This is a genomic window from Pseudoxanthomonas wuyuanensis, from assembly GCF_900215535.1.
Taxonomy (GTDB): Bacteria; Pseudomonadota; Gammaproteobacteria; order Xanthomonadales; family Xanthomonadaceae; genus Pseudoxanthomonas_A; species Pseudoxanthomonas_A wuyuanensis.
On the sequence record NZ_OCND01000005.1, the window covers coordinates 1 to 56,861 of the forward strand.

50 protein-coding genes and 1 pseudogene are annotated in these 56,861 nt (G+C 59.8%); 23 read left to right on the forward strand and 28 right to left on the reverse strand.

All coding sequences use genetic code 11. The features are described 5' to 3' along the window. Nucleotides 1-127 precede the first annotated feature (127 nt). The 3 genes from CRO39_RS11105 to CRO39_RS20500 form a co-directional block, all read right to left on the reverse strand. A complete protein-coding gene (locus CRO39_RS11105) occupies nucleotides 128-619 on the reverse strand; it encodes a hypothetical protein (RefSeq protein ID WP_097122031.1) in 492 nt (163 codons plus the stop codon). A gap of 17 nt (nucleotides 620-636) precedes the next feature. Next, nucleotides 637-1,089, reverse strand: a complete 453-nt coding sequence (locus tag CRO39_RS11110; RefSeq protein ID WP_141400770.1) for a hypothetical protein — start codon at nucleotides 1,087-1,089, stop codon at nucleotides 637-639. Nucleotides 1,090-1,177: 88 nt separating this feature from the next. Then, a complete protein-coding gene (locus CRO39_RS20500; protein WP_141400771.1) occupies nucleotides 1,178-1,429 on the reverse strand; it encodes a hypothetical protein in 252 nt (83 codons plus the stop codon). A 256-nt stretch (nucleotides 1,430-1,685) separates the two neighbouring features. Between CRO39_RS20500 and CRO39_RS11115 the strand changes: the two genes are divergently transcribed. After that, nucleotides 1,686-2,636 (forward strand): integron integrase, encoded by a 951-nt coding sequence (locus tag CRO39_RS11115; RefSeq protein ID WP_097122033.1) that lies wholly within the window; start codon nucleotides 1,686-1,688, stop codon nucleotides 2,634-2,636. 350 nt (nucleotides 2,637-2,986) lie between these two features. Here the strand turns inward: CRO39_RS11115 and CRO39_RS11125 are convergent, their stop codons facing one another. The 5 genes from CRO39_RS11125 to CRO39_RS11145 all read right to left on the reverse strand — a co-directional run bounded on the left by CRO39_RS11125 (nucleotide 2,987) and on the right by CRO39_RS11145 (nucleotide 9,655). Then, on the reverse strand, nucleotides 2,987-4,132 hold the full coding sequence (locus tag CRO39_RS11125) for a hypothetical protein (protein WP_097122035.1): 1,146 nt from the start codon (nucleotides 4,130-4,132) through the stop codon (nucleotides 2,987-2,989). Between the two features lies 1 nt (nucleotide 4,133). Next, entirely contained in the window at nucleotides 4,134-4,997 is an 864-nt protein-coding gene (locus tag CRO39_RS11130) for an HET-C-related protein (RefSeq protein WP_097122036.1), read from the reverse strand. A 91-nt stretch (nucleotides 4,998-5,088) separates the two neighbouring features. After that, on the reverse strand, nucleotides 5,089-6,594 hold the full coding sequence (locus CRO39_RS11135; RefSeq protein WP_176520197.1) for an amidohydrolase family protein: 1,506 nt from the start codon (nucleotides 6,592-6,594) through the stop codon (nucleotides 5,089-5,091). 245 nt (nucleotides 6,595-6,839) lie between these two features. Then, nucleotides 6,840-7,034: a hypothetical protein gene (locus CRO39_RS11140; RefSeq protein WP_097122038.1), complete on the reverse strand. Its 195-nt coding sequence runs from the start codon at nucleotides 7,032-7,034 to the stop codon at nucleotides 6,840-6,842. After that, a complete protein-coding gene (locus CRO39_RS11145) occupies nucleotides 7,031-9,655 on the reverse strand; it encodes an AAA family ATPase (protein ID WP_097122039.1) in 2,625 nt (874 codons plus the stop codon). The genes CRO39_RS11140 and CRO39_RS11145 overlap by 4 nt, the downstream gene beginning before the upstream one ends. Before the next feature lie 423 nt (nucleotides 9,656-10,078). Between CRO39_RS11145 and CRO39_RS20920 the strand changes: the two genes are divergently transcribed. Then, nucleotides 10,079-10,249: a hypothetical protein gene (locus CRO39_RS20920; protein ID WP_162125834.1), complete on the forward strand. Its 171-nt coding sequence runs from the start codon at nucleotides 10,079-10,081 to the stop codon at nucleotides 10,247-10,249. 15 nt (nucleotides 10,250-10,264) lie between these two features. On the opposite strand, the gene CRO39_RS11150 is transcribed toward CRO39_RS20920, so the two are convergent. Further along, on the reverse strand, nucleotides 10,265-11,191 hold the full coding sequence (locus CRO39_RS11150) for a LysR family transcriptional regulator (protein WP_097122040.1): 927 nt from the start codon (nucleotides 11,189-11,191) through the stop codon (nucleotides 10,265-10,267). Nucleotides 11,192-11,343: 152 nt separating this feature from the next. Here CRO39_RS11150 and CRO39_RS11155 point away from each other — a divergent pair, with 152 nt between their 5' ends. The 7 genes from CRO39_RS11155 to CRO39_RS11185 all read left to right on the forward strand — a co-directional run bounded on the left by CRO39_RS11155 (nucleotide 11,344) and on the right by CRO39_RS11185 (nucleotide 20,878). Then, nucleotides 11,344-12,573, forward strand: a complete 1,230-nt coding sequence (locus tag CRO39_RS11155; protein WP_202926318.1) for an efflux RND transporter periplasmic adaptor subunit — start codon at nucleotides 11,344-11,346, stop codon at nucleotides 12,571-12,573. Further along, nucleotides 12,570-15,776: an efflux RND transporter permease subunit gene (locus tag CRO39_RS11160; RefSeq protein WP_097122042.1), complete on the forward strand. Its 3,207-nt coding sequence runs from the start codon at nucleotides 12,570-12,572 to the stop codon at nucleotides 15,774-15,776. The genes CRO39_RS11155 and CRO39_RS11160 overlap by 4 nt, the downstream gene beginning before the upstream one ends. Then, nucleotides 15,773-17,302: an efflux transporter outer membrane subunit gene (locus CRO39_RS11165; RefSeq protein WP_097122043.1), complete on the forward strand. Its 1,530-nt coding sequence runs from the start codon at nucleotides 15,773-15,775 to the stop codon at nucleotides 17,300-17,302. Before CRO39_RS11160 ends, CRO39_RS11165 begins: the two co-directional genes overlap by 4 nt. A gap of 206 nt (nucleotides 17,303-17,508) precedes the next feature. Further along, the gene (locus tag CRO39_RS11170) at nucleotides 17,509-18,597 is read left to right on the forward strand and encodes an NADH:flavin oxidoreductase (RefSeq protein ID WP_097122044.1); all 1,089 of its coding nucleotides are present in this window, start codon (nucleotides 17,509-17,511) and stop codon (nucleotides 18,595-18,597) included. A gap of 257 nt (nucleotides 18,598-18,854) precedes the next feature. After that, nucleotides 18,855-19,724 (forward strand): glutathione-dependent disulfide-bond oxidoreductase, encoded by an 870-nt coding sequence (gene yghU / locus CRO39_RS11175; protein WP_097122286.1) that lies wholly within the window; start codon nucleotides 18,855-18,857, stop codon nucleotides 19,722-19,724. A 123-nt stretch (nucleotides 19,725-19,847) separates the two neighbouring features. Next, complete coding sequence (gene gstA, locus CRO39_RS11180) at nucleotides 19,848-20,459, forward strand: glutathione transferase GstA (RefSeq protein WP_097122045.1); 612 nt, start codon at nucleotides 19,848-19,850, stop codon at nucleotides 20,457-20,459. 77 nt (nucleotides 20,460-20,536) lie between these two features. Then, entirely contained in the window at nucleotides 20,537-20,878 is a 342-nt protein-coding gene (locus CRO39_RS11185; protein WP_202926319.1) for a carboxymuconolactone decarboxylase family protein, read from the forward strand. A gap of 111 nt (nucleotides 20,879-20,989) precedes the next feature. Here the strand turns inward: CRO39_RS11185 and CRO39_RS11190 are convergent, their stop codons facing one another. The 4 genes from CRO39_RS11190 to CRO39_RS11205 all read right to left on the reverse strand — a co-directional run bounded on the left by CRO39_RS11190 (nucleotide 20,990) and on the right by CRO39_RS11205 (nucleotide 25,023). Further along, nucleotides 20,990-21,898, reverse strand: a complete 909-nt coding sequence (locus tag CRO39_RS11190; RefSeq protein ID WP_097122047.1) for a LysR family transcriptional regulator — start codon at nucleotides 21,896-21,898, stop codon at nucleotides 20,990-20,992. A 47-nt stretch (nucleotides 21,899-21,945) separates the two neighbouring features. Continuing rightward, the gene (gene gor, locus CRO39_RS11195; protein WP_097122048.1) at nucleotides 21,946-23,334 is read right to left on the reverse strand and encodes a glutathione-disulfide reductase; all 1,389 of its coding nucleotides are present in this window, start codon (nucleotides 23,332-23,334) and stop codon (nucleotides 21,946-21,948) included. Between the two features lie 133 nt (nucleotides 23,335-23,467). Beyond that, complete coding sequence (locus tag CRO39_RS11200) at nucleotides 23,468-23,839, reverse strand: DsrE family protein (protein WP_097122049.1); 372 nt, start codon at nucleotides 23,837-23,839, stop codon at nucleotides 23,468-23,470. A 125-nt stretch (nucleotides 23,840-23,964) separates the two neighbouring features. Next, entirely contained in the window at nucleotides 23,965-25,023 is a 1,059-nt protein-coding gene (locus CRO39_RS11205; protein WP_202926317.1) for a LysR family transcriptional regulator, read from the reverse strand. Between CRO39_RS11205 and CRO39_RS11210 the strand changes: the two genes are divergently transcribed. After that, a complete protein-coding gene (locus tag CRO39_RS11210; protein WP_162125833.1) occupies nucleotides 25,022-25,954 on the forward strand; it encodes a pyridoxamine 5'-phosphate oxidase family protein in 933 nt (310 codons plus the stop codon). The genes CRO39_RS11205 and CRO39_RS11210 overlap by 2 nt on opposite strands. Nucleotides 25,955-25,957: 3 nt before the next feature. Then, nucleotides 25,958-26,911 (forward strand): PDR/VanB family oxidoreductase, encoded by a 954-nt coding sequence (locus CRO39_RS11215; RefSeq protein ID WP_097122052.1) that lies wholly within the window; start codon nucleotides 25,958-25,960, stop codon nucleotides 26,909-26,911. 17 nt (nucleotides 26,912-26,928) lie between these two features. On the opposite strand, the gene CRO39_RS11220 is transcribed toward CRO39_RS11215, so the two are convergent. Continuing rightward, nucleotides 26,929-27,714 (reverse strand): alpha/beta fold hydrolase, encoded by a 786-nt coding sequence (locus CRO39_RS11220; RefSeq protein WP_097122053.1) that lies wholly within the window; start codon nucleotides 27,712-27,714, stop codon nucleotides 26,929-26,931. Between the two features lie 452 nt (nucleotides 27,715-28,166). Between CRO39_RS11220 and CRO39_RS11225 the strand changes: the two genes are divergently transcribed. Continuing rightward, a complete protein-coding gene (locus CRO39_RS11225) occupies nucleotides 28,167-29,240 on the forward strand; it encodes an alkene reductase (RefSeq protein WP_097122054.1) in 1,074 nt (357 codons plus the stop codon). 290 nt (nucleotides 29,241-29,530) lie between these two features. On the opposite strand, the gene CRO39_RS20925 is transcribed toward CRO39_RS11225, so the two are convergent. The 3 genes and pseudogenes from CRO39_RS20925 to CRO39_RS11235 form a co-directional block, all read right to left on the reverse strand. Next, nucleotides 29,531-29,704: a hypothetical protein gene (locus tag CRO39_RS20925; RefSeq protein WP_162125832.1), complete on the reverse strand. Its 174-nt coding sequence runs from the start codon at nucleotides 29,702-29,704 to the stop codon at nucleotides 29,531-29,533. A 104-nt stretch (nucleotides 29,705-29,808) separates the two neighbouring features. Beyond that, a pseudogene (locus tag CRO39_RS11230) lies at nucleotides 29,809-30,258 on the reverse strand (transposase); the annotation flags it as partial. A gap of 95 nt (nucleotides 30,259-30,353) precedes the next feature. Next, nucleotides 30,354-31,559, reverse strand: coding sequence for a hypothetical protein (locus CRO39_RS11235; RefSeq protein WP_141400772.1), 1,206 nt, complete (start codon nucleotides 31,557-31,559; stop codon nucleotides 30,354-30,356). Between the two features lie 419 nt (nucleotides 31,560-31,978). Between CRO39_RS11235 and CRO39_RS11240 the strand changes: the two genes are divergently transcribed. The 3 genes from CRO39_RS11240 to CRO39_RS11250 all read left to right on the forward strand — a co-directional run bounded on the left by CRO39_RS11240 (nucleotide 31,979) and on the right by CRO39_RS11250 (nucleotide 35,004). Then, nucleotides 31,979-32,173 carry a helix-turn-helix transcriptional regulator gene (locus tag CRO39_RS11240; protein WP_097122056.1) on the forward strand — a complete coding sequence of 65 codons (195 nt, stop codon included), beginning with the start codon at nucleotides 31,979-31,981 and terminating at the stop codon, nucleotides 32,171-32,173. A gap of 182 nt (nucleotides 32,174-32,355) precedes the next feature. After that, nucleotides 32,356-33,627, forward strand: a complete 1,272-nt coding sequence (locus CRO39_RS11245; protein ID WP_162125831.1) for a YagK/YfjJ domain-containing protein — start codon at nucleotides 32,356-32,358, stop codon at nucleotides 33,625-33,627. A gap of 54 nt (nucleotides 33,628-33,681) precedes the next feature. Further along, complete coding sequence (locus tag CRO39_RS11250; protein ID WP_097122058.1) at nucleotides 33,682-35,004, forward strand: DUF3987 domain-containing protein; 1,323 nt, start codon at nucleotides 33,682-33,684, stop codon at nucleotides 35,002-35,004. A gap of 525 nt (nucleotides 35,005-35,529) precedes the next feature. On the opposite strand, the gene CRO39_RS20505 is transcribed toward CRO39_RS11250, so the two are convergent. From CRO39_RS20505 to CRO39_RS11270, 7 genes are all read right to left on the reverse strand, one after another. Continuing rightward, on the reverse strand, nucleotides 35,530-37,326 hold the full coding sequence (locus tag CRO39_RS20505) for a hypothetical protein (protein ID WP_141400773.1): 1,797 nt from the start codon (nucleotides 37,324-37,326) through the stop codon (nucleotides 35,530-35,532). Between the two features lie 31 nt (nucleotides 37,327-37,357). Continuing rightward, nucleotides 37,358-37,777, reverse strand: coding sequence for a toxin-activating lysine-acyltransferase (locus CRO39_RS21395; RefSeq protein ID WP_097122059.1), 420 nt, complete (start codon nucleotides 37,775-37,777; stop codon nucleotides 37,358-37,360). Between the two features lie 20 nt (nucleotides 37,778-37,797). Next, nucleotides 37,798-38,736 carry a hypothetical protein gene (locus tag CRO39_RS11260; protein WP_141400774.1) on the reverse strand — a complete coding sequence of 313 codons (939 nt, stop codon included), beginning with the start codon at nucleotides 38,734-38,736 and terminating at the stop codon, nucleotides 37,798-37,800. Between the two features lie 26 nt (nucleotides 38,737-38,762). Continuing rightward, nucleotides 38,763-39,353, reverse strand: coding sequence for a hypothetical protein (locus CRO39_RS20510; protein WP_141400775.1), 591 nt, complete (start codon nucleotides 39,351-39,353; stop codon nucleotides 38,763-38,765). A 780-nt stretch (nucleotides 39,354-40,133) separates the two neighbouring features. Further along, a complete protein-coding gene (locus CRO39_RS20515; RefSeq protein WP_141400776.1) occupies nucleotides 40,134-40,781 on the reverse strand; it encodes a hypothetical protein in 648 nt (215 codons plus the stop codon). Then, complete coding sequence (locus tag CRO39_RS11265; protein WP_097122061.1) at nucleotides 40,765-41,118, reverse strand: hypothetical protein; 354 nt, start codon at nucleotides 41,116-41,118, stop codon at nucleotides 40,765-40,767. The genes CRO39_RS20515 and CRO39_RS11265 overlap by 17 nt, the downstream gene beginning before the upstream one ends. Nucleotides 41,119-41,164: 46 nt before the next feature. Then, the gene (locus CRO39_RS11270; RefSeq protein ID WP_141400777.1) at nucleotides 41,165-41,563 is read right to left on the reverse strand and encodes a hypothetical protein; all 399 of its coding nucleotides are present in this window, start codon (nucleotides 41,561-41,563) and stop codon (nucleotides 41,165-41,167) included. Between the two features lie 310 nt (nucleotides 41,564-41,873). On the opposite strand from CRO39_RS11270, the gene CRO39_RS11275 reads away from it, so the two are divergent. Next, on the forward strand, nucleotides 41,874-42,167 hold the full coding sequence (locus CRO39_RS11275; RefSeq protein WP_425479689.1) for a helix-turn-helix domain-containing protein: 294 nt from the start codon (nucleotides 41,874-41,876) through the stop codon (nucleotides 42,165-42,167). 80 nt (nucleotides 42,168-42,247) lie between these two features. On the opposite strand, the gene CRO39_RS11280 is transcribed toward CRO39_RS11275, so the two are convergent. The 3 genes from CRO39_RS11280 to CRO39_RS21290 form a co-directional block, all read right to left on the reverse strand. After that, nucleotides 42,248-42,757, reverse strand: coding sequence for a JAB domain-containing protein (locus tag CRO39_RS11280; RefSeq protein WP_097122064.1), 510 nt, complete (start codon nucleotides 42,755-42,757; stop codon nucleotides 42,248-42,250). Next, nucleotides 42,757-43,713 carry a DUF932 domain-containing protein gene (locus CRO39_RS11285; RefSeq protein ID WP_097122287.1) on the reverse strand — a complete coding sequence of 319 codons (957 nt, stop codon included), beginning with the start codon at nucleotides 43,711-43,713 and terminating at the stop codon, nucleotides 42,757-42,759. Before CRO39_RS11285 ends, CRO39_RS11280 begins: the two co-directional genes overlap by 1 nt. 78 nt (nucleotides 43,714-43,791) lie before the next feature. Continuing rightward, nucleotides 43,792-43,914 carry a hypothetical protein gene (locus CRO39_RS21290; RefSeq protein ID WP_274382264.1) on the reverse strand — a complete coding sequence of 41 codons (123 nt, stop codon included), beginning with the start codon at nucleotides 43,912-43,914 and terminating at the stop codon, nucleotides 43,792-43,794. Nucleotides 43,915-44,209: 295 nt separating this feature from the next. On the opposite strand from CRO39_RS21290, the gene CRO39_RS11290 reads away from it, so the two are divergent. The 7 genes from CRO39_RS11290 to CRO39_RS11320 all read left to right on the forward strand — a co-directional run bounded on the left by CRO39_RS11290 (nucleotide 44,210) and on the right by CRO39_RS11320 (nucleotide 55,145). Then, nucleotides 44,210-45,511, forward strand: coding sequence for an FRG domain-containing protein (locus tag CRO39_RS11290; RefSeq protein WP_097122065.1), 1,302 nt, complete (start codon nucleotides 44,210-44,212; stop codon nucleotides 45,509-45,511). A gap of 237 nt (nucleotides 45,512-45,748) precedes the next feature. Continuing rightward, nucleotides 45,749-46,612 carry a DUF6216 family protein gene (locus tag CRO39_RS11295; protein WP_097122066.1) on the forward strand — a complete coding sequence of 288 codons (864 nt, stop codon included), beginning with the start codon at nucleotides 45,749-45,751 and terminating at the stop codon, nucleotides 46,610-46,612. A 108-nt stretch (nucleotides 46,613-46,720) separates the two neighbouring features. Next, nucleotides 46,721-47,473: a hypothetical protein gene (locus CRO39_RS11300; protein ID WP_141400778.1), complete on the forward strand. Its 753-nt coding sequence runs from the start codon at nucleotides 46,721-46,723 to the stop codon at nucleotides 47,471-47,473. A gap of 200 nt (nucleotides 47,474-47,673) precedes the next feature. Further along, nucleotides 47,674-49,419, forward strand: a complete 1,746-nt coding sequence (locus tag CRO39_RS11305) for an ATP-dependent nuclease (RefSeq protein WP_097122068.1) — start codon at nucleotides 47,674-47,676, stop codon at nucleotides 49,417-49,419. After that, nucleotides 49,419-51,158: a UvrD-helicase domain-containing protein gene (locus CRO39_RS11310; RefSeq protein WP_097122069.1), complete on the forward strand. Its 1,740-nt coding sequence runs from the start codon at nucleotides 49,419-49,421 to the stop codon at nucleotides 51,156-51,158. Before CRO39_RS11305 ends, CRO39_RS11310 begins: the two co-directional genes overlap by 1 nt. A 611-nt stretch (nucleotides 51,159-51,769) precedes the next feature. Next, complete coding sequence (locus tag CRO39_RS11315; RefSeq protein WP_202926315.1) at nucleotides 51,770-52,909, forward strand: AAA family ATPase; 1,140 nt, start codon at nucleotides 51,770-51,772, stop codon at nucleotides 52,907-52,909. 199 nt (nucleotides 52,910-53,108) lie between these two features. Further along, a complete protein-coding gene (locus CRO39_RS11320; RefSeq protein WP_202926314.1) occupies nucleotides 53,109-55,145 on the forward strand; it encodes a S8 family peptidase in 2,037 nt (678 codons plus the stop codon). A 327-nt stretch (nucleotides 55,146-55,472) separates the two neighbouring features. Here the strand turns inward: CRO39_RS11320 and CRO39_RS11325 are convergent, their stop codons facing one another. After that, a complete protein-coding gene (locus CRO39_RS11325; protein ID WP_097122072.1) occupies nucleotides 55,473-56,687 on the reverse strand; it encodes a tyrosine-type recombinase/integrase in 1,215 nt (404 codons plus the stop codon). Nucleotides 56,688-56,861: the final 174 nt, after the last annotated feature.

Genomic DNA, 56,861 nt, shown 5'->3' on the forward strand with positions numbered 1-56,861 from the left:
GCATCGTCAACGCCAGACGACGTGACGAGCTGCATGCGGAAGGGCAGTTGGCCGCCTGACAGCCAAGATCACAAGACAGTTGCTGAATTAAGCCGCGCCGCTAAGCGGCGTCGGCTTGAATGAATTGTTAGACCTTATCCAGTGGAAAGGTCTGTAGTTGCACATCTGATGCCTCAATCACCCAGCGCGCATTGAGGCCAGGCGGGCCAGCCCACTCGATCTCGTGAATGACCTTGCCACCGTCACTTAGCCGAATCTCGCTGTAGCGCCAATCGAAGTGGCCCGCTGCCGCACGAAGATTGCTCATGGTGTATGAGAAAACCTCAGGATAGAACAGCTCAATAAATCGATCGTGGTAAGCCCCAAGCAAGCGAATCCGAAAGCTAAGGCTTCGGATCTCGTGACGATCTCCCTCCGACGGCTCCTCAAACTTAGCCCACTCAAGCCAACCGTCGTGTGGGCAATTAGGATCGGTTGCATTGAGTAGTAGGCCAGAGGCGGCCAGGTCATAAGCGGCGACGGGGAACTTTGAGCGATGCTGCTCTAAGTACTCCGCGTACCGACGAAACGGCAGGTGCGGATCGCCGTCTGTGTCCAACTGCTCCGAGAGAACGAACATAAGGTCTAACGCCTGAATTAAGCCGAGCCGCGAAGCGGCTTCGGCTTGAATGAATTGTTAGGCGGCGCCGCGCAAATGTGCGCCCACCGCCTGCCGACTTGGGCCGTAATGTACCAGGTGAGCAGGATTTGAACTGGAGGAACGAGGATCCACCAGTAATCTGCGAAGAATCCTGAGATGCGGAGTAAGCCAGCGCCATAAGCCACATTGGCGGTCTCTAGCGACGGCGCAACGAAGATGCCGTAAGCCTCGACAGGAAGCAGTACTGCAAAGGCTAAGAACGAGAAGACGCCGTAGACCAGAGCAGCAACAATGGCGACAAACAAAAGTGGGCGAGGCAACTTGGGATTGGTCCGGAACACTTTTAGCGCGGGCCACCATACCGGTGCGAACGAAATCAGGAAGTAGACGACAGCAAGCGCGACGAGCATCGCGCTTAGCTTTGGCCCAAAGACATCGATTGCTTCCATAGCCGCCTAACGCCTGAGTTAAGCCGGCCCGCCCTGGCCAACTGTCAGATCAACGCCGTAACGATGCGGGCTCGGCTTGAACGAATTGTTAGGCCTGTGGTGCGAGAAGTACACGACAGGCCTCAAGAATATCTGGAACACATGATTTTGCCGTAATGCCGAGACCCTCATGGTCATACTGCTCATGACCAAGCAATAGAAAAGTATCGAGTGAGTCAGGGAATCCGAGCTTCTCGCCGATGGCGGCAATCAGACCACAGCCGAGATTTGGATCAACCTCTCCAGCCAGGACCTGCCTTGCAACTCGGCAGGCATCCTCCATTGACTCAAAACTATGCATCGCTCACCGAGCAGGCCTAACTACCTAATAGCCGGAACCCGGGGTCCGGTTATACGACTTATCCACAGCACACCGTATGGCGGGCTATCCCCTTGTTATAGCTCGATCTTAGGGCTGCTGGGTCCGGCTAACAAGCCAACGTATAACCGGACCCCACAGCTCGCTTGACGGAGGGTACGCTGCCTTCGTTTGACCCTTACAGGAGCGACCGTTATGGGGCGACCCCACTTGCACCACCACTCCCCCTCTGCGGCTTATGGACCAGGTGTCCGTGGTATGCCGTCGGCGGCATCTAAGCCCCCGGACCGAACAGGCGTACCGGTTCTGGATCCGCAGATATATCCATTTCCATAACCGGCAGCACCCCCGCGCCGTAGGCCCGGTCGGCATCGTGGGTTTCGTGAACCATCTGGCCTCCGTGGGGCGTGTCGCGGCATCTACTCAGTCCCAAGCTCTCAATGCTCTGCTGTTCCTCTATCGCGATGTCCTTGAAGTGGAGGTTGGCCATCTCGGCGAACTGAGGCGCGTCCAGCGAAGGGACCGACTGCCGGTCGTGTTGAGCGCGGATGAGGTGTCCGCTGCGCTAGGACAGATGGAAGGAACCACCGCCCCCATGGCACACCTGCTCTATGGGTCTGGATTGCGGGTCACCGAGTGCATGACACTTAGGATCAAGGATGTAGACCTGAAGGCCGGCCTGATCCATGTCAGGGCGGGGAAAGGTGGCAAGGACCGATCCACGATATTGCCTGGTCGCCTACAACGCTCCCTACAACGTCAGCTACTTCGTGTTGCCAGCCTGCATCGGCAGGACGTAGCGCGCGGCGCTGGATTTGCGCCACTACCCAATGCTCTGGAGCGGAAGTACCCGGGCGCCAGCCAGAGCTTGGCTTGGCAGTTTCTGTTCCCATCACGCGTCGTGCGTTGCTGCCCGCAGACAGGTCGCCGGCTCCGATGGCACGCCTCGGAGTCTGGGGTCCAGACCGCCTTCAAGGCCGCCCTACAGCAGGCGGGCGTCGCCAAGCACGCCTCAGTCCACACCCTCCGACACTCGTTTGCTACCCACCTGCTGGCGGCAGGCACCGACATCCGGACGATCCAGTTGCTGCTTGGCCATCGGAACCTAAAGACCACGATGATCTACACCCACGTGGAGCAGGAAGTACGCAAGACCGTCAGTCCGTTGGACGGGTTGGACATGCGCTGAGCACCGGCGGCGGACATCCGCTGGATGTCCACTTTGGGTCGATAGCAGACATCAGCGCCGTCCAACGCTTATGGCAAGAATGCATGGGTTGAGTTACCAGGATTCAGCGGACACCGGAGCGACGGGGCGGATGTACCGCTTCAAGCTCATCGGGATTGCCGAACTGGACCAGCAACCTCTTCAAGACAGCCAATTCCTCGCCCGCGAGATGCTGTTGGGCGCGGCCGAACCTCCTCAAGATGAAAGCTACACGTACACGAATGAGAGGCTGCCAGGTTTGATAGTGCTAGGAGGGGCAGTTGGGGCTGCAAGCCGATAGCGGCAAGCTGTAGAATGCTGCCTAGGCTCAGTTATGGTGAGCAGTGATCGAGCGGATCGTCGCTGTTTACACGCGAGCAGATCGCATCCTGTACCGCCTCAAGGTATACGCCTGTTTCGCGGTACATGAAGGTCAGGATGTCGCTTAGCTGTTCCTGCAGGATCGAGATAGGTTGGTATTCCTGCTCGGCCCCGGTGCCGGGAGATTGTGCGGCCAACACGCGCAGCACCTCAGCCACACGCTGCATCCTCACTTCCAACACCGGATGCGTGGTGGCTCGACCAGGGTAGTGAATCACCCCAGTCGTACCGGTTAGCACCTCGCATACAAATGTCTTGGCATTAGTGTCGATGGTCTCTGCCGGCGTTGGAAACACCGTCGGCACAAAGCTCTTGTGTGGCGTCGGTTGACTGATAAACTCACGCTCTAGCGTGGCGCTGCGCCATTGGATGGCTGCCATGTTCAGCTGGTCAACGGCCCACAACATCGAGCCTTTCGAGGAGAACAACCGTTCCCGATACGGGGGCTCCGGCACCAAGGCCGCAAGTACCTGCACGGCCAGCCGATCCGCCTCTTCTTCCGCGCCGGTCAGGCCCGGTTCGCAGGACTCACGCAGGATGTCCAGCTTTGCCGGCTGCGACTGTGCCAGCTCAATGGGCTCCACCCGCCCGGCATACTCACCTGGACGGCGTTGCAGGAGGTGGCCAAGCTCGTGCGCCAGCACATACAACAGCGCCGGATTGGCCAAACCTGGCCTGGTCCCCTGTTTGCCGAACATCTGGACGGCCTGTGAAGAGCACCGGATCTCCATCCTGCCCGCCGCGGCGATGCAACCTCCCCTGACGCTGATGGGATCAAGCTCCTCGCCCACGGTCAGCGCCATCGTTCCAGTCAGACAACCATCCGCACCAACCGCATCGACTGAGCCATCCTTGATCACATAAATGCGCAGTGCTTGCGGCGTACTGGTCTGATGGTCGGGATTGGCGATCACCTGCTGGAAGGGAAGTGGGTGGCCCAAACGCGCGTAGCCCTGTATGGCCAGGCGGGTGATGCTGGCGGCGACTTGCGCCCCTGGCTGGTCTAGCCGGCATGAAGGAACCGGTTCGGCCCAAGCGCTGTGCCCGGCAATCAGCAGGACGCAGGCGACAAGGATCCTGCCCAGCACGCCGTGCATGCTAGAGGCCCCGGCGATCGACAAGCACTTCGAAGGCGGCGTACTGCCCGTTGACCTCCTTCAGTAAGGGCCAACGAAGGAACGCATGATCTATCAGCGCCTGCGAGTCCGCGCGCGCCAACTGGGCGGCAATCTGGTAACGATTGCGGTTCTGAAGATGGGGCACTTTGACGGCGCCACTAGGCGTGGTCGCCTTATCCTTGGCCAATGCGGCGTGACTGGGCGTACCCGCGGGGCATTTCTGAGGAAAGCCCCAGAAAACATAGCCTGATACTAAGCCTTGATCCCTCAAGGCGGTGATCCGTTGTTTGCCGGCATCCTGCCATGGCGAGACGATGGGGATGTCCTTGGACGTTGCAGCCTGACCCACCGTGAGTTCGACATAATTAGTATGGGCATAGAAATCCTGGATACCATGCAGTGCCTGCCCCAAGGCAAAGAAGGCCTGCTTGACGGTGGACTCGACCAAGGCCCGATCGCCACTATCCTTGGCCCTTCTCGCGGCTTCTACGTGGCGATCCACCTCATCAAGTCGCTCCCCGACATAGGCTATGGCATTGTCGAAATCACAGTTGTCAAAGTGCGCCTTGGAGGCGAACTGATAAACAACATCCTGCATGTACAACGCTTTGCGTAGCTGGCTCATATACGGGCTGGCCACCAAAGTCTCCAGCACATCCTTGTGAGTGGCTGGATCAAAGGGTTGATCACACCCGCCGCAGACGATGATCGGTTTGACTTGACGCAGGTCAGGGATTTTCTGTGAAGGCGGAGGAGGCTTTTGCGAATCGGCCGGTTGCGCGCGAGCCATAGCCGGCATGGCGCATAGCAGGATCCCCATGAACCTGACAACGTAAGTGTTCATACCCACCCCTTGGATTCCACAGAAGCTCTATCGCTGCTGACGAGGATGTCAGACCCGTTACCACTGCCGGCCGCGAACGTCCTCAACTGGCCTACTCCGGCAGTTTCAAGTACGTATAGCCGTTCTTCCAAAAGAAGTGATCGGTATAGGGCGCCAACAACGGATCGCTGAACATCGACAGGAAGCCATCAAGAAAGCGGCGCGTCGAACTGATCATGGTGTGCATATGCCAGTCCGTGCCGTAGGCAAGCTTGTGCAGGAATGCGTACTCGCCGGGTATGGCCTCGGCACGTGCCAGATTGTCTAAAAAACGTTTCCTGCCTGTCTCACCCAATAGTTCAGCCAAGTGTCCGACTTCGCAGTAGACATTAGGGTAGCGTTTGCATAGTGTGACCACTCGATAGGCGTAATTGTTGGGATGACTCCATTCCGCCTCGGAGACCGCATCCCAGCCATGGGACAGCTTCTCACCCTTGCCTGCCTTGCCGCCGCCGGCGTGGCCCAGACACAGCCGTAGGGTAGGCCATCGTGACAACACGGTCTCCCAGTAGCTGGGGTTGGCGAAGTGTCCTTCCTCGCGTCGGGTTTGGAAACCTTCCGGGGTACAGTGCGCAAAGATAGGCACATCCTTCTCCACGCAGAACTGATAGAAATCCTCAATCACCTGTGCGTACTTCTCATCACCATCGGGCCGATATCCCATCGCCGGATAGAACTTGAAGCCAAGAAAGCCCTTGGCTAGTGCCTGCTCAGCCCACGTTCTCCACTGCTCGCGGCGAGGATCAAATGCCCAAAATCCCAGCAAGGCGCCCTGGCTGTCTCGCTGCAGCTGCTGCATGCGCTGCATTTGCTCAGGGTAAGGTGCGTAGTAAGGCGGTCTCTTGGACGGGTATGCCAGTTGCATGTCCATCATGAAGTGGACAAACCGCAAGGGTGGCAAGCCATAGCCGTAGCCGTCGATCAACCGATCCAGCATGCGCCGCTCTGAGCTCAGAAGCGTGAAGAAGAATTCGATGTAGTTGGTGTATCGCCCCCAGGCATCGGGATCCATCAGCTTGCCCAAACGGCGAAAGGCGCGTTTGACCGCCTTCTCCGCGCGCCGCAGCGCCAAGCTGTCTGGCGCGAACTCGACGTTGAGGATGCCTGCATCCTGGGCCGGATCGTCTTCATCGGGTATCCAGCCCTCGGCGAGGTAATCGATCTGATCCAGCTCACGGATGAGCGCCATGAGCTCAGACGTGTCCATCCGCTGTGCGGCCAACGACCCCGGGGTCAGGGTGGCCATAGCGGCCGGGCCACCCTCGATCAGTGCTTCGGATTGGGTGGTGGCGATCAGTTCTCTCTCTGTAATGGCCCAGATGGCATCGATGTACGTCTCGGTGTCTTCTTGAACCGCCATGCCGGCAGTCCGTGCCTGCAGGCTGGAGAACACAGAAGATTCGTAAGAACTGCCGGTTAGGAAGTAAAGCAAGCGCGCCACTAACGTGGCCAGCAGGCTGGAATCCTTCTTCATCGCATCGGCGATGATGCTCGCCAAAGGCAAACTGCGAGCATTGAACACATGCGTGTGCAGATCAAGAATCTTCGATGGCATCATCTCCCATCCCCTTTGCTCTGACATAGTGGGTCTTACCTAGTAGAGACTGTTATCGCATCGATTGAACGTCATCGCTAGCGATGCCAGCATCCGTGTCAATGGATCCTTCCTCTCCTTCATGCAACGCCGAGACGGTGTATGAGCGGACACCTGCTGTCGGCCAGGACCACTTGCGTGGACCAGCTGATGGCCTGCCTGTCCGCTATCGGCCAAAAGCGGACATCCGACTAGGGCGCCGTCCGGCCCTAAGCCCACGACCTCTGCAGGATGAGCGCGCGCTCCTTAAACCCCAGCAACAGGTGGCCGGTGCCGTCCTGGTGGGTGTTTGCCATCGCCAAGACGTCCTTCAGAAGCTCCGACTTCTCCTCGTCACTGGCCCCGGCGAACTTGTAGCGCTCCGCCTTCTGGGTAACGCGCTGCTTGAGGTCGGGTGAGTTCATGCTGCCGCCTTTCCGTCTGCGGCGCTTTTGGCCCGCTTCTCGAAATCATCGATCCACGCTCGAAGCGCGGTGGCGTCGGCGATGATCTCGTCGGGATCGGGCAAGTGGGTGGGCGTTTCGTCCGGCTGGGAGTGCTCAAAGGCGGAGTACTTCGACATCAAATCGTCGATGAAGATGCAATCCGGCGGTTCGATAGCCACCAGCTTCTTGAGCACCCCCATTGTTTTGATCTCGCGGCGGAAGCGCCCAACGATGTTCGCGCACAAGTGAATTTCCACCGTGCGCTCCACCAGGATGCGGAAGGTGCTGCAGGCGTCCTTCAATGCCATCTGCTTGAACTTTGGCTCCAGCTTTTTAGCGGCGCCCATGTCACTGACGAGCTGGCCCAGCCCAGGTTTGGGCTTCAGCGAGAACGTGTCTACCGAGGACGGCACGCCCGTCTGTTGCCCTTCCCGCCCGATCGCGATGACCTTGCAGCGGACCTTGGAACCCTTTTCGACGCGCTTCTCGTGAGCGTCTTGCAGTAGGGCCATGAGCGACAACCGGTGGGTGAACACAATGACTTGACGGCTCTCTGCAAGCTCGGCGATCCGCGCGGCCACCGCCTCCTCGAACCGCTGGTCCAGCGATGAGATGGGGTCATCGAACACGATAGGGATGGAACGATTGCTTCCGGTTGCATCGGCCAAGAACGCGGCCAAGGCAATAAGCCGCTGCTCGCCCTCGCTCAACACCTCGCGTTTGTGGACGTCCTGTTTGGGAGCTAGCAGTTCCGTGCAGAACGTGAATCGGCCTTTCCCTTGGGACTTGTGGTTCATTACCACCGGCAAGCCTTTGCCGCCCAACTTCCGCATCTCGGCGTTGAAGCGATCGCAGAACCCTTGTGCCAACTCTGCGCTGGCGATCTCGTTGTTCTTCGTCGTGAGCGTGTTCGTCGCCGTCAAACGGATGGCCGTCTCAAGCCTCGCGACCACAGTCAGGCGTTTGACCTCGGCCTTGATGGCGGAAACGTTTGCAGCCAGCCACTCCTTGCCCCGCAGCTCGAGCAGCCGCTCCTGACTGGCTTTTCTGCCTTCCACGTCAATCAACCCAGCAAGCTGATCGCGTTCCAGCTCCAGATCTGCGGTCCGTTTGGCATGCGCGACGTGCCAAACCGACCAATCCACGCTGGGGACGTCCGCCACGTCGGAGGCTGTCTTCAAAGCACTGGTTCGCGCGTCCGCGGCCACTCGCAGTACTTCGCCAACGTCCACGTCCAAGCCCACGGCTTGGCTCACGGTGGCCCACACCTGCTCGTCGGGTGTGATCGGCAATGTCTTGACCAGGTCGCTGACGTACGTTTCGGCGGCCGCTGCATCGGCTTGGAGTTTGTTCTGAATAAACTCGGAGAACCCGAGCATACGCGCTTTGGCGTCGGTGCCGAGTTCCTGTTGGCACAGCACGCATCTAGCCCCTTCGTCGACGTTCGGGTGCTCGTGATCCGGGTAGGCCGAGGCCTTTGAATATGCTTCTGCAGCCGCCCACAAGCGGCGCCAAACCTCTTCTCCAACGCCTTTCAGCGGCACCTTGTTGAAGAACGCGGTGGCGTGCGCGCTAGCCGCCGTTCGCTTGCCGGTGGCCCCTGCTCGAGCAGCGATGATTGCGTTGACTTGGTCGGCGGAGGTGGCTCCTTCTCGATCCAGCGCCGATTGCTTGCTCTTGGCGAGCTGCTCCAACTGCTTGACCACCTTGCTATGGAGCTCAGCCGGGTTGGCCTGTGCCAAGGCCGCTTCCAAGGCCACCCGGTCCACGCGTTCCTGGTCGGATACGCTGCAAGCGGCGTCAATGGTCGCGTCTTGGACATTAGGCTTAAGAAGCCCCCGAAGCGTCTTAGCCGCCTGTGATTGGGACAAGTCCGCATTGATCTGCGGCAGCTGTTTCACCAGCAGATCCGCTCGCTTGCGCAGGTTGGCGCCGACGCGATCGGAGATTTCGATGAGACGCCCCATGAACACCATGGACCGAGGCATGTGCGTGGCCGATGTCGCGTTGTCGCCGAACTCCACGGACGTCACGGTGTCGAATACCGGGATCGCTTTCAGCTCGGGCAACGGCCCATTCGCCAGATCCCACGCCAACTCGGACGTTTCAGCCGCCGGCCCGTTTTCACCAATTGCCCTGATTTCCACAGTTGCAGCGGGCTTCTCGGTGGCGCCCAAAAAGACGTGGCCATGCATGGGACCCGCCAGGCGCGCCCCGCACAAGTGTTTGGTCAAACGCGCGTAGCCGGATTTGCCGGACCCGTTGGGGCCATACACGATCGCCAAGTCCGCGTCCCTCAGCTCGAGCTGGGCTTGATCGCCCAACGCATTGACACCGCGAATATCGAACAGCCGTTCCAGTCGCAGTCCTGCGCGCCCCGGGGTGCCGGCAATGGCGCCGGGCTCCAGCAGAGCGGAATCCTGGCTTAACTCCTTTGCGGCTTCTTGCAGGCAGTGATCTGCCAACGCGTCGATGCCTGCTTCGTCCGGCATGCGCCGGTGGGTGATCAGATCATGCGCGGCCGCTCGCAACCAACTGGTCTTGCTGTTCAACCACGCCTCGATCTCAATCGGCGCGGAGCCTTCCTCTTGGCTCGTCATCGCTCTCTCCCCCGGAGAAGTTTTCAGGCCCGTGGGTTCAAAGCCTGCCACAGGATGTTATCACCAGACTGCCCCGGTCCTTGCAGGGTTTTCCCTACCGGTCAGTTCGGATCTGGGGTGCGTCTTACGCCGAGATCAGACTGGCTCATCATGCTCTCCCTTTTCGATGGCGGTAAGTCGGGTTGACCGTGGATGACTCGCTGGATCGAGTGAAACTGCGCTGAGAATCGGGGGCGGCACTCATCGGATGACTGCTTCGGGTCGATTGCGGACATGCACGTTTTGCTTAGTACTCGTGCCGGTGGATCTGGAGGCAATATGGCTGGCAGTCTCTTCCACCCATACTGTGGCCCGCGAAACTCACGAAGTCGCTACCCCTGCTGCCCGCGCAAGTTCGTCAGGGAGGAAGCGGGAAGCTATCCCTTGAAAGTCCGCGCCAGCATCGACGGCATCAGCTTGGCACCAGGTCCGATGTTCACCGCTGCCGGCGGGTTCGATCACTTCATTCGCCTCAACTTTGGACACCCGCTCTCACCTGTTGTGCGCTCGTCGCTCAAGCGGATTGGCGCACTGGCACGCGAGCGCGTGGTCTAGCGGTAGTCGCCCGGCCTAGTTGTAAGCATCCAAGCGCCAGTCTTTCTCCGCGTTGCCTACTATTTCGGCAATCCAGTCCACGAAGGCGCGCACCGTGGGCGATAGATGGCGATTCTTGGGATAGATGGCCGACAGCGGCACCAGCGGCGCTGCGTAGTCGCACAGAATCCTGCGCAAGCTTCCCTTGCGAAGGTGTTCCAGCACCATGTAGCTACCGGGACGAACAATGCCCAGTCCCTGCAGCGCGGCGGTTACGTAGGCGTCGGTGTCATTGACGATCAGGCGCTCGCGCATCGTGATGCTTCGGCTCTCGCCATCGACCACGTAGTTCCATTCCATCGAACGTGCGGTGCGACTGGATAGGTAGCCCACCGCATGGTGATCGACCAGATCCTCCAGCGTCCGTGGCGTGCCAGAGGTGGCCAGGTATTCGGGTGAGGCGCAGGTGACCCACTCAAAGGCGCCGATACGCTTGGCCACCAGCGTAGGCGAGTCTTCCGGGATGCCGGCGCGAATTACGCAGTCGATGCCCTCCTGGACCAGCTCGACGGTGCGATCAGCCGCTGTCAGGGTGAGCTCTACATCCGGAAAGCGCGACTGGAAATCCTTGATCGAGGGCAGCACCACCAGGCGTGCCAGCGAGAGCGTCATGTCAACGCGCAAGCGCCCGCGGGGTCGGCCCGCACTTCCGGGAAAACCGGACTCCATCGCTTCCAGATCGGCTAACAGCTTTCTGCAATTGTCGTAGTAGAGCGTGCCATCTGGCGTCAGGCTGATGTGACGCGTGGTCCGCTGCAGCAGGCGAACGCCAAGAAATGCCTCCAGCTCCTTGACCGCGCGGGTGACCCGCGAAGGGGGCAAGGACAGGCTGTCGGCCGCACGACTGAAGCTATGCATTTCGACCACACGCGTAAAGATCTGCATCGACTGGAAGCGATCCACGGATCATGGCCTCCGAGGCCAGGTTTGTTGTCGCACTGACAATAAGCCGGTTCGAGAAATTGCTTGGATGGCTCTATACCAGCACTTCTTGGGGGAAGTCTTTCGGCAATTATTCTACATGGAGCAATAAAGATAGCCAGTCTTTGGTCTAGATGGAGCGAAAACGCAGGCACAGACTGCCAGCCGTCCCACTCCACCAGGCCCTTGTTATGAAAACCCTCAATAAGCCTCAAGTAGCAGTTCTAGCGGTTGCGATTGCCATTGCAGGCGCTGGGACCATTTTCTTTCGAGCCGGCAGCGACGCCCAGGCTGAACCGGCCGCCGCAGTGCCGGTGGTCAAGATCCAGTACGCCACGGAACGTCCGGTGTCCGATACCCAGGACTACACCGGCCGCCTGGAGGCAGTGGACGTGGTCGATGTTCGCCCGAAGGTCCCCGGCACGCTGCTGAAGGTCCACTTCAAGGACGGCCAGCAGGTCCAGCAGGGCGACCTGTTGTTCACCATCGATCCGGCGCCGTTCCAGACGCAGGTCCACCAGGCCCAGGCCAACCTGGCCAAGGTCGGCGAGCAGCGCCGCCTGACCGAGCTGGAACAGGCCCGTGCCCAGAAGCTGATCGCCTCCAACTCGATCTCCCGCAAGGACTTCGATGCCCTCGACCATGGCGCCCGCGAGGCCGCCGCCTCCCTGAAGGGCGCCAAGGCAGAGCTTGCGCAGGCGCAACTGCAGCTGAGCTACACCCAAGTTCGCGCCCCCATTTCCGGACGCATCTCGCGTGCGGAAATCACCCCCGGCAATGTCGTCAGCGCTGGCGGTGATTCGGTGCCGCTGACCCGCATCGTCTCCGACAGCGAGCTCTATGCCTCCTTCAGTGTCGATGAGCAGAGCTACCTGCGCATCATCGCGCCCTCCCTCAAGGCTGGCGCGCGTCCGACGGTGAAGGTGGGACTGGCCAACGACAACGCCTTCTCGTACTCGGCCACCATCGAAACGCTCGACAACCAGATGGACACGCGCTCGGGCACCGTGCGCGTTCGCGCCCGCATCGATGAGGTCAGCCCCGAGATGCTGCCCGGTCTGCAGGCGCGCATCCGACTGCAAGGCGGCGTTCCGTACAAGGCCGTCGTCATTGAGGACGCCCTGGTGGGCACGGACCAGGATCGCAAGTACGTCCTGGTGGTGAACAAGGAAAACAAAGTTGAACGGCGCGTTGTTGAAACCGGCCCGCTGCAGGGCACCAGCCGCGTCCTGCGTGGCGGCCTGCCGGCCGGATCCAAGGTCATCGTCGATGGTGCCTTCCGCGCCCCGGGCACCGTGGTGTCTGCTGTGGTCGCTGAAACGCCCAAGCCCGCCGCCAATGCGGTGGCAGGAGGCCTGCAGTGAACATCTCCAAGTTCTTTATCGATAGGCCGATCTTTGCGTGCGTCCTATCGGCATTGATTCTGCTTGCCGGCATCGTTGCCTCACTGAACATGCCTGTCTCTGAGTATCCACAGGTCATTCCACCTTCGGTTGTCGTGCATGCGCAGTACCCCGGCGCCAATGCCAAGACGATCGCTGAGACAGTGGCAGCTCCCCTGGAGCAGTCGATCAACGGCGTCGAGGACATGCTTTACATGGACTCGAAAGCCAGCAGTGACGGTCACCTGTACTTGACAGTCACCTTCAAGCTCGGCACGAATCCTGACAAAGCCCAACAGCTGGTACAGACACGCGTGTCGCAGGCCCAGCCACGCCTGCCTGAAGATGTGCAGCGCTTGGGCGTAACAGCCATCAAGAGCTCGCCGATCATCACGATCGCCGTGCACATGGTCTCCCCCAATGGGACCTTCGATAACAACTACATCAGCAATTACGCGGTACTGCATGTAAAGGACCGCATGGCCCGTATCGCGGGCGTTGGTGACGTCGTCCTATGGGGACCGGGTGGTTATGCGATGCGCGTCTGGCTGGACCCGGCGGCCCTAGCTGAGCGTGGTTTGAGCGCGACCGATGTTGCCGGCGCCATTCGGCGCCAGAACATACAAGCCGCCGTGGGCACCATCGGCAGCGCACCGACTACGCCCCAAGCCGCATTCCAGCTCACCGTTAATGCCGATGGCCGGCTTAAGACGCCGGATGAGTTCAAGAACATCATCATCAAGTCTGATGCTTCGGGTGCGATCACGCGCCTGGCCGACATCGCCCGCGTCGAACTCGGTGCCGAAGACTACGGCATTCGCGCCACACTCAATAACCAGCCGGCCATTGCCGTCGCGGTCCAGGAAGCACCGGGTGCCAACTCGCTAGAGATCTCACGGCAAGTGCATAGCGCCATGGAAGATCTGGCCAAGGAATTCCCGGAAGACCTGGAATACCGCGTTGTCTATGAGCCCAGCAAGGCGGTTCAGACCGGTATCGACGCCGTCATCAAAACCCTACTCGAAGCGGTGGCGCTGGTCGTGCTGGTGGTCTTCCTGTTCCTGCAGACCTGGCGCGCCTCGATCATCCCACTGCTTGCGGTGCCGATCTCGATCGTGGGCACATTCACCTTCCTGCTGCTGGCCGGCTATTCGATCAATACGCTTTCGCTGTTCGGACTGGTGGTAGCCATCGGCATCGTGGTCGACGATGCGATCGTGGTGGTGGAGAACGTAGAGCGCAACATCGCCAGCGGCTTGTCGCCGCGTGAGGCGACCTACCAGGCGATGCAGGAGGTCAGTGGCCCGATCATCGCCATCGCGCTGACCCTGTCGGCGGTGTTCCTGCCGCTAGCATTCCTGAGTGGTCTGACCGGTGAGTTCTATCAGCAGTTCGCCGTCACCATCGCCATCTCAACGCTGATCTCAGCGGTCAACTCGCTGACCCTGTCCCCCGCACTGTCGGCCCTGCTGCTCAAAGGTCATGGCGAGGCGCCTGACCGCTTTACGCGCGTGACACAGAAGCTGTTCGGTCGCTTCTTTGGCCGCTTCAATCGCTTCTTCGATCGCGGATCGGAGTCCTATGGAAACAAGGTGGCCGTCCTGCTCAAGCGCAAGGGCGCGCTACTGGTGGTCTACGCGCTCCTGCTGGGTGGTACGTGGTGGCTGACTGATCGGGTTCCGGGTGGATTCGTGCCGGCACAGGACAAGGAATACCTGGTCAGCCTGGCGCAGCTGCCGGAAGGTGCCACGCTCGATCGCACCGAAGAGACCATGAATGCCATGAATGAGCTCGCGCTGAAGCATCCCGCCGTGATGGGGACCTCCAGCTACAGTGGCCTGTCGATCAATGGCGTGACCAAGAGCTCGAGCACCGCACTGACCTTCGTGCTGCTCAAGCCCTTCAAGGATCGTCCCGGCGTCAGCGCCGATGACGTTGCTGCAGATCTTGGCAAGGAGTACGCAAAGATCGGCCACGCCTTCGCCGCCATCTTCCCCGCACCGCCGGTCTACGGACTGGGCACGCTGGGTGGTTTCAAGTTCCAGATTGAGGATCGTGGCGACCTGGGCTACGAAGAGCTCTACAAGGCAACGCAGGCCTTCATCCAGAAGGCAGCCGAAGCTCCGGAGCTGAGCCCGCTGTACTCGACCTACACCGTGAACGTTCCGCAGTTGAAGGTGGACGTTGATCGGGCCACGGCGCAGCAGCTGGGCGTGGAGACGCCGGCGGTACTGGGCACGCTGCAGGCATTCTTGGGCTCGTACTACGTCAACGACTTCAACTTCCTGGGTCGCGTGTACCAGGTCCGCATGCAAGCCGACAGCCAGTACCGCTCCAAGCCCGATGACATCGGTCAGCTGCATGTGCGTAGCGAGTCCGGGCAGATGGTGCCGATCGCCTCGGTGGCCACGGTGAGCCAGACCTACGGCCCTGACCAGGTGCTGCGCTACAACGGTTTCACCTCGGCCGACGTCACGGGAAGTCCCGCACCGGGCTACTCCTCGGACCAAGCCATGGCGGCCATCGACCGGATTGCGGCTGAAACATTGCCGCCGGGCATGACCTACGAATGGACCGATCTGACCTATCAGCAAATCATCGCGGGCAACAGCGCCATCTGGATCTTGCCACTGTGCGTGCTGCTGGTCTTCTTCGTGCTGGCCGCCCAGTACGAGAGCCTGACCCTGCCGCTGGCCATCATCCTGATCATTCCGATGAGCATCTTCTCGGCGTTGTTCGGCGTGTGGCTGACCGATGGTGAGAACAACATCTTTACCCAGATCGGCTTGATCGTCCTTGTGGGGCTAGCAACAAAGAACGCCATCCTGATCGTCGAGTTCGCGCGTGAGTTGGAGATTTCCGGCATGCCGACCCTGAAGGCGGTCGTGGAAGCTTCCCGCCTGCGTCTGCGTCCGATCCTGATGACCTCGCTGGCTTTCATCATGGGTGTGGTGCCGTTGGTGCTCTCCACCGGTGCCGGTGCCGAGATGCGCCAGGCCATGGGTATCTCGGTGTTCTTCGGGATGATCGGCGTGACGCTGTTCGGCCTGTTCCTCACCCCGGTGTTCTACGTGGTCATGCGCGCTCTCAGTGGAGGCAAGCCGCTGCACTCGGCGGCACACCACAAGGCGCCCGGGATCGTTCCCCATCACCCTGAATTGGCTCATTCGGAGAACAAGTCATGAAGCTCCAGAACCTGACAACTCCTGGTGGCACGCAACGGGTTACCCGTCCGATTTTGGCCATCATGTGCGCGCTGTTCGTCTCAGCCTGCTCCCTGGCACCGAAGGAAAATCGCCCAAACTTCGAGATTCCCTCCAGCTACGGACAGACCAGCAACCTGACCCAGCCCGTGTTGGATGCCAGCGATGAAGTCGGCGTGTGGAAGTCGGCCGAGCCGGCAGAGCAGACCCATGCCTCGCCGTGGTGGAACCTGTTCGAAGATCCGACCTTGGTGCGCCTGCAGGAAGAAGCACTGGCCGCCAATCCGGACGTGAGCATCGCCATGGCGCGGATCAAGCAGGCCCGTGCGCTGACCTCACGCAGTGAAGCTGCTCGCCTTCCGGAGATCAGCACCGGCTTCGGGCCGACACGGCAGCGCACCAGTGGCGCAGCCGCAGGCCAAGGAGATGGCGCACCCGGGTCTACTCAGACCCTGTGGCGTGCCCAGACCTCCATTGCCTATGAGGTCGATCTCTTCGGCCGCGTGGCCTCCGGTGTTGCCGCCGCCCGCGCTGATTCCGAGCAGCAGACCGCACTGGCGCACCAGATGTTGCTGGTGGTCCAGGCCGATGTGGCCCGGACCTACTTCAGCCTGCGCCAGTTGGAAGCCGAGCGTGAGCTGTTGCGGGAAACTGTGACGCTCAGAGAAGCAGCCACCAAGGTGCAGGAAGATCGCGAGCAGGCCGGCGCCGTGGCCGGCTACCTTGTCAACCAGACCACGACCGAGTTGCTGGCGGCACGCTCTGAACTGTCGAGCATCGAACAGCAGTACGCGCTGACCTCGCACGCCTTGGCCGTGCTGGTGGGCAAGCCGCCGGGGAGCTTCTCGCTCTGGGTCGACAAGATCCAGCACGTGACGGTGCAGATCCCTGCCGGCATGCCGTCCACGCTGCTGGAACGGCGGCCGGACATTGCGGCGGCCGAGCGCGCGATGGTGGCGGAAAATGCCCGCGTCGGCGTGGCCAAGGCGGCGTTCTTTCCTTCGCTCTCGCTCACCGGCTCCGGCGGCTTTGAGTCGCTGGAACTAAGCAACCTGGCCAACTGGTCGCAGCGCACGTTCCTGCTGGGCCCGCTGGTGGGTGCGGTGTTGAATCTGCCCATCTTCGATGGCGGCAAGCGCAAGACCGATGTGGCACGTGCTCGCGCGCTCTACGACGAACGCGTGGGCCAGTATCGCAAGACCGTGCTGCAGGCCTTCCGCGAAGTGGAAGATGCCCTGGTCTCGATCAGGACCATCGATGAGCGCGTGGTGTATCAGCAGCAAGCACAGCTGGCGTCCTCGCGTGTGGCCACCTCGGCGAAGAACCGCTTTGAAATGGGCGATGCCGACTATCTGCTGGTGGTCGATGCCGGGCGTACCCACCTGCGCAGCCAGCAGTTGCTCATCCAGTCCGAGGGCGACCGGGCGCGGGCGACCGTGGATCTGATTCGCGCCTTGGGCGGCGGATGGGATGCCAAGTCAACGGATCTGGCCGCCGCTAAAGACTAACGCGGCGACATGAAGCGCTGATCGCACCTGCGCTGACATCGCTTCATTAGCCGCCTGGGCCCGCCGCCCCGATACGAGCCAAGGGCGCTCTGCACGGAGCGCTCCTCTCAGCCTGCTGCCCTCACTGCTCACGCCTGCGGCCTCGGCGCTGCCGAGCGCTCGCACGGCGGGCACCTATCAACAGCGTTGCACCCTGGAGTACTCCCATGTCTGTAGATGACCTCTTCAAACCCCTGGCCCTGCTGCACGGACCGGCCATGAGGAACCGCTTCATGCTGGCGCCGCTGACTAACCAGCAGAGCGAGCTTGACGGCTTTGCCTCCGAGTTCGATCAGGACTGGATTCGCCAGGTGGCCCAAGGCGGCTACGGCCTGATCACCACCTGCGCCACGACCGTGGAGGCTGGCGGCATCGCCTTTGCCCGGCAACTGGGCATTCATCGCGATGAGCATCTGGATGGCTTGACCGAGATGGCCTCCTCCATCCGCGCCGGTGGCGGCCTGTCGGCGGTGCAGTTGCATCATGCCGGTCATCGCGCCCGGCCTGAACTGGGCGGCATTCCTTCTCCTGCCTCCAGCCACACGCTGCCGGGCTTCAAGGCGCTGACGACCGAAGAGGTCGAGCGCATTCGCGACAGCTTCATCGCCGCCGCCAAGCGCGCCGAGAAGGCCGGCTTTGATGGCATCACTATCCATGGTGCCTTCGGGTGGATCCTGTCCGAGTTCATGTCGCCCTTCCTCAATGATCGCACCGACAAGTACGGCGGCAGCGTGGAGAACCGCGCCCGCCTGACGATCGAGGTGATGCAGGGCATTCGCCGCGCGTGCGGTCCGGATTTCCAGATCGGCTGGCGTCTGTCGGTGGAGCGATATGGCCTGCGGCTTGAAGAACTGCGCGAGATCACCGCCTTCATTCTGGATCGCGAACTGATCGACTACCTGGACCTGGCGCTGTGGGACTCGGCGCAGATCGTTCAGGACGGCCAGTACAGAGGGCAATCCATGCTCAAGGTCTTTACCAGCATTCCCCGCAGGGGCGTGCGCGTGGGCGTGGCCGGCAAGATCATGACCGCACAGCGCTGTGCGGAGCTGCTGGATCAAGGCTGCGACTTCGTGCTGATCGCTCGCGCGGGCATTCTCCAGCGCGATTTCCCGCTGCAGGTCAAAGCCAATCCGTTCTACGAGAGCGTCGCAACGCCGGTGCCGGCGCAGTACCTGCGATCGGGCGGCTTGAGCGAGCGATTCATCACGCACATGCGTGGCTGGCCCAGCTTCGTCATCCCCACCAGCAGGTAACTACCAGGCTCCTGAACCGAAAATCGATTATTCAAAAGTGTGAACAGTAAATTCGCTCGACTCTTGTATATGCCCGTCGGGTCGCTGAGTAGACTCATTTCACGTCAAGTACCGCCGTAGACGACCCATGCTGATCACACCGGCATGGGCAATGAGCACGACGCTCAGCTGCGCCTATCCGTTGGTAGCTCACGCTCGATATCGCTACCGCCTCTTCTTCCCAGTACGCCGGATTGTCCGGCCAGATGGAGACGACCATGACAGACACGACCCTTGAGAACCAGCCGGCAGGCTATGTGCCGCCAAAAGTCTGGAGCCCGAAAACCAGCTATGGCGGCCAGTTCGCCAGCATCAACAGCCCCACTTCCGGTGCGCGATTCGAGCGTGAGCTCCCCGTCGGCAAGCATCCGCTGCAGCTGTACTCGCAGGGCACACCGAACGGACAGAAAATCACGATCCTGCTCGAAGAGCTGCTGGCGGCCGGCCAAACCGACGCCGAGTACGACGCTTGGCTGATCGACATCTTCAAGGGCGAGCAGTTCGGCAGCGGATTTGTGGAGATCAATCCCAACTCCAAGATCCCGGCCCTGGTGGACCGATCCACCGACCCGGCCATCAGCGTGTTCGAGAGCGGATCGATCCTGGTCTACCTGGCCGAGCGCTTCGGCGCGTTCCTGCCGACCGAGTGTCGCGCCAGGACCAAGACCTTGAACTGGCTGATGTGGCAGATGGGAACCGCGCCCTTCGTGGGCGGCGGACTGGGCCACTTCTTTGCCTATGCGCCGCTGAAGATCGAATACGCGATCGACCGGTACGCCATGGAGGTCAAACGCCAGCTCCACGTACTGGACACGCACCTGGCCACCAATGAGTTCCTCGCCGGCGATGAGTACACCATTGCCGACATGGCCGTCTGGCCGTGGCAGCCGGGCAGCCTGTTCGGGGTCTACGGTACCCACGAGTTCCTGGCCGTGCAGGAGTACACAAACCTGATGCGCTGGTACAAGGCCATCGGAGCGCGCCCGGCCGTGGAGCGCGGCAGGCGCGTCAACCGCACCAACGGTGCCCCTGGCGAATTCCTGCTCGAACGGCATGACGCCAAAGACTTCGACACCCTGACCAAGTAGTCGGTCCACGTTCTTTTTGTATGCCTATGTCTGGCCTTCGGGTCAGGCAGCGGAGCTGTTCGTGCCGAAGACACTGCTCCGGCAAGAACGGGACTCTCTTTTTCACCCACCACCGAGGTAATCATGAAACTGTATTACTCCCCCGGCTCCTGTGGACTGGCCTCCCAGATCGCCCTGCGCGAAGTTGGCCAGGTCTTCGAGCTGATCAAAGTCGACTTCAAGACCAAGCAGACCATCGAGGGCGACTACTACAAGGTCACGCCCAAGGGTTTCGTGCCGGCGCTCAAGCTCGATGACGGCGACATCCTGACCGAAGGCGCGGTCATCCTGCAGTGGATCGCCGACCAGAACGCGCGCTACGGCCTGCTGCCCGAGTTCGGCACCCGCGAGCGCTACACGGCGCTGGAGTGGCTGAACTTCGTGGCCAGCGACCTGCACAAGAACATGGCCGTGATGTTCTCCTCGGTCATCGATGGCACGACCAAGCAGAAGTTTGCCCAGGTCAATCTGATCAACAAGTTCGAGTACATCGACGAGAAGCTGACCGGCAGGGATTACGTCCTGGGCAATCGGTTCTCCATCGCCGATGCCTACCTCTACAACGTGCTCTCCTGGGCGCCGCGCGTGAACCTGGACATCTCCGGCTATGAGCACATCCAGAAGTTCATGGCGCGCATGGAGACCCGTCCCAGCGTTCGCGCCTCGCTGGAAGCCGAAGGCCTGGCCGCCGGCTGAGCCGTCACCCCTGAACCTTGTCATCGGGACGCACTGCCCGGCGACACCCCGAAGAACAAGAAGGACCACCGATCATGATGCAAGACTGGAATGCCTACCGCGCCGCCCTGATTGAGCGCGTGGGCGACTACGCAAAGCTGAGCCCGGACACGATGCACGGTATGGCACTGATGGACAACGCGTCGAGCAAGTCCGGCCACCTGGATGCCAAGGTGCACGAGCTGATCGCCCTTGCCGTGGGCGTGACCACGCGCTGCGATGGCTGCATCTCCGTGCACACCCAGAAGGCTGTCGACGCCGGCGCCACGCTGGAGGAGATCTCCGAAGCCCTGGGCGTGGCCATCGCGCTCAACGCCAGCGCCGCGCTGACCTATTCGGCCCGCGTGATCGACACCTACAAGCAGTTGCCCAAGGTCTGAAATTTGTGGTGGTGTGGGCTGGTCGCCGGGTGGGCGGCCAGCCCATGCTTTGCGAGACGTTGCGGTAAACACATCGCCAACGTCGCCTCGGCGATCAACGCACACGTGACCTCAGTGCATCGTGGGATGGTGGGCGAACAGGCCGGTGACCCAGTCCACGAATACCCGGACCTTGGCCGACAGATGCCGGTTCTCCGGATAGACCACATGGATGGGCAAGGGCTCATTGGTCCAGCCCTCCAGGATGCGAACGAAACGGCCGTCCTCGATCATCGGCGCCATCAGAAAATCAGCCATCTGGACCACGCCCAGTCCGGCCAGACCTGCCGCCGTGTAGGCATAGCTATCGCTCACGGCGATGTGACTGGACAGGGCAACCTGAACCCGTTGACCGTCGCGCTCGAAGTACCAGTCGAACATCCGACCGGTCCGCGCAGAGAAGTAGTTCACGCAGTGGTGCTCCGCCAGGTCATTGGGATGTTGGGGAAAACCGCGGCGTTCCAGATAGGCCGGTGAGGCGCAGGTCACGTAGTGCATCGTGCCCACGCGCTTGGCGACGAGCCTGGAATCGGTCAGACGACGTCCCCCGCGGATCGCGCAGTCCACGCCCTCCTCGACAAGATCGACCTGGCGATCGCTGCAGCCCAACTCCAGTCGGATGTCGGGATAGAGCTTGAAGAATTCGGGAAGCGCCGGGATGACGACCTCGCTGGCAAGGCCGGTAGGTGCATCCACGCGCAGCCTGCCGGAGGGACTTTGGCGGTTGCGAAATACAGAGTCTTCCGCGTCCCGCACATCCGAGAGGATCTGCAGGCATCGTTCGTAGTAGGCCGCCCCATCGGCGGTGACACTCACACGGCGTGTCGTGCGGTTGAGCAGCTTAACCGCAAGTGCGGTCTCCAATGATTGAATCAGGGTCGAGACCGTGGCCTTGGGCAGTTTCATGTTCTCCGCGGCGCGGGTGAAGCCGCCGGCGTCCACGACCTGGACGAAGACTTCCATGGCTTGCAGCTTGTTCATTGAGGGCTCTCGATGCAGACCAGATGCACGCGCGTGGCGTAGGCCGCTCAGATTCGCTCGCCGTTCCTGATGCGGTAGGTGGGCTTGTACATGGTGACCAGCTCTTCGGCCGCAGTGGGATGCACGGCCATCGTGCGATCGAAGTCTTCCTTGGTCGCACCGGCCTTCAACGGAATGCCCAGCAACTGGGCCATCTCGCCGGCGTCGTGCCCCAGGATGTGGGCGCCAACGACCTTACGGGTCGCAGCATCGACCACCAGCTTCATGATCGTCTTCTCTGCACGCCCGGAGAGGGTGGCCTTCATGGGCCGGAACTGGGCGCGGTAGACCTCGATCTCCTCGTAGCGCTCGGCAGCGGCCTCCTCAGACAGGCCGATGGTGCCGATCTCCGGTTGAGAAAAGACAGCGGTGGGGATCAGCTCGTGATCCGGTGAGGTGGGGTTGTCCTTGTAGACGGTTTCGATGAAACACATGGCCTCATGAATGGCCACCGGCGTCAGCTGCGCCCGGTCGGTGACATCGCCCAGCGCATAGATGCTGGGGATGTTGGTTTGCGAGTAGGCATCGACCATGATCGCGCCGCGCTCGTCGGTCTGGACGCCGGCGGCATCCAGTCCCAGCCCATGGGTATTCGGCTCACGGCCGAGCGCCAGCATGATCACATCGGCGCTCAGCGCCTGACCGGTCATGGTCTGGGCAATCAGTCCGCCACCCTCGGCTTTTGACACCTGCTCCACGACGTCGGTCACCAGGATCTTGATCCCCTTGTCGGACATGGCCTGGTACAGGCCGGCACGAAGATCGTGGTCGAAACGCGACAGGATTTCCTTGCCGCGGTAGACCACGGTGACCTCCACACCCAACCCGTGGAAGATGTTGGCAAACTCCAGGGCGATGTAGCCGCCGCCAAGAATCAGGATCGATCCGGGCAGTGCCGGCAGGTCGAAGGCTTCATTGGACGTGATGCACAGCTCATGGCCCGGCAGCGCTACGTGGGCATTGGGAGCAGCGCCGGTGGCAATGAGGATTCGCTCGGCGGTAACGGTCTTGCCGCTGCTCATCAGTCGAATCGTGTGCGTGCCCAACAACTCGGCCCGCGTCTGCAGCAGCTCGGCACCGCTGCTCTCCAATCCGCCACGGTAGAGGCGCTCAAGCCGGGCGACCTCGGCATCCTTGGCCACGATCAGTCGGGGCCAGTCCATCGTCGCCGGTCCCACATCCCACCCGAAGCCGGCCGCGTCGTCAAAGTGCTCCCGGTACTGGGAGGCGTAGACGAACAGCTTCTTGGGAACACAACCCCGAATGACGCACGTACCACCGAACCGATACTCCTCGGCAATGGCCACGCGCTTGCCCAGGGAGGCGGCCAGGTGCGCAACCCTGACGCCACCAGAACCGCCACCAATCACAAACAGGTCGTAGTCGAATTCACTCATGGCACTCACACGCCCAGGAACCTAGCAGGTAAGCTCTGGGTCCTTGTCAGAAGGAAGCGCTGGCAAGGCAAGACACATTGGCCAGCGCATAGCGGTATGGCGACACGCGAACGCATCGCCACCCGGGCTGGACTTAGAACGTCAGCACCGTGAAACCGTCAGCAGCGATGTCCGCCACGCTAGGCAGACCCGAGGTGCCGGGGACCATGTTCTCCTGCACCAGCTTGAAGCCCGAATTCTCAGCGCCATCCTTGGCACCAAAAACATCTGCGCAGCCAGAGGACACGCCCACGACACTGGCCCTGACGGCCTCGAACAGGACGTTGATGGGGTGATTGACGCTGGAGAGCACTTCAGGCCAGCGCGTACCGGTGCCGTGGAAGTAGATGCGAACCTCATTGCCCTTGGCCTTGAAGTCATAGGCGGCGGCCAGTGCATTGAACGCGCGGCCCAGGGCCTCTTCGCCGGCATTGGGATCAGACAGCACAACAATTGCAGCTTTCATGGAACATCCTTAGCGTTTATTGGGGACGTCTGCCGGACTAGCGGCGACGAGGCCAACGATAGGGATCGGGCGTGGTGTCAGAAATCAGCCCAGCTGCAATTAAGTCTTGCGTCCGTCTTGTGCAATCAGTCCAGGATCAGCGGCAGGCGACGCAATGCCTCCGCCAGGTGATCGATGAAAGCCCGCACGCGGGCGGAGCCGTTGATGGATTCCCGATGCAGGATGTGGACCGGAAGGGGCGGCTCCTCGAAATCCTCAAGGATGATCTTCAGGCGCCCTGCGGCTACCTCGTCAGCGATCTGATACGAAAGCAGTCTCGCCATGCCAAACCCGGAGGAGACCGCGACTATTGCGGCATCGTTGCTGGATACAACGATACGTGGGCGCACCTTGACCTGGATGGGTTGCTGCGATGGACCAAATCGCCAATCCAGACGAGGGGACATCGCGGCCGCCACGACGACATCATGCACTGTTAGCTCGGCAGGATGCGCGGGCGTTCCCCGTGAAGACAGATACTCAGGTGAGGCACACAGAACGTGCCGGACGTGACCTACTTGCCTGGACCTCATTCCCGAGTCGGGAAGCTGGCCAATGCGCACAGCGACGTCGATATTTTCATCGATCAGATTGAGGTTGCGGTCAGAGAAGTGAGCCGTGACCTGGACCTCGGCATGCATCTTCAGGAAGGACACGATGATGGGCATGACGGCGATCCTGCCGAACAGCACGGGGGCCGTGACCGTAATGGACCCCTTCGGCGTGGCATTGGCATCAGCGACCGTGGCATTGAGATCCTCGATCTGCTGAAGGATCGAGCGCGACTCCTCGAAGTAGCGGCTACCAGCCTCCGTCAGCCGCATGCTGCGGGTCGTACGTACCAACAACGTCACGCCTAGTGCCTCCTCCAAACTGACCACCGCACGCGTCACGCTGGCCGGGGAGAGATCGAGCTTTCTGGCCGCCGGCGCAAAGCCCTGGGCCTCGACCACGGCGACAAAGACCTGCATCAGGCGGACATGATCCATGAGCGGCACCCTTTCTGGTTCGATCAGCCTAGCAAAACCTGCCGCCCCGGTATTGCTGGTGCGGAAATAATCAATTGCGTCGCAGACCGTTTCTGGTTCATGGCTACTTGCCGAGCATATGCGGTGCGCCGCCGCTGCGGCAAGGAGTCCTGCCATGCACAAGACAGCCAACTTCCATGAGGGTGAACTTCAGGCGCAGGCGATGGCCCATGAGTCTGACGTTGCCGCCCGAAACGGGTCCAACGTGACCGATCACATCATTCGTCCTGCACTGCCGTTCGTTCGCCAGCAGAAGATGGCTTACGCGGCCAGCGTGGATGCGGTGGGCCGTGTCTGGGCATCGGTGCTGATCGGTGAGCCTGGCTTTCTGGAGCCCTCCGAGGATGCAGGCGCGTTGACAATCCATCTGGACAAGGTGGTCAGGCAGCTTCACGACCCACTCTGGGACAACATCGAGCAGGATGGTCGCATTGGCCTATTGCTGCTGGAGCTGCAGACCCGCAAGAGACTCAAGATCAACGGACAGGCGCAGCGGGAGAGTGAGCGCCTTGTCATCCAGATCACCGAATCGGTGCCGGTGTGTCCTCGCTACATCCAGCGCCGTATCATCGATCTGCTCGCCAGTTCGGACACGCAGATGCCCGCGGGTATCAAGCAGGGGCTGATGCTTGAGCCGGAGCATCTCAAGCTCCTCCACAGCATCGACACCTTTTTTCTTGCCACCGTCCATAAAACCCACGGCGCCGACGTTACCCATCGCGGCGGCCCGCCGGGGTTTGTGGAAGTGCTCGCCGATGGCAGGCTCAGGATTCCCGATTACAACGGCAACGGGATGTTCAACAGCGCCGGCAACGTCCTCGTTGATCCAAGTGCTGGACTGGTGTTCCCCGACTACGCCCAACGCAGGATGCTTCAGCTCACCGGGCGTGCTGAAATGCTCTGGGATCAGCCCGACCCCAAGGGCGTGACCGGCGGTACCGGGCGCTTCTGGCAGTTTCAGACCAGCGCCTGGATCCAGACGCAGCTGCCCGAGCAGCTGCACAGCGAGTACGTCGACGCCTCTCCCTTCTTGCCACAAGGTCTTTGAAACATGCAGTTGCGTGTGAGCCATGTCAGTGCCCTGACACCCAGCGTTCGTCTGATACGTCTGGAATCGACGGACGGCCAGCCGCTGCCCGCCTTTGAGCCGGGCTCGCACTTGGCTTTAGGCTTTGATATCGGGCACGAGCCCACGCAACGGAAGTACTCGCTGGTCTCCGACCCACAGGGAGGCGCTTACTACGAGATTGCAGTCAAGAAGAGTCCCAACGGCCGTGGCGGATCGAAGTTCCTGCACGAGAAGCTTGCCGTGGGCGCGCTGCTGGAATCATCGAGCCCCATCAGCGAATTCAGCATCGCGCCCGACGCCAAGCACTATGTCCTTATCGCCGGCGGGATCGGCATCACGCCCATGCTCAGCATCATCGTGCGTCTGCGCCAGACCGGTGCATCCTTTGAGTTGCACTACTCCTCAAAGACACGCGCTGAAGTGGTTTTTCAAGATGTGTTACTGGGTGAGGACTGCGATCGCGTGACGTTGTACTTCACAGAGAGCGACAGTTTTAGGCGGATCGACATCAACCAGCTGCTGAAAACCCATGCCCAGCAGGCTGACGCGCACTTCTATGTGTGTGGGCCTTCCACGCTGATCGACCGCGTCCGCCTCGCCGCCGGCGCGCATGGCGTGCAGGCAAAGCGGGTGCACTTCGAGAGCTTCGGGCCGGCCTGGTCGATGACCGATGGTCCGGTCAAGCTGGGCCTGTCCGAATCCAACATCGAGGTGGATGTACCGGTGGGGACCACATTGCTCGATGCGATGGAAGCGGCCGGCGCCTGGGTCGCCGCGGATTGCCGGCGCGGGGAGTGCGGGGCTTGCATCACCACTTACACCAGCGGAAAGCCCATCCACCGGGACAACTGCCTGACGGAAGAACAGAGGGCGCATGCGTTCTGCCCCTGCGTCTCATGGGCCTCTTCCTTGGGAACCTTGACCTTACAGGTCTGAAGCCCGGTGGCGGTTCCCTACGTTGCAGGCGATGCTTGGTCGCGAAGGAACGAATCGACGGCTTCATTGAAGCGCTCCGGGGCCTCCAGGTACGGCAGGTGACCGCACTGCTCAAAGACCTGGTGCAAGGCATGCGGAATCAGTTGCTGTAGCTCGCCGTGGCAGTAGGAAGGCACGATCTGATCCTTGGCGCCGTGGATGAGCAACGTGGGGCTCGTGATCGTGGCGACCTCTGAGCGCTGGTCGTAGTCCTGGATCTGCTGAAACAACGTCCGGATGTATGGGCGATCCAAGCTATCCAGCGAACGCAGGAAGCCGTGGTAGATGGTCGTGCCTTCGGCGATGGCCATCTGGGCAAGCAACTGCCTGGCCCATGACTGCACGCCGGCCGGCCCTAGCAGGAGCTCGTCGTATAGCATCGTTCGGGCGGCTTGATCCGACGGGCTTAGGTACAGGCATGTGTTCACCACGATCAGGCCACTGACCCGATCCTTCGCGCGTGCCGCCACGCCGAGCCCGGCACGGGCACCTTTGGACAGGCCGCAGATAGCCACCTTGTCGATGCCCAGGTGATCGATCAGGGCGATGACCACGTCCACGAACTCCGAGAATCCGATGCTCTTGCCCTCCGACTTGCCGTGACCCGGAAGGTCAAGGCAGATCATTCGCCGGCGAGAGAAGAAGTACTGACGCTGATAGGTCCAGTTGCGAGCGTTGCCACCCAGCCCATGCAGGAAGACGAGCGCATCGCCCTGTCCATCGTCGGTGAAATGGATCTGGTGTTCTTTGTATAGGAAATACATGGCGACCGGATACCTGTGCGTGTAGTGGCGTGCGTGTCGAGATAGATAGGATCGCAGTGGTTTCTGTTCAAGCGCATGGTCAAGCGCTGCCGTTGTCAAAGGAATGCAGGCACAGGAAACATTGAATTGCGCAGCGCGCAATAGTGCGGACGATAACGGTTGTCCTTCGCGCGGGACAGGGATGTTAGCGCCCGCAGGGCCCGCAGGCACGGGGTTCCTTCTGTCGACGTGACGGATGGGTTCTACGCAACCCGACCCCGTGCCTGAATTCTTCCAGCTGCGGCAAGAGAGTTAGTCGATATCAGGACTATTTGCGCGCAAATGTGGAGATCAGAATCCTCCACACACCCCGCGCCTGAAACAGAGAAGCATTGCCAAACAATCACCAGGCCAGTAAACACCGCGGCAATCTCGCCGGAAGTACCACGCGCACGCCAGCCCAGAGGAACACCATGCCAACACTCTTTGACCCCATTTCTCTAGGCGCGCTGCACGCCAAGAACCGCGTCATCATGGCGCCGCTGACGCGTGCGCGTTCGACCAGAGAGCACGTTCCGACTCCGATCATGGCCGAATACTATGCTCAGCGCGCTTCCGCGGGCCTGATTATCGGTGAAGCTACGGGCATATCCCAACACGCTGTTGGTTGGCCGTACGCGCCCGGCCTCTGGTCTGAGGAGCAGATGGATGCATGGAAACCCGTCACACGTGCCGTACATTCCAAAGGTGGGCGCATCGTCGCTCAGCTTTGGCACATGGGGCGCATGGCACACTCTGCCGTAACAGGAATTCACCCGGTGTCTTCCAGTGCAACAACAATGCTAGGTGATGCGCACACCTATGCCGGAAAGAAGCCATTCGAGACAGCCAGGCCGCTCGATCTGGACGAAATACCGACCCTGGTCCAAGACTACGTTCGAGCTGCAAACAATGCGATTTCCGCAGGCTTCGACGGCGTACAGATCCATGCAGCCAACGGCCAATTAATAGATCAGTTCCTTCGCGATAGCAGCAACATTCGGACGGACGAGTATGGCGGAAGCATCGCCAATCGGATTCGCCTGCTTAAGCAAGTCACTGGCGCAGTGGCCAACGCAGTTGGCGCCGAACGCACGGCCGTTCGCCTGTCTCCCAATGGCGAGAGCTACGGGGTGGACGACAGTAATCCAGAACCCCTGTTCGCCGCCGCGGCAGTGGCGCTAGGCGAGATTGGCATCGCGTTCCTTGAGCTGCGCGAACCCGGTCCCGATGGCACGTTTGGCTCGACAGACGTGCCCCGTCTGTCTCCCGTGCTTCGCAAACACTTCAAGGGACCCCTGATTCTCAACAGCGACTACGACCTGAAGCGCTCTCAGGCCGATCTTTCGGACGGCATTGCAGACGCTATCAGCTTTGGGCGTCCTTTCCTCGCCAATCCTGACTTGGTGGATCGATTGCGAAACAACTCGAAGTTGAATGATGATCGCATGGAGACCTACTACAGCCAAGGCGAAGAGGGATACACCGATTATCCCAAACTGGCCTGACTACGCCGAGCGGGCTGTTGCTTCCTTGGCGCGTGACTCCCCAGTTCACTGGCATTCCCCGAGCCAGTTGATGCCGCCCTCACCCTTGGCGGCCAGACTGTCGTGATGACAGCCCGTACGCAGAGGAGGCCTCCTCCTCTGCGTAACACTTCCACATCTAGTCATCCAAGCCGTGCTGACGCTGTTTCAAGCAGAACATACTTTTGCGCATGCATGAGAATAGGTCGTGTCCGCTTCTGGCCGAAATCTGCGTCATGCGGCCTGAGGTCCGCTTCAGGTCAGAAGCGAATTCACTTTGTGCTTTTCTGTCGGCCAAACAGGGACTGCGCCCTCGCCACCACCTCTTCATGAGTGATCGCCCGGCCAGCATCTACGTCAGCAAGTGCCTCCAATGTGGCTTGATGCTTCTCTTCTTCGAACAACTCAGGCATATCCGCCAGCAAGTCGGTGTCGGGCAAGTTCATGCAGATGGCCTTGCGAAGTATCGGATCGCTCTAGCGCTAGGAAAAAGGATGATGGCAGCTATCGGGTCGGAAGCGTTCCTTCCCTACCCCCGATAAACATCCCTAATCGCCTTGAGCTTGCTGCCATCGATGGCCACGACCGCATGCGAGAAGACCTTCATCGTCCGGCACAGCGCAACGAAGCGGCTGCACACCGCCGTGATCGCCCCACCGTTGTCCTTGCGGAAGTCGGCAATGGTCTTGAAGTCAGGCGCCAGTCGCCCGGTCAGCCAGATCAGCTCGAGATTCCGTTGCACTTCCCGCTCCAGGCGTCGGCTGGAGGGGATGCGATTGAGGTAGCCGTAGATGTAAATCTTGAGTAGGGCGGCTGCGTGATAAGCAGGCCTCCCACCCGCCGCGCGATTGGCGGCCTCGAAGCCTAGCTCACTTAGATCAAGGGCTTCGACGAAGGCGTCGACCACCCGCACCGGATGGTCTTCGTGGACGTAGTCCTCCAGCCGGTCAGGGAGCAGAAGTTCCTGAGAACGATCGGCTCCATCTACGAATCGCTTCATGCAAAGCACCCATTGACTGGTGCTGAGATCATGCCAGCGTAGGGAGGGCTTTCACTCAGTCTCGGTCGAAAGCGAACACCGCCCTCTTCACGAGCCTAGCGCTCCCGGGCGTTCTTACGTCGTTTATCAATCCCGATCACAGGCCGCCAGCGCCTACGAAGCGCCCTCACGAAGGACCGAAGTTCTGGCACATCTGTCGACTGCAATGACTCGCCGCTAATGAGAAGGGTGAGATGCCCCACCTCATGCCCGGCAAAGTTAGCCCGAAGTAACTTCTTCGCCAGATCTACCAACGGCGGAGACGGTTCCGTTTGCGACTGAATGCCCCACCAGTCCGCAAGAGCAAATACAAACGAGAGCCAACCACTGGCGAACGGGAAGGTGTACTTGGCACCCTCATCCCAGCCTGCGAGGCCAGAGGTCTGCAGGAGCCCTCTATCGCCACTGCCGTGGGCACGGTCAAGGTCAAGCCTTACGAACTTGGCTGCAGTGACAATGCTCTTGTCCCTGAACTTGAAGCCCAGCTTCGCGGCCTCCGAGGTGAGCCACTTCTTTGGGTCAATGGGCTCCTTTTTCTCATTCAGCAGCCACGCCGCCTGGAACATCAGATAGATGCCGGGCATGCGCTCCTTGTGATCGAAGGGGTAGTTGCCGTGGCCCTGACGCTTCAGCACCTTCGCCTTGAGGCGCTCCACGTCCTGCGCATCCACGTAGAGCTCCGCCACAGGCACTTTGTCCAAACTCACGGAGTAGAACTCAGGAGGCTCCATGCCGGGATCGCCCTCACCACGAAGCATGTGGTCACGCCTGCAATCAAGCGCATCGCTCCAGGCCTGCGCGTCAATGAGGATGGCACTCTTGAACTCGACCCGCTCAAGGTCGTGAATCCTCACGTCGCTGTACTCCCGGATCTCGCGCCCGCGCCCATCCTTACCCGTATTCGTGTAGACCCGCTTTCTGGATAGTCCTCCACCTGAGAAGGTCGGCGTAACGGCTGTACGCGAGTGGGCAGCCTGTTCGTAGGACTCTGGTGACAACTGCAGGTAGAGAACGTCATTACAGAAGCGCTTGACGGGGAGCGAGTCGATATCGGCAGGCTCGACAAAGGGCCTGTCATGTCCAGCAGCGTCCGACTCATCCACTTGCTGTGGAGCGAGGGGCACCTGCAGATAGCAATAGACCAGATGCCTGGAGATGTTCACCTGCACGTATACCGGCACGTTCTCCTGCGCCAGAAATGCGAGATCGTCAATCCCCTCCGGTTTGTACTGCTGCCAGCCGGTGTTGCTCAGGGGAATCATTCGATTCTGCGTGCTCCTTGTCTCCATCAACTCATCCACGAGGACTGCCGAAATTGGCGGACGGATTTATAGCATGCCAGCTCGGTTAGGCAACGATCGTCGTCTGCTCACATCTACGCTTGCCGTACCAAGGAGTGAGGCACCGCGCTTCGTCTCACAGCTGATTGCGCAACTTCTCCTCCGCCTCCATGGTTGACCAGAAGTTCGCGCATGGACGTCCTAGGACACAGTCAAATTAACCCCATAGCCACCTAAATTCCGATCGCGCTCAAACTATTATTTTCGGGATGTAAAAGCCTTGCCCTACCTGGCTTTCGCGCATGATGAGATGACGGAATGTTGGAACATTCCGGCGGAATCAATGCGCGTTCGAGCACGGATCGGCAGCATGCGAGCCCTCTTCACCAACAGAGATCAGCATGAGTTCCCACTCCCTTGAAACCATCTTCCGCCTAAAGCGCGTGCGTGAAATAACGGGCCTGTCTCGCTCCACGCTCTACCTCTACATCAGCCAAGGAAAGTTCCCCAAGCCGCGCAAGCTCGGTGCGCGCGCTGTGGGCTGGTTTGCCAGCGAGGTGTTCGCCTGGGTGGCGGCGCGTGAGCTGGCCGCCTGAGCCGCTGAACGCTAATTCGACGCCGCCGCCGCTTTGCCAGATCGGGCATTTCGTGGACACGCCCGTCTTGGGCCGGCCCAGATTCTTCACTTATCGAAGTCGTGGGATTTCCGGACTGTATCCAATAGCGAAGCGAAATACCAATCCGTTACCACTATTTTATGAAAGCAATGACATATCGTATGCAGCGCGGCCAGTCGGTGCAGCCTCTGCCAGCGCTGGCGCCCAATCCTCCATTGGAGCCAGAGGGCGAGGATGACTACGTTGACCAACGCACGCAGGACATCCTGCGTCGAGAGCGTCAGCATCAGTTGGCTGCCGAGCGGCACTTTTGCCATCACACTGATGACGGCCAACGGTTCTTGGCCGACACCCAGGACCGCACGCTCAAGGAGTTCATGGATCAGCTGACCGGCGCGCACAAGGCGCTGCTGGTGAATGATCGCAGTCCGGTGAGGAACATCAGCTCATGGCGGCCAGCGCCAGCCATGGTCGTTGGTCAGTACGAGCTGTCTGGCCTGGGCAAGCTGCTCCACGCGTGCTGCGTCCGTTATCTCACGCTTGAGGAGCGAACGCCGGACTGGCTGTGCGCCTACATCGACTATGTCTTCAGTCCCCAGGTGACCGTCATGCTGCGCGCGCTGCAGCGCTGGGCCAAGCCGATCGGCCTGTGGCTTGAGGCTGGCGTCCCTGCCTGCGACGGCTCTCCGGACATGGACGCGGTTCATGCCTTGAACCGCTTTGCTCGCTTTGTGAGGCGAGCCTCCCGCTCCTGGCGGTTCATCAATGAGTGCCGCAAGATCGACCGGCAGGCCAACGACAACTTCTCCAGCGGTCGCAAGCTGCTCTTTGAGCTGTTCTCGCACTGTTCGCGCCTGCTAGTACTCCGGGTTGACCTCTACTTCCGGCCTTGGGCCAAGGCCTTGGGCGTCAGTCAGGAAGCAGATGATCTGATCGAGAAGTTCTATCGCCGCCTACGTGACGGACGTATCGTCGATGACTACCTTGGCGCGATCTACAAGCGCGAGGATGGCATCAACCGTGGTGCCCATTGGCACTGGCTCATCGTGCTGGATGGGCATCGCCGGCGCGACGCCTACGGCCTGACTCGACGGATCGGTGAGGACTGGATGCGCGTAGCGGGCGTCAACAGGTCCAGCTACTTCAATTGCTATGTGAGAGCGCCCAGCTTCAAGTTCAATGGCCTGGGGCTTGTGCATGTCTGTGACACGAAGAAGCTTCTGGGGCTTCGGGCAGCGTTGGTGTATTTGACCAAGCGCGACTGTGTCCTCAAGCTGCACAGCGGCAAGGATCAGCACTTTCGGCGTAGCAAGCCTCGGCACAAGGACAAGAAGCAGCGAGGCGCACCCCGGCGAAGCCCCGATAGTATGGCTACGCTGCGCCGAGTGTTTGCAGGCCGTCGCGACAGGCCGCTGGATGCGATTACACTGTGACAGTTGCGCCTTCGGATATCCCCTCGTTCCATCTGACTAGTACTAAGATCCTGCATGTATCCTTTCCCTAGGCACCACGCTCACTGTCCGATTGATGCGCTTCCGGACCTGCTCTATGACGCAGCCCACCATCTGCACCGCCAGCTGTCGGACATACCGCCATGCGTGCTGCTGACGGATGCTATCGCCGCTGCCGCCGCTGCGGTCCATTTGTCCTACGACGTGGCTGGACCGGACGGGCGGCTCATGCCCTGTACGCTCAACACACTGGCGGTGTGCCGTAGTGGCTTGGGAAAGGGGACCTCATATCACGGCTTCTTCAAGCCTTTCTATGAATTCGAGAACGAGAGCGATGGCGAGGAGCTGCTCCTCCAAGAGGTCAGCTATCGCGCCCTCATGGAAGCGCTTCATGGAACGGGGCGCGCTCTCTCAATCCAACACGAGGACGGCGACAGCTTTCTGGACAGCCAGTTGCTCAAGAAGTGCCCAGACAAGCTGACGCAGTTCTGGAGCGGAAAGCCCCCCATCAAGCATAGGGTTCGGGGCATTTCACTCGTAGCCACCGACGCTCGCTGTTCGCTGGGAATGCGCATCCAGCCCAAGATTTTCTACCCCTTCCTCATCAGAACCGACAGCAAGACCTTCGTACAGGGTCTGTGGCCGCGCGCCATCGCCGCGTGCTATGACCCTGTGAAGTTTTATGAGCCAATGGCGTTCTTCTCGCCGCCTTCGGCCAACCAGGCCGGCCTGAAGACGTTCCATGACCGGGTGACCGAATTGCTTGCGCGAGCCAAAGAACGGGCAGTCAGCGAGCAGCTTGTGCGCGAACCGCTTAGGCTGGAGGACGCCGCGGCCGCCTTTATGGTCGAGCTCAAGCACCGCATCAAGCAATGGGAGTCTGAGTACGAGGACATTGCGGAGGCCCGCGACAGGGCCTGGGAGAACACGCTTCGTCTCGGTGCCGTGTTCCACGTGATGTGTGGGGACGGGAATGCGATCAGCCTGGAGATGGTGCAGCGGGCATGGGACATTGTGGAATGGTCGCTGGGACAACACCGCAAGATCTTCGTCGAGGCGATCGCCCCGCACGTCCAAAGCCCGAAGGTACCCACCTCCCCCCATCCCTCCCGCGCAGCAGGCAAGCCTCGTCCCGCGCAGAATGCTCAAAGGCTCAAGGAGTGGATCGAGAAGATTGCGTCATGCCAGGGCGATGACTGGGTCGAGTTGAGCGAGGCTGCGCAGCAGGCGGGACTCTGCGGCAGGGCCCTTAACACGGCAAGGAAGCGCCTTGAGTACGAGGGACAGCTTATGAAGCAGGAGCGGAGGGGCCAAATCTATGTTCGGCTGCTGCGCTACCCCGGCACCGGGTCGCTTTAACGCTGACCAGAAAAAATGAATGCGGCAATCGGCCAGGGAGGGAGCCATCGGCTCCCTCCCTGCGACTATGCTGTGCCTGGACCCGCAACCACATATCACCATGAGGCAGTGGCGTCAAAAGGTCACTGCTGTTGATTGCCTGATCCATCACACACGAAGCAATCAGGGTCTAGGCCGCGGGCAATCTTGTCCGCGCGCCTCTGCGCCTCTTCCGCCTTGACCTTGGCATCCCGCTGTGAGGGCGACAGTAGACGCTCCAAGCCATATCTCTTTGAAAGCTCAACTAGCCTCTACATGCTGGCATGCCACTCGCATGACGGAAGCCCCGATGAACTCATCAGCAAGTATGGATACAACATTGTAGAGCCCATTCATTGACCGAGTTGGCGCGACTTCGCCATTGACGGAGACGGTGGCTGGCAGGGTTCGCCCATCGACGCCGATCAAGCGGTGGGACCGCTTGGACGATTCACCTAGCCTTTTTGGCCGGTGGCGACACTAACCTTCTACTAACCGCCGATTTTTCTACTCGGTGTAGCCATATGTGAACCAGGCGCAGGGAATCTCTATTTCTCGTTCACCCAGTTGGATTCCACTCAAGCGATCATTCAAGCATCGTCGTGGTAGGACGCAGTTCCAAGTGCTCTCCACTCTCGCCATGGGGTCTGCTGCCAAAGCTGCGTCCTCCGGAAGAACCTGACCAAAAAGTTCCAATCGCCCTTCGAAGATAAGACCCTCGACCCAAACCGCTGGTTCTTCATCTTCATTTCGCCAGCCGACAAGAATGCTGCTACCCATATGGTGAGCATGCATGTCTACTGCGAAATTGCCGGGGAGCTCTGGCCAATGGCGTCGACTCTCGTTGACGACTTCTGCTATGAAGGCAGGCAAGCTATTCAGTGTTCCTTCCGACGCTTCAAGAAACTGGTTCACTCGCTTCTGCAACTCTGATCGGTAAATAGCTCGCCGGGGCGCGAGAAGTCGACGAGCGCATGCGAGAGAAAACTTTCTTCGTGTTCTCCTATTGGAGCCGATACGATCACTGGCCTCGATATGTGACAACACATCCGAAACGACTTGTTGCTGCAATGCGAGTTCATGTGAACTATCATTGCAGCCATCTTGTAGGCTTGAGCTTAGCCACTTCAAGTCAGATTCCTGGTTGCGTGAGTAGTTCACTGCCTTACTCTGCTGAGCAAAGTAGTAGTCCGAAGTGCGATTAAACACTGCGTCTGCGTGACAATCTTCCAATCTTGTTGGCACGCCCCACAGCCGGAGGATTTCTTCTCTGAAGGCTAGTCGATACGCTTGAGAGACACGCTCCATGATCTCTGTCTCGTTCTCGAGCGCCGGCGGGCAGCTTGCATACTTTTGGAAGTAAAAGCCCAACGACTTCGCGGTACTTACAATTGTCTCCAATTCCCGCCCAAATCCGAGATCGTTGTCAAGGACCTTTGCGTTAGCCCAATCCGGAAATGCATGTGCATTCCCATAGTCCATGAGTTCACCGGAAACAGAAAGATTGGACGAAAAGAACCCTCCACCGTATAGTCGATGAACCTGTCCAAATGCCGCTTGCTGCGCAAACTTTTCCAGCATTATCGTCAATCTATCTTTGGTGCTGTTACCTTCGTATGCAGCGTCCTTCTCGAAATGAGCTATCAGTTCCTTTGTGCGCTCCACATCATCCATTTGGCAGTTATGGTGGCCATCCAAGGGGCGGACGAATCCAGGCGCTCTCTGGAAATGTGCTGGACGCAGTACCGATGGCCTAACGATCAACGCTCTTTTGAGGTAAGTTCCTGGCCTGGAAGAAGACTCGAACGTTAGTCCTGTGTCGATTATTGCAACGACAGGAACAGCCCCGAACCTGAATTCAAGGTCAAATACCTCAGCATAGATGGCCTCACGAATAGCAACGTTCATAGACGCACAGCCGTGAGAGTGCTCGCGGTTCACGCCCTCACCAACCAAGGGGGTGGCACCCACCCCTTTGACGCTCATACCACCAACAACTGCGGCCCTTCCACTCCCGCCATGCGCGAAATATCCGCTATTGCTTCCATATCGGTCAGCCAAGAACACTTTACTGGCACTAGAGTTGAATTGCTCAATCTGACGGTGTTCAATGACTGCATAGGCATATTCGGCAACGAGCCGATCTTTCAGTCGTGACATCTCATCTGTACTGGCAAGATCTACTCCATTTCGCATCCACCATCTGTAATTCAACCAAGAAATACTCGGATTGCGGAGGGCATGAACCTGAAACGGCACCACTCCATGAGGACTAGCAGATACGAGATCGAAAGCACCGTTCATGATCACCTTTGCACACAGAGGACCTTATTCCTCACGCAAGCTTCCAGCGAGTAACCTTGCTTACTTTTCCTTCATCGGTTCGTCGAAGCGAGTGCGCCTCTAACGCGCCCGGAAACAGCATCCGCGCCTCTCTTAATGCACGTCGAAGGACACCCGGGCTTAGGACGAGATCGAGTATCCATAGTCGATCGCCCTCATTCCATTCGGAAACATGCAATATGACGTCGTCATCGGTAAGTAGCTTCCGCTCTGCATCTTCCGCTAGGAACGCCCACGTCATGTAGCCGAGGCAGGCACCCGATTCATCAATGAAAAAGTGGATTTGGCGTAGTAGGACGGCGGGCTTAATCCAAATCGCAATGCATGCAAGTGGATACTGGCAGTACTTGTTTGACCTGCACATAGCCTCGGCCACGCGACCAAGCTGAGAATAGTAGGCGGTTGCTTCCATAAGCCGAACTTAGTTCTGCTTCAGTCGCCTATACCATCCGCGACACACGTATCGGGCTGGTCCTGCAGACGCGGGCTTTGGGCGAACGATCGTTCATAGGTTCGGGCGACCCATAGGTCAGCCTCCGCCTTTGTCGCAATTGGGAGTGGCGCTTCCGGATCCTCTGCAAGAGCGTCCAGCAGCTTCTGATATTTTCCTTCCAATGTGCCACGACGGAGTAAGCGATTCATCTTGTATATACTCGTTCGCTCTCCATTCACCAACGTCCCCATCAATCCGCTCTGTGCTATTACTTCAGGTGTGGCAACCCTAAGCAACTCGACAATCCGCCAATCTCCACGTTCGAAAGCCGCCTTTGTGTAGGCCTGTGCTTCTTTCTTGTAGTCGTCCTTTTCTTGCTCTGTCCAAGGTCTATTGACGAAAAACGTCCCACGGACGTAGCAGATCTGGGCATCGGTATCGTTATTGGCTGCAGCACGTCGCGTCGCCTGGTAGAAGTCCACCTCCGCTTCCGCAGATGTCTTCGCGTCGCAAGCAGCGAGTGATGACGATAGGCTCTTTAGACGCTGTCCGAACTTCTTTGAGCGGGCGTCACAGGACTCGACGAAGGCCACATATTGGGGATTTCCTCGATACGCATCGCTCTTCTCGCAAGCTTGCAACTGGCTGTCCATACCATCCTTCTCACGAAATGCTATGGCGCACGACTTCGCAACCGTGAACGTTTCCGTATTCTTCGAATAAGGTACTGAGCTTGCGGCCAGGAGTGGCACTATGGAAGGAGTCGGCGACGGCGGAGGTGTCGACGCCGAGACAGTGTCCACATGTTCAGCGGGCGCAGCCACGGCGTCCACCAAAGGCGCCTTTTGCTTCGTCCATAAGTAGGCACCCACGAAAACCGTTGCCACTAGGACTATGAATATAGTGCGCTTGTTGGATTTCTTTTTATGGCGTTCCATTTCTAACTCCAGTCCTAGAGTGATTACTACAGCCCACCGCATTTGGCTCCGTTATCCGCGACAAAGGCAGCATAAGCTGACTGCCCCGCTTGTTCGGCTATGGATTCGTTCGTAATGCCGCCAGCATGCGCAAGCTCATGCACTAATGTAATTAGATGCTCTTTGAAGGTCGCATATCCTTCCGGCAAGATCCAGATCTGTTTATTATTGCTTTCTTGAAGTCCCGCGATCGACGTCCAGCTTCCGAAAGGCTGAACGTTTGTTGATGTATAAGTAGTGATGCCGGTCCCTTGCGTCCAACCATACTTATTCATATAGCTGAGCGTGTAACCACCAGGAAGAGGCCAAACGCCATACTTCTGAGCACAGTTCAGCGCCTTCGCTCTGACGATACTGTTGGGGGTGGCGGGGAGGGGCGTGCCGCCAGGATACAAACTGACCGGAGGTCCCTGTTGATAGGAAACCTGCGTAATGGGCCAGTAATAATGCGTACCGGTTACGCTAACAGTATTTAAGTTGGTAATCGGAAGCTCTTCTATCTCTTGCGCCTCCGACAAACTACCGATTGACATCGCTGCTGTCAAAACGACCAGCTCTACTGGCTTCAGCTTTCTCATCCTAGCATCCTTGTTCCATTGAGATTCGGTTGACACCGACCCAAGCCAAGCAAGTTCCATTGCGATCCAGGCGTTGATATAGCAATGCTCTTGGATACAGTCAGACTATGCAATGCGCCCGGTTGGATTATCGCGGCCTACGTACACGCGTTTACTCAACGCTTCCCAAACCGAATGTTCGCCGGAGGCGCTCATTTGTTTTACGTTGACTAGCGCACGAACCGGGCCCCGTGCGGCCAGTGCCTAGGCCGCAACAGTCTGTATAGCAAAAGATGGGCGGCTGGACGCCATATATTTTCTATGTTCTGAAGATACAAAACGTATTGTCAGGAACTATCAGGTTCTGATTGCGCATGATATCTGGATGCGCGTGAACGTTCTTAAGGTGCAGCGGACCCATTGAAGCCATGAAGTTGACGCCCTCACGATCTGTCGATGATGCATCCCAAACTTCGTCGCCAACGGCAGCGGCTTAGTTGATCTGCCCGCTTCAAGTATCATGGGGCCCACGTCGCCAATGTCGTGCTGGCGCCAGCAGTTGTCTTCAGGACCGGTGACACAACAGATTTTTCTAGCGCTGAAGAACGAATACGATGTTTCACTCTGTCAGTCGCCCTTGCCCGGAACTCGACACGAACTCTATCTGAAGTAGATCACTAGCATCTCTGCGCGAAGCAAAAAAATGAATCCGCGCAAGAGAAGGGGGCATGCCGCCCCCTTCCCATTCTTCGCTCATATCTGGAGCCGTTGCAGCCCCCGACTGAGCCTAACGGCGGTGCTTCACGGACACTCAGGTGTTCCGTTTCCGGTCCAAGAGCAGTACCGATTTCGCCACTCCTGCATCTCCGTCGATACGTGGCCAAGCACAGTACCGTCGTGATTCACGCAGAGTCGGTCCCCGCAGATCAGCTCTGGGTTTTTGATTACATCAATATTGCGAATCACCGTCACGCCATTGACCACATCCATTTCGTTCATGCGAGCACCGTTGGTCATACGGCAATCGGCGCTGTCCGAGTAGAACTCACAGGTGGCTGGCCACAAGGGATAGCCCGAGTCGCTAATGCCAGAGGGAAGTCCTATCAGTCGGCCCCGATTGCGCGAGTCCCAAGCGCGTTTGACCTCAAGCACGTCCCGCTCGTATTGAACGCCATCGGGAGGCGGACTGGGCGGCTTTGCGTCTGAGTAAGCGCCGCCAAGGGGCTCGGAGCTATCCTGCAGGTCGGTGGTTTCCCGCGTTGCTGCAACATCAGGGCCCTTCTCGCCAGCCGTTCCTACGGACTCCCCGCTTGGACCGGCAAGGCCAGTAGCGCTTGAGAGGCGATCACAGCCTCCCAGTACCATCAGCATCAAGGCAATGCAGATACTTCTGTTCACGTTCGCTCCTTCTACTTGTTGAAGCCGCGGCCGGTCAGGCTTGGCTTTCATCGGAAACCTCCGGCGCCACCTTTTCCTGGATGACGCTCACTTGCTTGGCCTTGATTTGGCCGGACAGGAGCGGGCTGATCACCATATATACGACGACAGCCAAAGCGGATAGCCAGGCTTCAATGGCAATCGCCCAGAACATGAAGAAGACATGGAAGACCCAAAAAACGATTGGCGAGAGGATTCCGATGCCCTTGCGTAGCTTGATCCGATTGACCACGACATTGTTCTGGAAGACCGGTAGCGGGAAGCGCCCTTTCTTCAGGCTCAGATAGGCCCGGAGACTGACGGGGATGATGAAGAAGATGAGTGCGAGGGTGTAGATGAGAACGCCCATTGACGTATGGCTCCGTTGAGGTAAGAGAAGGTGAGGAGGGCTTCCGTCAGAAGCCAAGGGCATAACCCAGAATCGGATCGAGCATCTTGCTCTGGTACTCGATGAGGACCTTGCCATCCGTCTGGTCGGTGTCGACCCGGTAGGTGAAGTCCACCGACCGCTTGCGGCTGTGATAGACGTAGGTGATACGGGCATCGCATCGATAGCTGTCCGCGTCTTTGTCGTAGTCCAGCATGCGGATGTTGGATATTTCGTAGGTATCGAGAATCCCGACGAACTCCTCAGAGGTACCCCGCAAGGTTCGTGGAGCGTACTTTTCCACCTCCGTCTCGATGGCCTGATCGAGCACCTCCAGCGTGTCCATATCGCCGCAATCGGGTGTGCCTCCGCATCCAGCCAGGAACACAGACGCCAGCGCCACGCTGGCAAAAGCGATTCTTTTCATTTGATTCCCCTATTCGATTTGTTGAGTTTTCAATCGTGTCGACGTGAACCGCGCCGTTGAGCCGCGCGCTGCCTTAGCGGCAGCTGCGCCTCTCCGGCCGGGTTCACTCCCCAATCAGACTTGCACCATACTTACGTGTGACGTAGAGTCTACCCGGGGCGTACGCCATCAGTCATCCTGTTGGCATGCGTGCAACGCTTCTGTTCAGCCAATGAGTACCGCCCCATCCGTGCCTCGCAGCGTGGTGGCCGCGCGTTTGCGCCAAGCCCGCCAGTTACGGGGCTTGAGCCAACGGGAAGCCGGGGTGCGTATGGGGTTGGACAAAGACACCGCATCGGCGCGCATTAGCCGATATGAAAGCCAGTCCATGGCTATCAGCTTGGAGTCCCTCTTCGAGTTGGCCAGCGCGCTGGAGGTCCCACCGGCTTACTTAGTCGCGACTACGCCGGCCATGGCTGATGCCATCCTGTCGTTGGGCAACGAGAGCGAATCACGACAAGGACGCTTGGCTGCTGTCCTGGCCGCTCTCACCAAACTACCGAACAGCCAACGCAAAGCCTTGACCGAAGCCATCATGGAAGCCGCATCCAGCGGGAAACCCTGATAGCAGCGCTGCCAGCCGCCCATAGCGCCCGGCCCCAAAGGCCGGGCGCTATGCCGTTGACCACCGAACGGACGTCAGCCCTACACCAGTCCCCGGGCAGCCATCGAGACCGCTTGACTGGCCGTGACCACGAAATGGTCCAGCAACCGGATTTCCACCAACCGCAGCGCACTCGTCAGCTGGACCGTAACCGCCCGGTCAGCTGTGGAGGGTTCACTGTGGCCGCTGGGATGGTTGTGGGCCACCATGACGGCTGCTGCGTTCAAAGCCAGCGCGCGCTGGACCACGATGCGTGGACGCACCTCCGCGCCATCCACCGAACCGGAGAACAACCGCTCCACGGCGATGAGTCGATGCTGGGCGTCGAGGAAGGCCGCCTCGAAGTGCTCCCGTGTCTCATTGCCCAACCGCAACCGGAAGAACGCACCACACGTCGCCACATCCCCAAACGTCGGACCTGGGGCGCAGGCCCGCCGCTCAAGGATGCGCAAAGCTCGCGCAATGGCCCGGTCGTCTCGTGCCCGGGTAACCTCCTCCGACGAGGCCACCCCGGCATCGACCGGCACGCGTACACGTAACCGGGCCTGCATCACGCCACCAGCCGCATCACTTCGTCCCACGCGCGCTGCTTGAGTCGAGCGCCCTGCCCGAACCACGCCGCTTCCCTGCGGTGGTCATCGCTACGTGCACGCCGGTGATGGTCGACGAACTCGGTGATGCTGTTGAGCAGTCCCCATGCCGTGCCTCGGCTGGAGGCCATCTGCGCGCCCCGCCCTCCGCCCTCGTACAGCGCGCGGACATTGCCAAGCGCCTGCTCATTGACCACCGGCGCCTTGCCGTCTGCCGCTGCGTAGACGAGTACCCGGCGTAGCAGGCCTTCGACGGAGTCCGGGTCCACCGGGCGTTCGCACAAGGCCTTCATCCGGGCAACAAAACCGTCCCACGACGAAACCGTGATACCCAGCTGGCGCTTGACCGCATCCGGGTCGAACTGGCTACGATGCGGCACCTTGATGGCACCGCCGGCATTGCCTAGCGCGATGGACAAGGTGTTGTTGCAGACCACGCGTACCGAAGTGAACTGAGCCGTGGTCGCCAGCGTCCCATCACAGGCCGTGGCCAGCAGCAGGTAGCCATCCACCCTGTCCCGGCCCTTGAGCACCGTGCTCTGCCCGGTCCGGGCCAGCGCCCAGAACTTGCGCCCTTCGCGTAGCACACCGGCCGTCTCCAGTTCGAAGCCATTGACCGCGGTCAGGTCGCGGTAGAACTCGAGGATCTCGCCCGGTTGGACGACCTGGAACCGCTTGGAGACCACAGCCAGCGGCTTCTTGGTGTCTGAACGGTACAGGACCTTGTTCTCCGGGAAGGGTTGGATGACCCCCACGTTGTTGCGGCCGGTGACGTAGCGGACCTCGGACTCTTCTATCTGCCAGTCCATGCCGGCTTGCTGCTTCCAGACTTCAATCGGCTGTTGCCGGGCGAGCTTGTTGCCCAGGCCATGCCAGGGCTTCTCGCCAGCGTAGGCCATTGTTTCAACCAGGTGCATTGTCATTTCCTTGTAGGTGGGCGGCATAAACGCACAAGGCCCGGACAATGCCGGGCCTTGTGGGGATACCAGTAGGAATCAGGGATCGAGGAAATCACCGCAGTTGCGACATGCTGCAGCCGCCGTGCATTTGACGATGCCGGCCATCACGGCCGTGGCCACCACCATGATGCAGTAGATCAACTCGACCTTGTTTTTCATCATTGCGAACATCCTGAGGGGACACTGCGCTGCGGAGTGCCGGACGCGAAGCCCATGGGTTCCGGCCTCATGGAGGTAGTATGTGTTTGAATATCCGTTAGATCGAACCCGGAGCGCCGTACTCGCGCCATAAGAAAAGTGTTCCGATCTAGCTTCTCATGCTTCGGAGACTCCTCTTTTCACCAGACCACTTCCCTGGAACGAAAATAGGCCGCGATCTTGAGCAAGTAGCAAAGCCGGCTCGAGTCTCTGCTAATGTTCGTCGTAGGCTTGGTCCCAGCGGCTATTCGAACACATGTTCAACTTCCTCGTTACTGCCAGCGACGGTGCTTGGGACCTTCCAGGCTATGAGTATCCTCGCGGCCGATTCCTCGAATACACCAGCGATGAAATTGCGGCCAGCTTCCGGCAGCTAAAAGAACTACAGCTCAAGGCGCTGATGGAGCTACCGTGCCTTTTTGCCTACGAAGGCACTGACGAGCCCATGCGAGTCGGGCGCCTGAACTCGGTCAAGCTGCGTAACAACGGCAGCCTGCTTTATATCCGGCCAGAATTTGATCCGCAGATTCCGCCGATCCCGTATGAGCAGATCGAACCGCTGAAAACAGCCTTAGACATTCGCGACTGGGAGCTCAACCGGACACACTGGGCGATCAAGGACGAAGACCTTTACGAAGTGCTGATCGGTGCCCGCCTTGCCCCCGACGGCATGACGAGTCCAAGAGTGACGAAGACGGATCTTCCCCCCGCCTCGACACCGGAGTTCCAAGCTAATAGCGTTGGTGCATTTATCGAGAATGTGTTGGATATGAATCACCATGGTCGTGAGGTGTTCTATCGCGGACACTCTAACCGTTCCAGGTACCGGCTTGAGCCAGCTATCCTTCGAAAGGATGATCGCGGTAACTTCATCTACCGAGATGCCGAAGACCGAATGTACAGGGAGTTGCTCGTCTCTAACTCTGTCGACTTCCATGGCGATGTGTATACACTCGACCGGCTTGTCCGGATGCAGCACTACTCATTGCCGACGCGCCTCCTGGATATCACTTCGAACCCGCTGATAGCACTGTACTTCGCCTGCAAAAGCAACCTCGACGATGATGGCGAAGTGATCGTTTTCTCCATGGATCGACATCAGATCAAGTACTTCGACTCAGACACCGCCAGCTGCATCGCAAACCTGACCCGGCTCCCGCAAGACTCGAAGGAGTCGATCGACTACAGCAGCAACGACGTACGCAAGTTCAACCGACAGCTGGCGGTCAAGCGTCTACTGCACTTTGTCAAGGAAGAGAAGCCATTTTTCGAGAGTCGAGTGGACCCACGCCATCTCCGTTCTGTTATATGCGTCAAGGGAAAGCACACAAACAGTCGAATTGCGTTTCAGTCAGGCGCGTTCTTGCTATTTGGCCATGATGCGACGCTGGACGAGGGCGGAACCCCAGAGATCTCTGTCAAACGTATCGGCGTATCGAACAAGCCGGCCGTTCTCAGACAACTGGATCAGTTGAACATTAATGAGAGCACCGTGTTCCCTTACATTGAGAGCTCGGCGAAGTACATCGCCTCAAAGTTCCAGTTCAAGGACATCTGACTTTCGCCATGCCTTCGGTCTCCATGTGGGCCGAACACACGGCTACCTACCTTAAGGCAAACCGTCGCGCGTACGCTAAGGCGCGCAAGGCTGCTGAACAATAGCTCGCCGCCAACCGCATTAGTGCGCGCGGCCCACCCGCGACAGGGGTGGATCTTGTCCGTCTCACGCTGTGAGATTTCCCGAGGTGATGATTCTGGCCTGTTTCAGCTTCACCTCTTTCCAAGGAAGCCGCTCATGACGTTTGATGTGGACAGTTTCGTTTCCAGCGGCAAGCACGCGGCCGCGGTCATCCCCGTGCTGATTGCGTTCGGGTATGCGTTTCTGCGCGCTGGCTCCGCGTTCCCCTTACTAGCCCGCGCGTGGCGTTTGGTCGCCGGCACCTCCCCCATCTCCAACGAACGCATAGCCGCATACTTGCGGGATCAGCGCGATTTGAGTTCATTCCAGTTTCACTCCGGACTTCGTCCGCACAGCCTCCGCCAAACGACCCAACTGATTGACTGGTCCGATGCCAACGACGTATCGATCGAGCGTATTAGCAAATGCGGTGCCTACTTCGACCTGAGGTCATTGATGATCAACGAGGCGGTCCTGCCCTCGAAAGGCCGCACGAGGCTGGCCGGCGTAGCCACCCTGGTGCTTCTGGCCAGTACCGGCGGCCTGCTCTACGGCGCCGCGATGATGAAGTATGCCTACCTGTCCTTCCGCGACGACGGCCGTCACTTCGCCATCGCCGACGACGGCGCCCGTACGCTGCGGTGGACACTCCCCGCACTGCCCGCCTATGGCCCGGCGTTGGATAAGGCGCGCTGCGATACCCTGTCCGCAGGTGCGGCAGCAGCAGGCTTCAGCGTCGAGCAGACAAGTGTCCTTTGTAAAGCGTTGGGTACGCCGGAACTGGACAAGATGGCCACCGAAAATCTGCGCGCACAACGTCTCTTTGTTCTGTTCTTGGCGGCGCTTGTCGTCGGGTTGTTCTGGAGCTGCGGCGCATGGGTAAACAAGACCCGGGCTGCTCGAACACTGAGTGAGGAATTGCGCGAGCGGCGCTCGACCAATTCGGGCGCTGGGCTCGCCACCACGGCCGATCCGACATAATAGCCACGGCTCCGTCCGCTGCAGATTCCCACCTGACCCTAGGCAATACACCGCGTCCTCCACCCAGCCAACCCAACTTCGAGCCCCGTCATGGAATCAGTAGAGCTCATGTCCGCGGACACGGACGCGGCCTTCAGATCCGCATTGTCGCAACTGGACACCCAAGTGCCACGGCGAGCGCAAGGGCGGCGCAGTCATCATACCGAGCGCTATTGTGCGGCTCATCTACTGGCGACACTGCCCACGTCCCGACTGTCCTTTCCTCTGCGCCTGACCCATGGCGACAAGCCCGATTTCGTGCTGGAACTGCCTGAGACGAGCATCGGCATCGAACATACCGAAGCCGTGTCGGAGAACGAGGCGCACGCGCAGTTCCTTCGAGAAAAGGAAGGGCTGGGGCCGGAGGTGTTCTTCATGTCACGCGCTGTGCCGGGTGAGCCAAGGAAGAGCGCAGCGCGGCTGCGGCAGGAGATCAAGGACGATGCGTGGGGCGACGGATGGTACGGTGACTCGACTGAGCGTGAATGGGCGATCGCCATGGCGTACTACGTGAAGCAGAAGTTGAGCAAGGCTCTCGCCCCAGGGTTCCTGCGTCACCCACAGAACTGGCTGATGGTCTACGACAACTGGCCGGTGCCATCCGTGGACTACCGCAATAGCGCTTCGCATCTGCAGCCGTTGCTGGAAGCGATGGATGTCTTCTCGGTATTCGATGCCATCTTCGTGCTGGATGACGCGCAGATGTGCGAGTTCCGATCTACACCCATCATCTACGCGCTGCGCAATCCTTCAGACGGGCATTGCCCCATTCGCGACACTTCGGGACATGCCGACAAGGATTCGACCTATCGGAGGCGATAGCCGCACACCTGCGAGCGTCGGCGCCTGCCGCCCTGCGCGGCTAGTGGATGGCGTAGGCCGATCGGGCCGGAGAGAGGCCAGGAATCAACGCCGGGACGCCCAGTTTCGCCGACCACTCGCGCGTCTACCCCCACCCGATCAGCTACGATGGGATCCACGGGGACTGGCGCATCGCCGACAACACAAAGAGGGGGCAACCGGTGTATCTGGCGCAGCTCAACATCACCAATTTCAGGAAGCTCAAGAAAGCCGAATTGCACTTCCAGAAAGGCCTGAACGTCCTTGTCGGGTCCAACAACGCAGGCAAGACAGCAGTCGTCGACGCGCTGCGCGCCCTGCTCGCCGGACACGACGAACCCTACCCCCGCTTGGACGCCGAGGATATCCACCGCCCCAAGGGCGGTACCCCGGAGGGCGACATGGTCTTCCAATACGTCTTCCGCGGCCTCGACGCAGACGATGAAGCCGACTTCCTGGCGGCGCTGAAGCCGAACGCGGACGGAAAAATGGAAGCGCACATCACCGTCCGATACTCGGAAGCGGACAAGACAGGACGGTTGCGCGCCAAACGCTGGTGTGGCGACCATGAGGACGTTGGCCTGACTGGGGACATGATGGAAAACCTACGCGGTGTCTACCTGCCGCCACTGCGCGATGCCTCACAGGGCCTGAAGCCCAACCGCACCAGCCAGCTTTCGCGTCTTTTCCAACTCCTTGCCGACAACGCCGGCAAGGACGGCATCAACAACGCGCTGAAGGAACTTGACGAGGAACTGAAGAAGCACCAGCCAGTCATCAACACCCATGCGGCGATCAAGGGCCGGCATGGCGCGATGCTCGGTCCGCAGCTGGCACAGGCGCTGGACTTGGGCCTGAGCGGCAGCGACTTTCAGCGCCTGGCCTCGCGCCTGTCGCTAATCGTGGATGCCTTCGAGATTGAGCAAAACGGCTTGGGCTTCAACAACCTGATCTTCATGGCCGTGGTGCTTAGCGAGCTGGCCAAGAACCCCGAGGCCAGCTACCGCGGCCTCATCATCGAGGAGCCTGAGGCGCACCTACACCCGCATCTGCAGGCGGTATTGCTCAGCTACCTTGAGACGATAAAGGCCGTCGAAGGCGAGAAGCCCGTGCAGCTATTCGTTACCAGCCACTCGCCGAATTTTGCCAGCATTGCTGACCTCGACAGTCTAGCCTGCCTCGTCGACACCGGGAACGCCGTGGAGACCTTTTTCCCGCGCACGATCACCTTCGGCAAGGGCAAGCGTGAGAAGCTGAAACGCTATCTCGACGTAACCCGCGCCGAGTTGTTCTTTGCCCGCAGGGTGATCTTCGTCGAAGGCGCGGCCGAACTCATGCTGGTGAGCGTGCTGGCCGAGAAGGCTGGTCACAAGCTCCGCGAGCACGGCGTCAGCCTGATAAGCGTCGAGGGATTGAATTTCGACTCGTTCCTGCCGCTGTTCGGTACAACTGCGTTGAAGATCCCGGTGGCCGTCATCACCGATGCGGACCCCGTGTCCGTTGCCGTCGAAGGCGAGGAACCACAGGCGCTGTATCCGGCCCCCGGCGATGTGGTACAGGTATCGGACAATACGGCGAAGATGAAGGAAAGCGAGGACACTTTCATTAAGGTCTTCCACGGGCTAAAAACGCTCGAGTATGACCTGGCCCTGCACGCCGATAACCGCACAGCGATGCTGGCGGCGCTCAAGGAGTTGCACCCGAAGATCGCCGTAACCGTCACCGCGGCGCTCGAAGCGGCGGAAGGCGATGCCGCCAAGGCACGCGCCCTTTTCAGCGGCATGTTCGAGCGGTCGCAAAACAACGTGCAGAAGGGCCGCTTCGGTCAAGCACTTGCGCAGGTATTCGCTGATGGCGCCGCCTGCGTGGTGCCGGACTACATCGGCAAAGCGATCGCCCACGCCTGCCAGACCGGACAAGCCGAATAATGACCCAGGCATCTGCCGAGCAGTTGCAGATCATTGGTGCACCGCTGACACCGATGTCCGTGATCGCCTGCGCCGGCAGCGGCAAGACGTTCACCGCAGTACGGCGGCTCGCCGAGATACGCCGGCAGCTGGGCAACCATCGCGGCCGCGCCGCCCTACTCTCGTTCTCCAACGTCGCCGTCGACACGTTCCGGCAGGAATACCAGATGCTGGTGCAGAACGCGTCAGTAGGCTCCGGCCCAAGCCGTGTCGAGATCGACACGCTGGACGGCTTCATCACCGCCAACGTGCTACGCCCGCATGCCTACCGGACGATGGGCGCACGACAGGCCGCATTTCTTGTGACGGGTGGAGAGTCGTTTCTGAACGGCTTCAAGTTCAACACGGATACCTATCCGCGCGAGATCACGAAGATGCAGGCGGGCATCGATGATGGTCAGTTCTTCTTCCACTACGCCGACAACGACAATACACGAACGCTGAACACCGCCTATGCGTCCGGCATCATTAACCGCCTTGGCCAGATCGGCGCGTACACACACAACCTAGGTCGCTATTGGTGCCACCGTACGTTGGCGGCACAACCGGCCATCCTGCGCGCGCTTGCCCGCCGCTACCCGCACATCTTGATCGACGAAGCCCAGGACATCGGAACGGTACATCAGGCCATCATCGAGCAGCTTGTCGGCGCGGGCTGCCAAGTGTCGCTGATCGGCGATCCGAACCAGGGCATCTATGAGTTCGCCGGCGCGAACGGCTCGTTCCTGACCCGCTACGGTCAGCGGGCAGGTGTCAGCAACCTCGGCCTGACCCGGAACTATCGATCAGTCCCAGCGATAGTGGATCTGGCCAACCGCTTGTCGATCCGGGCCGACACCGCGGATAGGTGCGCCCCCCGCACCACGCATGGCGCGTTCTTCGTGTCCTACCGGAACGCCGACCGGGAGAACCTCATTACGTCGTTTCAGGCGGCGGTGGCGGCAGCTGAACTCGACCCCGGGCGCTCGGCGGTGCTGTGTCGGGGCCGCGATATGGCAGACCGGCTGGCCGGCAACGAAGGCGCCCCCGGCCAAGGAACCGTGAAGGGCCTGGCCCAGGCCGCCATCCTGCGGGATCGCAACAAGGACTACCTCGGGGCGTTCAAGCTGGTGACAGCCTGCATCCTCAGCCTCCTGGCGGATCCACCGCAGGGACTCGTTGCCAGGCTCGTCCAACCTGCGCGTTATCCCGATGACCGGCCGCTGCGCCGGCTGATCTGGGCATTCACGCGCAACGCAGACTCGGGATTGCCGGACTCAGCCCTGACCGCGGACACGCAGTGGCACCCGCTTCTGCTAGAACGAATACGGGCGTTGCTGACAACGGTTGAGCGCGACCACGAACTCGCAGGTGTTGGCAATCTGGGCCAGAAGCTCGCGCGGCGGGGCTTGCCAAGTGCTCCATTGGTCACCGCCGCCGACCTAACCGCCAATGACGAACCACCACGCATCCGCGTGGATACGGTTCATCAGGCAAAGGGCGAAAGCCTCGATGCGGTGTTATATCTGGCGAACAAGGAGCACGCCGCCGCATTGCTGGCGGGGGTCAACACCGAGGTGGGACGTATCGGCTATGTGGCGGTGACTCGTGCCCGCAATCTCTTGTGGCTAGGCGTGCCAGCCAATGCACTGGAGGAACTGCGCCCCACCCTGCTCGCGCGAGGCTTCCAGGAAGCCGGCGTAGGGGCGCAGGGACGATGATCGATACGATGCCTTGGCCCAGCGCTACGTTGATACATCACCCATCCATCGAGGCGCATCCAGATTTCATGGCTCAGCCGTGCAGCGATCACATTGAAGGCACCTGCGATAGTCACTTCTGCCTTTTATTCCGTCCCGCAAGTGCCCCAATGGCCCATAGCAGTACTTGCAGGCATGCATCTGGTCCGTCTCCCAAGCGCGGAGTCGGAGGGTGGCTGCGCCGAACAGCCCGAAAGCCGTCACCGCGCCTACGCCAACGCTCCACGGTCCGGCAGCAGCCAGCTGATCCAGCGTTGCCCCCTGAATCTCATCAGGAGGCTTGCCAGGACAAGCGCTGTACCGAAGGCAGCCAAGGCTCTCCAATAAGCCCGCACAAAGACTAGGCTCCAGCTCACATCCGACCTCCTCAGTTATTCGAATTCCCAGCATTCCCACGTCGATCTCAGCCTGTGAGATCGGCCCCGCCCCTTCACGAGGGCAGGATCCGCACCTATCCGCTGACCAAGTTGACAAATAGGCCGCCGGGAGAGATTTTTGCCATATACTGATTGACAAATCGTATTTTTTGGTTGACAACAAGGCCAGTTATCTATACAAAGACGCCTGTATCCTTGCCCGACGCCCCGAAGATGCACGTTCTTCCCGAAGACCTTGTGGAATTCGCTGACGCAGCCCTTGCTGCCGACTACACGCGCCTGCGCAAAGTAGGGCAACGGATAGCCAAGGCCCTGGAGGCATCTGATGCAGATGCAGAGACTGCCCGTCGCTTTCGGATCTCGTTGAACCGCAAGGGCGTCCCGCTGCGCGCGTCCGGCTACAGCGAGGCACTGCCTTTGGATAGCAAGTCAAGGCTTCCGCTATTGGAAGAACTGCCGTGGCCAAACTCGCCGGTCTTTCTCGATTCCTCAGGGAAGGAACAGTTCTCGGCATTCCTGACTGACGTCACCAATCACGAGCTTCTGGCGAGCAAAGGGCTGGCCTCACGCCTCGCCCTGATGCTTTCCGGCCCCCCGGGCACCGGAAAAACATTACTTGCAGGACACCTTGCCTCTCAGCTCGGCCGCAAGCTCTATGTCGCAAGGCTGGACTCCATCATCTCCTCGATGCTGGGGGACACCGCCAAGAACGTCCGCAGCATTTTCGATTTTGTGGCCGGCAAGCACGCAGTCCTTTTCCTCGACGAACTGGACGCGATCGCCAAGATGCGGGACGACCGTCATGAGCTTGGCGAACTCAAGCGAGTCGTAAACACGGTGATCCAAGGGCTTGATTCCCTCGATGAGAGCACCATCGTGGTGGCCGCCACAAATCATGCCCAGATCCTGGACAAGGCCATCTGGCGCCGCTTTCCCTACAAGATCGAGTTCGGGCATCCGGATCTAGATCTCAGGCACGCGCTCTGGTCACACTTCCTTAGCGCCTCGGAAGATCAGGACCAACAGATATCTGTCCTGTCGCGAATGTCCAATGGCATGAGTGGCGCGGATATCGAGCAGCATGCCCTGGCGGCGCGTCGACGCTCAGTCCTGGATTCCAGCCCATTGGATATGGCGTCCTTGGGCGGCGCGATCCTCAACAAGAAGGTTGATCACCGTGGCGACGCAAGCGCACGGTTAAGCGATCTGAAGCGCCGTCTTGCACACCACCTCGTCAACGAATGCGATATCGCGCAATCCGAGACAGCCAGATTTCTTGGAGTCAGTAGACAAGCCGTTTCTGCGTACCTGAAGGCCACGACAGATGCCCAGTGAATTTCGACCAGTACTCAACCCCGTTCTTTCTCTGAAGCGGGGCCCGCAACCGACATCAGTTACGGGGCGCGGGGTTACCGAATCGAACGTGCGCACCGAGCGACTCGGAACTCAGAGGAACCTCCTTGCAAGTCGATTCGCTTCACTTCGACAATCACCGCCAGCAAGCCACGCCGGAAAGATCCTCGTGGCGGTACACATGTTCGAGGACTCGCTCGCACCCACGCATGAGCCCGACGCCCTATTTCGGGAGACGCTCAACACCCCGCTTGTAGCGCCCCTGAGCGATGGATATCTCGCCGAAGTTCCGTTGCATGCCCTGTCCAATCTTGAAGAGCTTGTAGCTCATGGAACGCATGTAACCGTAAGAGCGACGGTTTCAAGAATTCGCGATATCAAGCCTTACGCCATCGATGATGTACTGGGACGCCGCTCTCCAGAACGGGTTTGGGAGTCCGCTATCCAAGCCGACGGCGGGCACATATTTACTGCGTGGCTGGCCCCATACGCTGATGGGAGCGCAAGGGAAAGTGTTGCAAGGCAGCTGTTGGAGCTCAAGGATCAGGGCGTAATACTCCCACTCAACAACCTTGTATCCATCACTCGCGAACCAGGATCAGATGCCGATCAGCTGCAAGTTCAGGCAAGCCCAGCATCGCAAAGCATCGTGCGAGCAGTGCGCGAGTATCGACAGAACTCCTATACGAAACTCCAGTTCATTGCCCGAGATGCCGGAGCTCTCGTTCAGCTCGTTGCTTCTGGTGCCGTATTCAGGATTGATCCGGTTAGGCCAGTAGTTGCAGCAGAGGTCCCTACTGCCCCAGATCCGGAAAGACCTGTCCCCGACGAGCAGTGGCAACCGATCGTCGGGATCATCGATGGCGGATTGTTCGCACGTAGTTACGAACCGATGGTCGCATGGCGCGCTCCCTCCCTCGTAGCCGATGTTGAGGCTAATCGAACGCATGGGAACAGGGTGGCCTCCCTCGCCGTGCATGGGAGCGCATGGAATCCCCACCTCGATCTGCCCGATCTAACTTGCCGCATCGGTGTAGCGCAAGCCATTGCCAAGGAATTACACGGAGCGTCAACTCGACCGGACTTTATCAGCTATCTGAGATCGGTTGTTGCCCGCCATCATGGCGACACCAAAGTTTGGAACCTCTCGTTCAACGAGCCCGTGCATGGTGACGACCCATTGGAGATGAGCGAGCTTGGGCATGAGCTTCGCAAGATCGCGCGCGAGTACGGGGTGCTCCCGATCGTCTCGATCGGCAACATAGATTCGGACAATTCGCAGCGTCTTTGTCCACCAGCAGACTGCGAAGCAGCTCTGTCTGTTGGCGGACGCAATGCCGATGGGAGAGCCCCCGGTGACGCTTGCACTGTTTGCCTGCCTGGGCCTGGCCCGGACGGACTAACTAAGCCTGAGCTGGCATGGTTCTCCACGTTACGCGGACTCGGCGGAACCGCGGACACCGGAAGCAGTTATGCGGCTGCAGTAACCTCAGCCGTCGCGGCGCATACGTTCCACTATTTGAAATCACCAACGCCGGACCTGGTGCGCGCGCTGCTCATCAACACGAGCGATAGAGACGTACATGACCCCAGGATTGGTTGGGGCTCTCCCTGCAATGGCGCAGCAATGCCTTGGGCCTGTCCTGATGGAAGCGTGACCATGGTGTGGACAGCGGACCTGAGGGCCGGCTACTGGTACTACTGGGATGACATTCCCATCCCACCAGAGCTGGTGCACAACGGGAAGCTAAAGGGGCGCGTCGCTCTGACCGCAATCCTCGATCCCGTCGTCTCAGAACTTGGGTCGGCGAACTACTTTTCCACCCGCCTGCAGGTGGCGCTCCAGTACACAAAACCTGACGGTAAGACTGGAAATTTGGCGGGCTCGATGAAGGAAGACCATGCACCTGAGCAAGAAGCCAGGGCGGAGTGGGCGAAATGGAACCCGATTCGCCATCATGCAGCCTCCATCCCGAATGGGCGCGCTTTTCGGGGCGAAAAGCTGCGCGTTTGTGCTCGAGTTTTCGGCAGAGATCTGTATCAGCACGGGGTAGTTAACAATTCAGAGATCAGCCCCAGCACAGTTGCATTTGCCCTGACCCTGTCTGCACCAGACTCGAATGAGAGCGGTAGTGGCATCTACAACTCGGTAGCAAGACAGCTCGGTACGTACGTGGAGAGCGCGGTTAACGACATCGAGGTCTCCATCGAGCAATAGAACCTCGCAGCACAAGGCAACCCGTAGCAACATCGATCAACGACAAGAGCACCGTCGTGACTCGTCGCAATACCTGAGTAGTACTCGCGCGCGACTCGGCGCTGGCAATCTAGCTGCGCCCTGCCAGCGCGCGAATCCATGTGAAAGACGGAATCCCAGAGCATGGGGGAGCGAACTCAAACACCGGATTTCTGGCGGTAACTATGGCGGTAACTTGAAACCTTAATTTCCCTAAAGCCTTGTTTTTGTAATGCGTTGCCCTCACTTTTCGAGAGCACCCATACCGACAGCTCCGCCTACAATCTCCCCAGAATCCTGCGCGAAGCCTCACGCCGTCTTCTTACGAATCGGTACGACTTTCTTTTCGGAGTTTCTCAAATTGTCCAGGTAGTCAGCCCACACCTGCATCATCTTCTTTCGTTCCGATAGATGAGCTGTACGGTTGTAGGCCCTCCCTAGCGGATCACGTACAGCGTGCGCGAGCTGATGCTCGATGTAGTCAGGACGGAACCCCAGCACTTCATCCAGCACGGTACGCGCCATCGCGCGGAAGCCGTGGCCTACGATGGTCTCGCCGTCGAACCCCAGGTTGCGGAGCGCGGCGTTGACCGTGTTCTCGCTCATGGGGCGATCGGCACTACGTACGCCTGGGAACACGTAGTCACTGCGTTTTGTCAGAGGCCACAGTTCCTCCAATACTGCGACAGCCTGCACGGACAATGGGACGATATGCGCGGTCTTGGTCTTGCTGGTGACGTAGCGCCACTCCGCGGCCTCCATGTCGATGTCGGCCCACTTGGCGTGTCGCAGCTCACCGGGGCGCACGAACAGCATGGGAGCAAGCTTGAGGGCTGCTTGGGTCACGGGTGAGCCCTGGTAGGCCCACAGCGCGCGCAGAAGCTCTCCGATCCGCTCGGGCTCGATGAGACTTGCGAAATGTTTGGTTTTCGGCTGTTCCAACGCCCCTGTCAGATCATCAGCGGGGTTCCGCTGGGCTCGGCCTGTAGCAACGGCGTACCGGAAAACTCGCCCTGCATGGGCGCGCGCCCGGTGGGCGGTCTCCACAACACCCCGCCGCTCCAGCTTCCGCAGGGCAGCCAAAAGAATGGGGGCGCTCACATCTGTGATTGGCATATCAGCAATGGACGCCAGGTCCTTTTCGATCAGGCGGCGCTCCCGCTTTACCGATCCCGGGCTAAGCCCCTCCTTCGCTCGTTTGGCCAACAACTCCAGTCCGATGGCCCCAAAGGTGTTGTTTGTCCGCTCGGCCTGCACGGCTCGCTCGACCCGGGCGACATGCGCCGGATTGGCGCCCCCCTTCAGCAGCCTGCGCAGCTTGTCGCGCTCGGCGCGAGCCTGCATGAGCGACATCCCGGGGTACTCGTCAATGGTTATCACGCTTGGCTTGCCAGCATAGCGGTAGCGGTAGCGCCACACCTTTGCACCGGTCGGACGCACCTCAATGCACAGACCATTCGAGTCAGCCACCCGAAAAGAGGTCGCTCTTGGTTTCAGCGCGCGAAGCTTGGTGTCCGTGAGCATGTGAGTCAGGCATCTGTGAGTCAGAGCGACCCAACGCCGCCCAATGACTCACAGCCTGACTCACTTTTTTCCCGGATGCAACTGGACGCCCTTGGACGCCAGAGGATAGATATACGGCTATTTCATCGAAATTTATAGCGTCTGTCGGACCAGGCCGGACATCCCCGGACTACT

Excerpts from the sequence above, each read along its gene's own strand:
- CRO39_RS11105 (WP_097122031.1), bottom strand. The coding sequence starts at position 619 with ATGTTCGTTCTCTCGGAGCAGTTGGACACAGACGGCGATCCGCACCTG.
- CRO39_RS11110 (WP_141400770.1), bottom strand. The coding sequence starts at position 1,089 with ATGGAAGCAATCGATGTCTTTGGGCCAAAGCTAAGCGCGATGCTCGTC.
- CRO39_RS20500 (WP_141400771.1), bottom strand. The coding sequence starts at position 1,429 with ATGCATAGTTTTGAGTCAATGGAGGATGCCTGCCGAGTTGCAAGGCAG.
- CRO39_RS11115 (WP_097122033.1), top strand. The coding sequence starts at position 1,686 with ATGGACCAGGTGTCCGTGGTATGCCGTCGGCGGCATCTAAGCCCCCGG.
- CRO39_RS11125 (WP_097122035.1), bottom strand. The coding sequence starts at position 4,132 with ATGCACGGCGTGCTGGGCAGGATCCTTGTCGCCTGCGTCCTGCTGATT.
- CRO39_RS11130 (WP_097122036.1), bottom strand. The coding sequence starts at position 4,997 with ATGAACACTTACGTTGTCAGGTTCATGGGGATCCTGCTATGCGCCATG.
- CRO39_RS11135 (WP_176520197.1), bottom strand. The coding sequence starts at position 6,594 with ATGATGCCATCGAAGATTCTTGATCTGCACACGCATGTGTTCAATGCT.
- CRO39_RS11140 (WP_097122038.1), bottom strand. The coding sequence starts at position 7,034 with ATGAACTCACCCGACCTCAAGCAGCGCGTTACCCAGAAGGCGGAGCGC.
- CRO39_RS11145 (WP_097122039.1), bottom strand. The coding sequence starts at position 9,655 with ATGACGAGCCAAGAGGAAGGCTCCGCGCCGATTGAGATCGAGGCGTGG.
- CRO39_RS11155 (WP_202926318.1), top strand. The coding sequence starts at position 11,344 with ATGGAGCGAAAACGCAGGCACAGACTGCCAGCCGTCCCACTCCACCAG.
- CRO39_RS11165 (WP_097122043.1), top strand. The coding sequence starts at position 15,773 with ATGAAGCTCCAGAACCTGACAACTCCTGGTGGCACGCAACGGGTTACC.
- CRO39_RS11170 (WP_097122044.1), top strand. The coding sequence starts at position 17,509 with ATGTCTGTAGATGACCTCTTCAAACCCCTGGCCCTGCTGCACGGACCG.
- yghU (WP_097122286.1), top strand. The coding sequence starts at position 18,855 with ATGACAGACACGACCCTTGAGAACCAGCCGGCAGGCTATGTGCCGCCA.
- gstA (WP_097122045.1), top strand. The coding sequence starts at position 19,848 with ATGAAACTGTATTACTCCCCCGGCTCCTGTGGACTGGCCTCCCAGATC.
- CRO39_RS11185 (WP_202926319.1), top strand. The coding sequence starts at position 20,537 with ATGCAAGACTGGAATGCCTACCGCGCCGCCCTGATTGAGCGCGTGGGC.
- CRO39_RS11190 (WP_097122047.1), bottom strand. The coding sequence starts at position 21,898 with ATGAACAAGCTGCAAGCCATGGAAGTCTTCGTCCAGGTCGTGGACGCC.
- gor (WP_097122048.1), bottom strand. The coding sequence starts at position 23,334 with ATGAGTGAATTCGACTACGACCTGTTTGTGATTGGTGGCGGTTCTGGT.
- CRO39_RS11200 (WP_097122049.1), bottom strand. The coding sequence starts at position 23,839 with ATGAAAGCTGCAATTGTTGTGCTGTCTGATCCCAATGCCGGCGAAGAG.
- CRO39_RS11210 (WP_162125833.1), top strand. The coding sequence starts at position 25,022 with ATGCACAAGACAGCCAACTTCCATGAGGGTGAACTTCAGGCGCAGGCG.
- CRO39_RS11205 (WP_202926317.1), bottom strand. The coding sequence starts at position 25,023 with ATGGCAGGACTCCTTGCCGCAGCGGCGGCGCACCGCATATGCTCGGCA.
- CRO39_RS11215 (WP_097122052.1), top strand. The coding sequence starts at position 25,958 with ATGCAGTTGCGTGTGAGCCATGTCAGTGCCCTGACACCCAGCGTTCGT.
- CRO39_RS11220 (WP_097122053.1), bottom strand. The coding sequence starts at position 27,714 with ATGTATTTCCTATACAAAGAACACCAGATCCATTTCACCGACGATGGA.
- CRO39_RS11225 (WP_097122054.1), top strand. The coding sequence starts at position 28,167 with ATGCCAACACTCTTTGACCCCATTTCTCTAGGCGCGCTGCACGCCAAG.
- CRO39_RS20925 (WP_162125832.1), bottom strand. The coding sequence starts at position 29,704 with ATGAACTTGCCCGACACCGACTTGCTGGCGGATATGCCTGAGTTGTTC.
- CRO39_RS11235 (WP_141400772.1), bottom strand. The coding sequence starts at position 31,559 with ATGATTCCCCTGAGCAACACCGGCTGGCAGCAGTACAAACCGGAGGGG.
- CRO39_RS11240 (WP_097122056.1), top strand. The coding sequence starts at position 31,979 with ATGAGTTCCCACTCCCTTGAAACCATCTTCCGCCTAAAGCGCGTGCGT.
- CRO39_RS11245 (WP_162125831.1), top strand. The coding sequence starts at position 32,356 with ATGCAGCGCGGCCAGTCGGTGCAGCCTCTGCCAGCGCTGGCGCCCAAT.
- CRO39_RS11250 (WP_097122058.1), top strand. The coding sequence starts at position 33,682 with ATGTATCCTTTCCCTAGGCACCACGCTCACTGTCCGATTGATGCGCTT.
- CRO39_RS20505 (WP_141400773.1), bottom strand. The coding sequence starts at position 37,326 with ATGAACGGTGCTTTCGATCTCGTATCTGCTAGTCCTCATGGAGTGGTG.
- CRO39_RS21395 (WP_097122059.1), bottom strand. The coding sequence starts at position 37,777 with ATGGAAGCAACCGCCTACTATTCTCAGCTTGGTCGCGTGGCCGAGGCT.
- CRO39_RS11260 (WP_141400774.1), bottom strand. The coding sequence starts at position 38,736 with ATGGAACGCCATAAAAAGAAATCCAACAAGCGCACTATATTCATAGTC.
- CRO39_RS20510 (WP_141400775.1), bottom strand. The coding sequence starts at position 39,353 with ATGAGAAAGCTGAAGCCAGTAGAGCTGGTCGTTTTGACAGCAGCGATG.
- CRO39_RS20515 (WP_141400776.1), bottom strand. The coding sequence starts at position 40,781 with ATGAAAGCCAAGCCTGACCGGCCGCGGCTTCAACAAGTAGAAGGAGCG.
- CRO39_RS11265 (WP_097122061.1), bottom strand. The coding sequence starts at position 41,118 with ATGGGCGTTCTCATCTACACCCTCGCACTCATCTTCTTCATCATCCCC.
- CRO39_RS11270 (WP_141400777.1), bottom strand. The coding sequence starts at position 41,563 with ATGAAAAGAATCGCTTTTGCCAGCGTGGCGCTGGCGTCTGTGTTCCTG.
- CRO39_RS11275 (WP_425479689.1), top strand. The coding sequence starts at position 41,874 with ATGGGGTTGGACAAAGACACCGCATCGGCGCGCATTAGCCGATATGAA.
- CRO39_RS11280 (WP_097122064.1), bottom strand. The coding sequence starts at position 42,757 with ATGCAGGCCCGGTTACGTGTACGCGTGCCGGTCGATGCCGGGGTGGCC.
- CRO39_RS11285 (WP_097122287.1), bottom strand. The coding sequence starts at position 43,713 with ATGCACCTGGTTGAAACAATGGCCTACGCTGGCGAGAAGCCCTGGCAT.
- CRO39_RS21290 (WP_274382264.1), bottom strand. The coding sequence starts at position 43,914 with ATGAAAAACAAGGTCGAGTTGATCTACTGCATCATGGTGGTGGCCACG.
- CRO39_RS11290 (WP_097122065.1), top strand. The coding sequence starts at position 44,210 with ATGTTCAACTTCCTCGTTACTGCCAGCGACGGTGCTTGGGACCTTCCA.
- CRO39_RS11295 (WP_097122066.1), top strand. The coding sequence starts at position 45,749 with ATGACGTTTGATGTGGACAGTTTCGTTTCCAGCGGCAAGCACGCGGCC.
- CRO39_RS11300 (WP_141400778.1), top strand. The coding sequence starts at position 46,721 with ATGTCCGCGGACACGGACGCGGCCTTCAGATCCGCATTGTCGCAACTG.
- CRO39_RS11310 (WP_097122069.1), top strand. The coding sequence starts at position 49,419 with ATGACCCAGGCATCTGCCGAGCAGTTGCAGATCATTGGTGCACCGCTG.
- CRO39_RS11320 (WP_202926314.1), top strand. The coding sequence starts at position 53,109 with ATGTTCGAGGACTCGCTCGCACCCACGCATGAGCCCGACGCCCTATTT.
- CRO39_RS11325 (WP_097122072.1), bottom strand. The coding sequence starts at position 56,687 with ATGCTCACGGACACCAAGCTTCGCGCGCTGAAACCAAGAGCGACCTCT.